This is a genomic window from Actinomycetospora chiangmaiensis DSM 45062, assembly GCF_000379625.1.
In the GTDB taxonomy this organism is placed as follows: Bacteria; Actinomycetota; Actinomycetes; order Mycobacteriales; family Pseudonocardiaceae; genus Actinomycetospora; species Actinomycetospora chiangmaiensis.
Genome location: NZ_KB903244.1, coordinates 394195 through 445577, shown reverse-complemented (window position 1 = coordinate 445577; position 51383 = coordinate 394195). Strand labels below are relative to the sequence as shown.

Sequence of the window (51383 nt, the reverse complement as noted above, 5' to 3'; positions counted from 1 at the left end):
GCTCGGACAACGACGTCGTGGACGCGGACGTGCCGGTGCTGGGCGACGGCGCCGCGTCGAGCGGCTCAGGCTCGGACAACGACGTCGTCGACGCCGATGTCCCGGTGCTGAGCGACTCGGGCAGCAGCGACTCGGGCAGCAGCGACTCGGGCAGCAGCGACTCGGGCAGCAGCGACTCGGGCAGCAGCGACGCCGGCGACGCGGTGTCGGACGCCGTCGACACCGCGAGCAGCCTCCTCTGAGGACCGTCACGACCGGAGGGCCCCGTCCCGCACACCACGTGTGGGGCGGGGCCCTCTTGTGTGTCCGGGGCGAGTCCGACGCGGACCGGGGCGGCCCGCTCCGGCCGTGCGTCGCCCGCGACCACGGCTCGCCCGACCGGGGCCCATATCGGCTCAATCGGGCAAAGCAGGCGCGACGCGACGGTGACAGCGGCGACGCTCCGTCGTGACCTCACACGATTGCTGCACGGCGCGGAACGCGACGCGCTCACTCGAACGGGGCGAGTCGGAGGAGCACGGGTCGCGTGCTGGGCCGAACGGGGGATTAGCTCTGTGTCACCAAGCGACTGCGGGGAGTCGCGATCCGGAGCTGATCGAAGGAGCCCCACCCATGCCCATCGTCCGCCGCGCCGCCGTGGCCACCGCCATCGTGGCGACCGGTCTCACGGTCTCGGCCGGAATGGCCTCTGCCGCGACCGACGACGGCTCGTCCGGGTCGTCGCACTCGTCCTCGTCGTCCTCCTCGCACTCGTCGTCGTCGCACTCGTCGAGCTCCTCGTCGCACGACTCGTCGAAGTCCTCGACGTCGTCGGCGCAGACCAAGAGCGCCGACACCAGCAGCTCGTCCTCGTCGCCACGATCCTCGTCCACGCGTTCGGCGTCGACCTTCTCGACGTCCGACGGCGGGACGTCGAGCACCCGGTCCACCGTGACGCAGAGTTCGGGTGGATCGTCCAACCGCATCTCGGCGACGAGCACGACCCGCGGCGGCGGCCTCGGTGACACCACCGGCGGGAACATCACGATCACGTCGCAGAACACGAGCGACATCGGGAACGACAACACCATCCTCAGTGGCAACAACGTGGCCACCGGCGGCAGCACGATCGTCAACGGCAACACGACCACGATCACCTCGACCAACGGCACCACCACGACGACCACCACGGGCGGCACCGGCACCGGCACCGGCACCGGCACGGGCACGGGGACTGGCACGGGCACCGGGCTCGGCGGCACGGGTACGGGCCTCGGCGGCACCGGCACGGGTACGGGGCTCGGCGGCACCGGCACGGGTACGGGTCTCGGCGGCACCGGCACGGGCACCGGGCTCGGCGGTACCGGCACGGGCACCACGACGGGCGGCACCGGCGGCACGGGTGGGCTGGGCCTCGGAGCCGGCGGTGGCCTCGGCGGCCTCGGCGGCCTCGGCGCCGGCCTCGGCGCCCTCGGCGGTACGGGGACCGGCACCGGCGGCGGCGCGACCGGCACCGGCACCGCCGGGCTGCTCGGCGCGGGCTTCGGGGGCAACCTCGGCAACCTCGGCCTCGGCGGTGGCCTCGGCGCCCTCGGCGGTACGGGGACCGGCACCGGCGGCGGCGCGACGGGCACCGGCACCGCCGGGCTGCTCGGCGCGGGCTTCGGGGGCAACCTCGGCAACCTCGGCCTCGGCGGTGGCCTCGGCGCCCTCGGCGGTACGGGGACCGGCACCGGCGGCGGCGCGACGGGCACCGGCCTCGGTGGGCTGCTCGGCGCGGGCGCCGGGGGGAACTTCGGTGACCTCGGCCTCGGCGGTGGGCTCGGTGCCCTCGGTGGCACGGGGACCGGGACCGGCGGCGACGCGACGGGCACCGGCCTCGGTGGGCTGCTGGGCGGTGGCCTGGCGGGCGACCTCCCGGGCCTGGGCGGTCTCGGCACCGGCCTCGGCGCCGGCGGCGGTACGGGGAGCGGCACCATCGGCGGCTCGCCGGTCGTGACGCTGCCCGCCGGTGGTTCGGCGGCCGACCTCGGGGCGGCGATCCGGGACGCGCTCAACCAGGGTCTCGCCCCGCTCGAGAGCCCGAACTTCCCGTTCGACGCGCCCGGCTTCGGTCTCGGGGCGGGTCTCGGGGCCGGCACGGGAACGGGTACCGGCCTCGGGGGCGGTATCGGCCTCGGCTCGGGGACCGGCACCGGCACCGGCACCGGGACCGGCACGGGCACGGGGACCGGCACGGGCACCGGCACCGGCACGCTGCCCGGCACCGGGACCGGCACCGGGACCGGGACCGGCACGGGGACCGGCACCGGCACGCTGCCGGCCCCGGGCACCGGCGTCGACCTGCAGGGCCTGGTCACCGCGATCGTCAACTTCCTCGGCATCGCCGGGACCGGCCAGACCCCGGGAGCGGGCAACAACCTGTTCCTCAACCTCGGTGGGCTGCTGGACGCGGTCACCACGTCCCTCGGCCTCGGCGGCACGACCGCCTGACCGGAACGCACGACACCACGGGCCCGGTCCCGCTCCTCGCGAGCGGGACCGGGCCCGTCGTCGTTCCCGCATCCGCAACGGGGGTTCCTCACCCGATCTGACCATGCGTGGGCGAGATCCGTACCAGTGACGTGAAGTCGACGTTGGACGGTCCGTCACGCCCGGTCGCGCTCCGTGATCTGGCTCCTGTGCAAGGAGGAATCACATGTCGATCGTCCGTCGCGCCGTCGTGGGTGCCGTCGTCCTCGGCGCCGGGCTGGCGTCCACCGCCGGGATCGCGTCCGCCGCGCCCGTCGCCCCGCCCGGGGTCGACGGCGCGATCAACGCCGCGAACGCCGCCGCGAAGGCCGGCACCCTGGCTGGCCTCGCGGGCGCCCAGTCCGGCCTGAACGCGGCCAACGCCGCCGCCACCGTCGCGAAGGCCGTCGGCGGGGTGAACATCCCGGGGCTGGACAAGCTCCCCGGCTTCACGTCGGTCAGCGAGATCCCCGGCCTCACCCAGGGCCTCGCCGCGCTCCCGTCGGCCTCGGACTTCACCAGCTTCTCGAAGCTCCCCACCGACCCGACCGCGTTCGGCGACACCCTGACCAAGGGCCTCCCGACGGCCGACAGCCTCTCGAAGGGCCTGAGCCCCGCGGCCCTCACCCCGGACCTGTCGGCGCTGACCGGCCTGGCCGGCGGCTGATCGCCTTCCCGACGACGGGTGGGGGCGCGCCGGGGGCGCGCCGGCACCCGTCGTCGGGAACGGTACGACGCCGGACGGTCAGACCTCGGGGGTCTCCGGTTCGGGGGCCTCGTCGCGGTCGGCCCACTCCAGCAGGGGCGCCAGGTCGAACACGGCCTCGTCGATGCCCGCGTGCAGGTCGCCGAGCTCGGCGTAGCGCGCGGGCATCGTCGCGATCGTGAAGTCGGCCGGCTCGACGTCCGCGATCTCGTCCCAGCGGACCGGGGCCGAGACGATCCCGAGCGGGGTGCCGCGGACCGAGTAGGCGCTGGCGATGGTGTGGTCGCGGGTGTTCTGGTTGTAGTCGACGAAGACGGTGCCGGGCGCGCGGTCCTTGCGCCACCAGGCCGTCGTCACCAGCTGCGGGGCCCGCCGTTCGACCTCGCGGGCGAACGCCCAGGCCGCGCGCCGCACCTCTCCGAACGAGTGCTCGGGGCGGATGCGCACGTAGACGTGCAGGCCCTTGCCGCCCGAGGTCTTCGGGAAGCCGACCGCGCCGAGCTCGTCGAGCACCTCGTGCACCACCGTCGCGACCTGCCGCACGGTGTCGAACCCGACGCCCTCCATCGGGTCGAGGTCGATGCGCCACTCGTCCGGGGACTCGACGTCGGCGGCGCGGGAGTTCCAGGGGTGGAACTCGACGGTCGACATCTGCACGGCCCAGACGACGTCGGCGAGCGAGGAGACGCAGAGCTCGTCGGCGGTGCGGTTGTAGCGCGGGAAGCGGACCCGCACGGTCGGCACCCAGTCCGGCGCGCCCTTGGGCAGACGCTTCTGGTGGACCTTGTCGCCGTCCACCCCGCTCGGGAAGCGGTGCATCATGCACGGCCGGTTCCGCAGGGCGTTGACGATGCCGTCGCCGACCGAGACGTAGTACCGGGCGAGATCGAGTTTCGTCTCCCCACGCGCCGAGAAATACACCCTGTCCGGGTTGGTGAGCCGCACCGTGCGGCCGGCGACCTCGAGCTCGGCAGCTTCTGCCACGAGCGCACGCTAGCGGAGGGGATGCCAGATGACCCGTCGGATCGTCGTCATCGGGGGCGACGCGACCGGGATGAGCGCGGCGAACACCGCGCTCCGGCACACCGCGGCGGACGGCGGCGAGGCCCCCGAGGTGATCGTCCTGGAGCGCGGGCACTACACCTCGTACTCCGCGTGCGGCATCCCCTACTGGATCGCCGGGGACGTCACCGGGCGCGACGACCTCGTCGCCCGCACCCCGGAGCAGCACCGCGAGGCCGGGATCGACGTGCGGATGCGCACCGAGGCGACCGCGGTCGACCTCGACAGGCAGGTCGTGACCTTCCGGGCGCTCGACGGCGACGGGTCGGAGGGCGAGCTGGAGTACGACGACCTGGTGTTCGCCACCGGCGCGGCCCCGGTGTACCCGCCGCTCGACGGGATCGACGCCGACGGCATCCACGGCGTGCAGTCGCTCGAGCAGGGCGAGCAGATCGTCAAGGACCTCGACGCCTCGCAGGCCCGGCGGACCGTCGTCGTCGGCGCCGGGTACATCGGCGTGGAGATGGCCGAGGCGATGCTGACCCGCGGCCTCGAGGTGACCGTCCTCGACCGCGCGCCGGAGCCGTTCACGCAGATCGACCCGGACCTCGGGACGATCGTGCGGACCGCGATGGAGGACATGGGCATCACGGTGCTCACCGGCACCTCCGTCGAGGGCTTCGACGTCCGGGAGGACGGGCGGGTGGCCGCGGTGCGCGTGCGGGGCGAGCGCAGCGACGGGGAATCGGGCGCGGACGGCGCCGTGGCGGCGGACATCGTCGTCATGGGGCTCGGGGTGGCGCCGAACGTGTCGCTCGCGCAGGAGGCGGGGCTGACCGTGGGGCCGTCCGGGGGCCTGGTCACCGACGTGCGGATGCGCTGCCTCGGGCACGAGAACGTGTGGGCGGGCGGCGACTGCGTCGAGGTGCACCACCGGCTCTCGGGGAAGGGCGTCGCGATCGCGCTCGGCACCCACGCGAACAAACACGGCCGCATCATCGGCACCAACCTCGCCGCCGGCTACGGCACCTTCCCGGGGGTGATCGGGACGGCGATCTCCAAGGTGTGCTCGCTGGAGATCGGCCGGACGGGCCTGGGGGAGCGGGAGGCCACGGCGGCCGGCTACGGGTACGTCACCGCGACCATCGAGTCGTCGAACGTCGCGGGCTACATGCCCGGCGCGGAGATGATGACCGTGAAGGTGATCGCCGAGGAACGCTCCGGGCGACTGCTGGGCGCCCAGATCGTCGGGCGGGCCAACTCGGCCAAGCGCATCGACGTGTTCGCCACGGCGATCTGGAACGGGATGACCCTGGAGGAGATGACCTTCATGGACCTCTCCTACGCCCCGCCGTTCTCACCGACCTGGGACGCGGTCCTGGTCGCCGCGCGCAAGGGCGCGAAGGCGGTCCAGGACGACATCCCGCGCAGTCCGGTCTGAGCGACGCTCCCGGCCGGGTCCGCCCGGCCGGCGGTCAGCGGCGCCAGGAGGTGCGGCTGCGGATGATCGACCCGAGCGAGAGCGCGAAGAACGCGACCGCGATGACGACGAGCCAGACGTCCTCGGAGCGTCCGCGGTGGTTGCCCCAGAGCATGATCAGGCAGACGGCCGCCACCACGAAGCCGGCGAAGCGCGCGGTCTTCGGGTAGTGCCCGTGCCAGCCCCACTCGACCGAGGGCTCGTCGTCGGAGGAGACGCCTCGCACGACGACGGCGCGGTGGCTGTCGGCCTTCGAGACGTCACCGTGCGCCTGCCGGGCCGGGCTCGAGCTCGCCACGGGGTCCTCCTGGTCGAGATGTGCGGTTCGCGCGTCAATCTATCGGTCGGCGCGGCCCGCGGCAGTCCGTGGGGCGGGTGGCCGCGCCGATCCGGTGCCCCCGGGCCAGGATGAGCGGCGATGAGCACCGCGCGCCCCGTCGTCCTGCTGGGTTCCACCGGATCGATCGGCACCCAGGCGCTCGACCTCGTCCGCGCGAACCCCGACCGCTTCTCCGTCACGGGCCTCGCGGCCGGGGGCGGCCGACCGGAGCTGCTCGCCGCGCAGGCCGCCGAGTTCGGGGTCCCGACGGTGGCCGTGGCCGACGCGGGCGCCCGGGCGGCGGTCGCCGACGCGCTGCGCGCCGCCGGCAGCGACGCCGAGGTGCTCGCGGGCGCCGCGGCGCTCACCGACCTGGCCGGCAGCGGCGCCGCGGGGACCACCGTCCTCAACGCCGTCGACGGGTCCCGCGGGCTCGCCCCGACCCTCGCGGCGCTGCGCAGCGGGGCGACGCTCGCGCTGGCGAACAAGGAGTCGCTCGTGGCGGGCGGGCCTCTGGTCACCCGTGCCGCCACCCCCGGGCAGATCCTCCCGGTCGACTCCGAGCACTCCGCGATCGCGCAGTGCCTGCGCTCCGGGGCGCTCGGGGAGGTCGACCGCATCGTCCTGACGGCGAGCGGGGGCCCGTTCCGCGGCCGGTCGCGGTCCGAGCTGGCCTCGGTCTCGCTCGACGACGCCCTCGCCCACCCCACCTGGGCGATGGGTCCGGTGGTCACGCTCAACTCCTCGACGCTGGTGAACAAGGGCCTCGAGCTCATCGAGGCGCACCTGCTGTTCGCGGTGCCCTACGAGCGGATCGACGTCGTGGTCCACCCCCAGTCGGTGGTGCACTCGATGGTGACCTTCGCCGACGGCGCCACGATCGCCCAGGCCAGCCCGCCCGACATGCACCTGCCGATCGGCCTCGCCCTCGCCTTCCCCGACCGCCTGCCCGGGGCCTCGCGCCGCGAGTCGTTCGCCGAGCCGCAGGCGTGGACCTTCGAGCCCCTCGACGCCGCGGCCTTCCCCGCCGTCGACCTCGCCCGCGCCGCCGGCTCGGCCGGGGGATGCCTGCCCGCCGTGTTCAACGCGGCGAACGAGGAGGCCGTGCGCGGCTTCCTCGCCGGCCGCGGCACCTGGCTCGGGATCGTCGACACCGTCGCGGACGTGCTGAGCTCGGCCACCGAGTGGGCGGGCGACCCCCGCGACGTCGACGACGTGTACGCCGCCGAGGACTGGGCGCGCACCCGGGCGGGGGAGCTGCTGGCGGCCTGAGCGCCGCCCCACGCCGAGATCACCGGGCGGCCCGCTACCGTGGCGCTCCGTGATGCTCGTCCTCGGGATCGTGCTCTTCGCGCTCGGTCTGCTGTTCTCCATCGCCTGGCACGAGCTCGGCCACTTCGTCGCCGCCCGTCGCTTCGGGGTGCGTGTGCCCGAGTTCATGGTCGGGTTCGGTCCGACGGTGTTCGCCCGTCAGCGCGGCGAGACCTCGTTCGGGATCAAGGCGGTCCCGCTCGGCGGCTACATCCGCATGATCGGGATGATCCCGCCGGCGCCGGGCGAGCGGATCGGGCGCAGCCGCCGGTCGGGGCCGTTCCAGGGGCTGATCGACGACGTCCGCGCCGACTCGGTGAAGGACATCCGCCCCGGCGACGAGGACCGGCAGTTCTGGACCCGCAAGCCGTGGCAGCGCATCGTCGTGATGTTCGCCGGGCCGTTCATGAACCTGATCCTCGCGGCGGTGCTGTTCATCATCGTGCTCATGGGCTTCGGCATCCCGACGGCCCAGCCGGTGGTCTCCTCGGTGAGCAAGTGCGTCGTCCCCGCCTCGCAGGCGACCACGACGACCGACTGCCCGCCGGGCGCGCCGCTGACCCCGGCCGCGCAGGCCGGCTTCCAGGCCGGCGACCGCATCGTCAGCTTCGACGGCCGCTCCTACGACTCGTGGGAGGACATGCAGCAGGCGATCCGCGCTGCCAGCGGCACCGTGCCCGTCGTCATCCAGCGACCCCTTCCCGACGGCGGGTCGCAGACGCTGACGCTCTACCCGCGGCTCATCCAGACCCAGCTGCTCGACCTCGACTCCGCCCGCAGCTCGGGGGAGCCGAAGTACGTCACCGGTTCGTTCCTCGGCCTGAGCCCGATCCAGCCCACCACCCGGCAGACCCCGACGCAGGTGGTCGGCTTCGTCGGCGACATGGGCGTGCGGGCGGTCAACAGCATCCTCGCCCTGCCCACGAAGGTGCCTGCGCTGTTCGGCGCGGTGTTCCTCGGCGAGCAGCGGGACGCGAACGGGCCGGTCAGCGTGGTCGGGGTGTCGGTGCTCGGCGGTGAGGTGCTCGCCTCCGACAGCCCCGTCGCGACCGAGATCGCCACCATGCTGCAGCTGCTCGCCGCGGTGAACGTGTCGCTGTTCCTGCTCAACCTGCTGCCGATCCTGCCGCTCGACGGCGGGCACATCCTCCCGGCGCTCTGGGAGGCGGCGAAGAAGCGGATCGCCCGGCTGCGGGGCCGTCCCGACCCCGGGCCGGTCGACATGGCGAAGCTCATGCCGATCGCCTACGGCTTCGCGATCGTGATCATGCTCTACGGCGGGCTCGTGATCCTGGCGGACATCGTCAACCCGATCAAACTCAACCTGTAGGTGAACAGATGCCGGAGTCACGTCCGTGACCCCGGCATCGTCGGGACGGCTTCGGCATAGTGGAGGCATGACGATCGACCTCGGCATGCCGGAGGCTCCTGCGGTGCTCGCGCCGCGGCGCAAGACCCGCCAGCTCGACGTCGGCGGCGTCGGCGTCGGGAGCGACCACCCGGTGTCGGTGCAGTCGATGACCACGACGTTGACCTCCGACGTCAACGCCACCCTGCAGCAGATCGCGGAGCTCACCGCGGCGGGCTGCGACATCGTGCGCGTCGCCGTCCCGTCGGCCGACGACGCCGACGCGCTGCCGGCGATCGCGAAGAAGTCGAACATCCCCGTGATCGCCGACATCCACTTCCAGCCGAAGTACGTGTTCGCCGCGATCGACGCCGGCTGCGCCGCCGTCCGCGTGAACCCGGGCAACATCAAGCGCTTCGACGACAAGGTCGGCGAGATCGCGAAGGCCGCCAAGGACGCGGGCACGCCGATCCGCATCGGCGTCAACGCCGGGTCGCTCGAGCCGTCGATCATGGCCAAGTACGGCAAGGCGACGCCCGAGGCGCTCGTCGAGTCCGCGCTGTGGGAGGCCTCGCTCTTCGCCGAGCACGACTTCCACGACATCAAGATCTCGGTCAAGCACCACGACCCGGTGACGATGGTGCGCGCCTACGAGCTGCTCGCCGAGCAGTGCGACTACCCGCTGCACCTCGGCGTCACCGAGGCCGGGCCGACGTTCCAGGGCACGATCAAGTCCGCGACCGCCTTCGGGGCGCTGCTCTCCCGCGGGATCGGCGACACCATCCGCGTCTCGCTCTCGGCCCCGCCGATCGAGGAGGTCCGGGTGGGCCTGTCGATCCTGGAGTCGCTGAACCTGCGCCCGCGCAAGCTCGAGATCGTCTCCTGCCCGTCGTGCGGCCGCGCGCAGGTCGACGTCTACAAGCTCGCCGACGAGGTCACCGCCGGGCTCGAGGGCATGGAGGTCCCGCTGCGCGTGGCCGTCATGGGTTGCGTCGTCAACGGGCCCGGTGAGGCGCGCGACGCCGACCTCGGGGTCGCCAGCGGCAACGGCAAGGGCCAGATCTTCGTCAAGGGCGAGGTCATCAAGACCGTGCCCGAGGCGCAGATCGTCGAGACCCTCATCGAGGAGGCCATGCGCCTCGCCGAGGAGGCCGGCTCCGACGAGGAGCTCGCGGGCGGCGTGGCGGGCGGGGCGCCGACGGTCACGGTCGGGTAGGTGCGCTCCGCGCCGGTGAGTTCCCGTGCCCTGACACGGATTCGTGCTCACGGGCGCGCGGCGCACCCCCGTGGTGGGATCGGGGGTGATGAGCACCTTCGACGACCTCGACGCCTTCGTCGCCACCCGCCGTCAGGCCGGGCTCGCGCTCTCCCCGGACGGTGCACGCCTGGTCACCACCGCGGCCGAGCTCTCGCCGGACGCCACCCGGTACGTCACCTCGATCTGGGAGGTGGACCCGCGCGGCGAGGAGCCCGCCCGGCGGCTGACCCGCTCGTCGAAGGGTGAGGCGTCGGCGGCCTTCGCCCCCGACGGCGACCTGTACTTCACCTCCGGCCGCCCGGACCCGTCGTCGGAGCCCGCGGAGGACGAACCGGCCGCGCTGTGGGTCCTCCCCGGGCACGGCGGGGAGTCCCGTCAGGTCCTGACGGCGGGTGACGGCGTCGCCTCCTTCCAGGTGGCGCGGGACTCGGGGCACGTCGTCGTCGCGACGTCGGTGCCGGTCGGGGAGGCGCCGAAGGCCGAGACCGAGTCCGAGGGCGAGATCGAGTCCGAGGGCGACGTCGAGGACCCGGCGGGGGCCCTGCGGGCCGCCCGGAAGAAGGCGGGCGTCTCGGCGCGGCTGCACACCCGCTACCCGGTGCGCTTCTGGGACCACGACCTCGGGCCGGGACGTCCGCAGATCCGGGTCCACGAGCCGCTCGGCGCGGACCGGCTCGCGCCGCCCGCCGTCGTGATCGACCCCCTGGAGCCCGGGCAGCGGCTCCGGGAACACGCGATCAGCCCGGACGGACAGGCGCTCGCGGTGGCGGTCGACGTGCGCGACCCCGAGGACCCGGCGGCCGTGCGGGTGCGGCTGGAGGTGCGGCGGGGGTCGGAGGCCGAGGTGGTCGCGGACGAGCCCGGCGTGGACCACGAGCGGCCGACGATCACACCCGACGGCCGGTGGCTGCTCTGGATCCGCGAGCGCCACGCGGAGCCCGGCCGCGCGCCCGCCCACACGCTGCTGGCTCGCCCGCTCGACGGCGGGGAGACCACCGTCGTTCTGGCAGAGGGCCGGTTCACGCTGCAGTCGGTGGTGGGTGCCGCCGATCGCGACGCCGTGTACGTGACCGCCGACGAGCAGGGGCACTGCCCGGTGTTCCGGGTGTCGGTCACGACGGGCGAGATCAGCCGCCTGACCCGGTCCGGGGCGTACACCGACGTCGTCCCGACCCCCGAGGGCGGGGCGCTCTACGCCCTGCGGTCGGCCCCGGACGCGCCGCCGACCCCGGTGCGGCTGGACCCGTACGGCACCGACCAGGACCCGACGACGCTGCCCGGGGCGACGGAGATCGACGCGCTGCCCGGGACGCTGACGGAGGTCACGGCCACCGGCGAGGACGGTGCCGCGCTGCGCGGCTGGCTGGCGTTGCCCTCCGGTGACGGCCCGCACCCGCTGCTCGTGTGGATCCACGGCGGCCCGTTCAACTCGTGGAACGCCTGGACCTGGCGGTGGAACCCGTGGACGGCGACCGCACGGGGATACGCCGTGCTGCTGCCAGACCCGCGGCTCTCCACCGGGTACGGGCAGGAGTTCATAGACGTGTCCTCCGGGGCCTGGGGCGGACTGCCCTACACGGACCTGATGGCGCTGACCGACGCGACGGAGGCGCTCCCGGAGATCGACGCCTCGCGCACCGCCGCGATGGGCGGGTCGTTCGGCGGCTACATGGCCAACTGGGTCGCCGGGCACACCGACCGGTTCGACGCGATCGTCACGCACGCATCGATCTGGCACCTCGACGGCTTCGTCGGGACCACCGACGGCTCGTATCACTGGACCCGGCAGTGGGGCGACCCGATCACGGACCGCGAGCGCTACGACGAGCACTCACCGCACCGGTTCGCCGCCTCGATCACCACGCCGGTGCTGGTGATCCACGGTGACAAGGACTACCGCGTGCCGATCGGGGAGGGACTGCGCCTCTGGTACGACCTGCAGCGCCACGGGGTCGAGTCGCAGTTCCTGTACTTCCCCGACGAGAACCACTGGGTGCTCAAGCCCGGCGACGTGAAGGTCTGGTACTCGACGGTCTTCGCGTTCCTCGACCACCACGTGCTCGGGCGGGAGTGGACTCGGCCCGAACTGGTCTAGAGACACGACACGCCCGCCGCGACGCTGCGGCGGGCGTGAGGGGAGCGGTTCGGGTGGGGAGTCAGCGACGGGTGCGGCGCGGGTTCGCGACGCTGCCCTGACGCGCGAGGGCCTCGAGGGCCGCGGCGTCGATGTCGTCTCGGGTGGTGTCGTCTGCCATGGCCCCAGGGTCCCCGATCCAGCTGTTCGGATCATGTCCGACACCTGTGGCGATCATGACGATGCGATGAAGCAACCCGCGCGAGGTGTACGCACCGTGCACGGTTCATGGCGCCCGCGGTGTGGCACTCTTGCTGGGTGCTCCGTACTGCCGGTGCGCGGCTCCTCGATGACCGTGACCGGTCGAGGGTGCGCGGTGTGCTCGACGCTGACCCGGTCGCGACCTGCATGGTCGCGTCGCGGGTCGAGACCGTCGGTGTCGAACCCTGGCGCCTCGGCGGCGAACTCTGGGGCGTCGGCGGCCGGCTCGACGGACTGTGCTTCTCCGGCGCGAACCTCGTGCCGCTGCGCGGGGAGCGGGCCGCGGTCCGGGCCTTCGCCGACCGCGCGCGGCGGGGCCGACGGACCTGTTCGTCGCTGGTCGGGCGCCGCGAGCTCGTCCTGCCGCTGTGGGAGGAACTCTCCGAGCACTGGGGCGAGGCCCGCGAGGTGCGGCCCGACCAGCCACTGATGGCCACCGACTCCAACCCGTCGATCATCCCCGACCGCGAGGTCCGCCAGGCCCGCCCCGACGACATGGAGCGCTACCTCCCGGCGGCGATCGCCATGTTCCTGGAGGAGGTCGGGGTCGACCCGCGGGTCGGCGACGGCGGGGCCGGCTACCGGGCCCGGGTGTCCGAGCTGATCGCCTCCGGGCGCGCGTTCGTGCGCTTCGAGCAGGGCGAGGTCGTGTTCAAGGCCGAGGTCGGCGCCCTCTCGACCCGCGTCGGCCAGATCCAGGGCGTGTGGGTGCACCCCGACTGGCGGGGCCGTGGCCTCGGGCAGGCCGGCACCGCGGCCGTGGTGGACCACCTCGTCCGCGCCGGCCGGATCGCGTCGCTCTACGTGAACGCGTTCAACACCCCGGCACGGGCCGCCTACGCGCGCGTCGGGTTCGAGCAGGTCGCGAGCTTCGCCACCGTGCTGTTCTGACGATCGCCGCGACGATGTGGCGTTCCTGCCACTGGACGACAGCAACGACGCTTCGCTGCCACGAGGGACAGGAGCCCGGCCTACCCTCGATCCCGTGCGCACCCGTGCCCTCGCCCTGATCGACGTCCTGGCCGTCCTCGTGTTCGCCGCGATCGGGCGGCGCTCGCACGAGGAGGACCTCGCGATCGTGGGCATCGCGGAGGTCGCGGCGCCGTTCGTGCTCGGCGCGCTCGTCGGCGCCCTCGTGAGCCGCTCGTGGCGCGACCCGCTCTCGTGGCGCAGCGGCGTGAGCGTCTGGCTGGGCGCCGTCGTCGTCGGGATGCTGCTCCGCTGGGCCTTCGTGGACACCCCGCCGCTGAGCTTCATCATCGTCGCGACGATCTCGCTGGCGGTACTGGTCCTCGGCTGGCGCGGGGTGGTGCGCGCTGTCACGGCGGTGCGGGGAAGGCGCCGGCACCAGGAAGCCTAGGGTGGAGGGCATGCCGGTGCGTGCCCCTCTGCGCCCCGGGCAGCAGACGCCTCTGCGCCCGGTGCCGTCGTCCATCCCGCGGCCCGAGTACGTCGGGAAGCCCGCGCCCGCGCGCTCGACCGATCCGTGGGTGCAGGACCCCGAGGTCATCGAGAAGATGCGCCACGCGAGCCGGATCGCGGCGCAGTCGCTGCAGGCCGGCGGCGAGGCCGTGAAGCCGGGGGTCACCACCGACGAGGTCGACCGGGTGGTCCACGAGTTCCTCGTCGAGCACGGCGCCTACCCGTCGACGCTCGGGTACCGGAACTTCCCGAAGTCGTGCTGCACCTCGCTGAACGAGGTCATCTGCCACGGCATCCCGGACTCGACGGTGATCGAGGACGGCGACATCGTCAACATCGACGTCACCGCCTTCATCGACGGCGTGCACGGCGACACCAACGCCACGTTCCTCGCGGGCGACGTCGCCGAGGAGGACCGCCTCCTCGTCGAGCGCACCCACGAGGCGACGATGCGCGCGATCAAGGCCGTGAAGCCGGGCCGGGAGCTGAACGTCGTCGGGCGGGTCATCGAGGCGTACGCCAACCGGTTCGGCTACGGCGTGGTCCGTGACTTCACCGGGCACGGCATCGGGCGGACCTTCCACAGCGGGCTCGTGGTGGTCCACTACGACGACCCGTCGCGGCACGAGATGCTCGAGCCCGGCATGACCTTCACGATCGAACCGATGATCACGCTCGGCTCGATCGACTACGACATCTGGGACGACGGGTGGACGGTGACGACGAAGGACAAGTCGCGCACCGCCCAGTTCGAGCACACGATCCTGGTCACCGACACGGGCAGCGAGATCCTGACGCTGCCGTGAGGCCGCACGTCCTCGCCAGCTGCGCCGTCTCGCTCGACGGCTTCCTCGACGACGCGTCCCCGCAGCGCCGCATCCTCTCCGGCCCGGCCGACCTCGACCGGGTCGACGAGGAGCGGGCCGCGGTCGACGCGATCCTCGTCGGCGCGGGCACCGTCCGCTCCGACGACCCGCGCCTGCTGGTCCGCGCCCCCGAGCGCCGGGCCGCCCGCGTCGCCCGGGGGCTGCCGGCGAGCCCGCTGCGGGTGGTCCTGACGACGGGCCGGATCGCCGAGGGTGCGCGGGTGCTGAGTGGTGAAGCCGACACGATCACCCTCGCCGGCACCCCCGAGGAGGTTCTCGACGCCCTGGGGTGCCGCGGGGTGGTCCGGCTGATGGTCGAGGGCGGCGCGACGGTCCTGCGCGAGTTCCTGACGGCGGGTCTGGTCGACGAGCTGCAGCTGGTGCTGGCGCCGCAGCTGGTCGGGGACGGCCCCCGGTTCACCGGTGGCGGCCGTCCGCCGCATCTCGTCGAGACCGGCCCGATCGGCGGCGACGTCCTGTCGCGGTACCGCTTCGGGGAGGCCGACGACCGGCACCTCGCCGAGGCGTGCCTCCTCGCCGAGCACTGCCCGCCGTCGGCGACCGCGTTCAGCGTCGGGTGCGTGGTGGTCGCCGAGGACGGCACGGTGCTCGGCACCGGGTGGTCCCGGCGCGACCACCCGCTCGACCACGCCGAGGAGGGCGTGCTGCGCGCGCTGGGCCACGACCCGCGGCTGCGTCGGGCGACGCTCTACAGCTCGCTCGAACCGTGCGGGGAACGAGGGTCGCGCCCCGACCCGTGCGCCGCGCTCATCGCCCGCGCCGGCATCCCACGGGTGGTCCACGCGTGGCGCGAGCCGCCCGACTTCGTCACCGCGCCGAGCGGGTCGGAGCAGCTCGAGGCGGTCGGGATCGAGGTCGTGCACCTCCCGCGCTGGGAGCCGCTGGCGAAGAGGTGCGCTGCGCGCTCGTGAGCAGTGATCCGTGCTGGAGCACGGAATACTGCTCACCTGGCGGAGCCACCTCGAAGTGCACCGTCGACCACGGGTCGGGCCGGGCGTCGAACACCTCGACGAGCCCGGGGAACGACCGCCAGAAGGCGAGCGCGCCCGGCACGGAGGCGTTGGTGTGCAGGCAGACGATGTCGAACCGGGCCACCGCCCAGTTAACGGCGGCCCGGGCCAGCGTCCGCCCGACCCCGCCGCGTCGAGCCGAGGGCGCCACCCACACCCGGCAGACCTGACCGACCGAGGCCGACGCGTAGCGCGCCGCCAGCCAGTGCGGGACGTACTCGGGCTGCGGCCCGCCCGGTCGCACCGAGGCCGTCCCGGCGACCGTGCCGTCCTCGGCATAGGACACGAGCAGCACCCGGTCGTCCTGGTCGAGGTAGGCGCCGGCGAGGTCGTCGACGTCGGCGTGGAACCGCGGGTCGTGGCCGCCGAGCTCGACCAGCATGGCGCGCATGTGGCGCTCGATCGCGGGCAGATCCTCGACGGTGGCGGGCCGCACGGTCGGCCTCCCCAGAGCGACGGTCATCGCCCTACTCTTGCACACGAGCGGCAGCAGACACGTTTCAGCGACGGGGGCTCACGCGCTGCGAGCGGTGCCGGTCATGCGTGATCACGGCGTTGTCGAGAACCGGGACCCGGCTCCGTCCCCGGGGTGTCACACCTCGATCGAAGGAGCACCCGTGGACGCCCGCACCGTCGCCGAGACCCTCGCGCAGCCGATCGCGCAGGAGCTGCTGTTCTCCGACATCCCCGCCCGCCTGTCCTACGTCGGCCTCGACGGCGACCCGCGGGTGGTCCCGACGGCCTTCTGGTGGAACGGCACCTCGGTCGTGATCACCACGGTTCCCCGCTCGGCCAAGGTCGCGGCCATCACCGCCCACCCGCGGGTCGCCGTGGCCGTCGACCGTCCCGGCATGCCGCCGCGCTCGCTGCTGATCCGCGGCCGCGCGGAGATCGAGGTCGTCGACGGCGTGCGCGAGGAGTTCGTCGCGGCCGCGCGCAAGATCACGCCGGCCGAGGCGATGCCGCAGTGGGAGGCCGGGGTGCGGGCGCTCTACCTGCGGACGGCGGTGCTGACGATCATTCCCGACCACGTCGTCCTGCACGACTTCGAGACGACGATCCCGAAGGCCGTCGCCGATCTCGTCGCGGGCCGCTAACCCTTGACCGCGACCGCCGCCCAGGTGGCGGCGGGTCGGGGTGCGAGGCCCGCGCGCGGCCAGTCGGTGATGTCGACGATGCCGGGCTCGACGACGGCGAAGTCGCCGACGAGCGTCCGGAGCTCCGCGCGCGAGCGCAGCGTCACCGGGGAGGCCGTGTCGCGGAAGCTGTCGACGACGGCGCGCATCCGGGCGGCGTGGTCGGCGTCCTCGACGTCGTCGCTGCCGTGGCTGATGGCGAGCACGCTGCCGGGCGCGAGCCGCTCGCGGTAGATGGCCATGAAGCGCTCGGCGTCGCCGACGACGAAGTGCAGGCACGCGACCGCGAGCAGGGCCACGGGTTCCTCGAAGCGGAGCAGCCCCGCGACGCCGGGTGCCCCGAGCACCGCGGCGGGGCGCGTCAGGTCGGCCCGGGTCACGGTGACCGTGTCGAGCCCGTCGATCACCGCGGCGCTGTGCGCGACCGCGATCGGGTCCTGGTCGACGTAGGCGATCCGCACCGCCGGGTCGTGGGCGTGCGCGATCTCGTGGACGTTGCCGACGGTCGGCACCCCGGACCCCAGGTCGAGGAACTGGGAGATCCCGCGTCCGACGCACCAGTCGACCACCCGGCGGAGGTAGGCACGGTTCGCCCGCGCGCCGACCTGCTGGTCGGGGTTGGCGGCGAGGAGGCGCTGCGCGTGGTCACGGTCGACCTGGAAGTTGTGGGCCCCGCCGAGCAGGTAGTCGTAGACCCGGGCGCCGTTCGGACGGCCGATGTCGAGCTCGTCCGGCCAGGGTCCGTCCACCATGCGCCGACAGTAGCGCCCGATCCGGTCGTGTACAGCCGTCCTGAGCAGCAGGGACGGGTGCGGCAGGGCCGCCGGGACCGGGACGAACGGCCGGTCGACCGATGCGCGCCCCGCCCCGGAGCGCGCAGGATGACCGCCGTGGACGGAACCCCTGCCGAGATCGACCCCGCCGCACCGCCCTCGGGTGCCGGCTGCCTGGAGTGCGACCGCGCCGGCGGGTGGTGGTTCCACCTGCGCCGCTGCGCCGCGTGCGGGCACGTCGGGTGCTGCGACTCCTCGCCGGCGCAGCACGCCACGCGCCACGCCCGGGAGGCGGGTCACCCGATCCTGACCAGCTACGAGCCGGGCGAATACTGGTTCTACGACGACCGGACCGGGACGGTCGGGGAGGGGCCGGACCTCGCCGGTCCCCGGCACCACCCCGTCGAGCAGACCGTGCCGGGCCCGGCCGAGCGCGTCCCGCGCGACTGGACCTCGCAGCTGCACTGATCCGGACCGACGGCGGGACTCACACCACCCGTCGTCGGGACGGGGCCGGCGCAGCCGCGGCACGGCCACCGCCCCAGCGGTGGACGCTGTAGGCCAGCAGCCCCAGCAGGACGACCCCGACAGGATCAGGCTCGAGCCGGTGCCGACCCCGCCGAAGGGCAGCGTCGGCACCGCGATCCACACGATCCCGCCGACGATCAGCGCCAGGCCCACGGCGGCGGTCCAGGCGATGCGGAGGTTCGAGGCGACGCTGAACTGCGCGGCGCTGATCGCCCGGTGGCGGACCGGGGCGACGTGGCGCTGCGCCCAGGGGTACTCGTTGGCCAGCACGACCAGGCCGGCGAGCACCAGCAGCAGGCCGGGCCCGGGGAGCACGAGCAGGACCACGCCGACGGCGACGAGCGCGACGCCCACGATCGTCACCACGGTCCGACGGAGCAGGACGCCGGTGCCACGCGCCCCAGGAGGTGCCATACCGGACGAATACCTGCCGGCTCGGGTCCCGTCCCGTGACGAGTGCCGTCGGTGGGTATGCCTGCGGTGATCACCCCGCAGGAGGAGGACCCATGACGGCCCCGCAGGACCCGTACGCCGCCGCCGAGGCCGTGGCCGTGGCGGCCAGCAGCATCCCGGGCGAGTTCCTGGTGCCCGACCTGGTGGAGCGCTTCCGCGCCGAGCAGCCCGAGTTCACCGTCGCGACCACCCCGACCGACTCCGCCGGGGTGTTCGCCGCGCTGCGCGACGGCGAGGCCGAGGTCGGCTTCGCCGGCGTCGAGCCCGACGGCGGGGACCTCGTCGCCGAGGTCGTCGGGGCCGACGAGATCGTGCTGGCGGTCCCCGCCGGGCACCCGCTGGACGGGGCCGCGTCGGTGACCGTCGCCCAGCTCGCCACCACCCCGCTCGTCGAGCGCGAGGAGGGCTCGGGCACGCGGCGCTCCTTCGCCGACGCCCTCGCCGATCGTGGCACCCCGCTGGTCTCCGACCAGGAGTGGACGATCCGCGACTCGAACGAGGGCCTGATCGAGGCGGTGGCCGCCGGCGAGGGCGTCGGCGTCGTCAGCGCGTGGGCGCTGGAGCGGCACGGGCGCGACGACGTCCGCGCCGTGCGCCTCGACGGCGACCCGATCGAACGCTGTCTCTACCTGGTGCTCCGCGCCGACGACGACCTCGGACCGGCCGCGACGACGTTCGTCGCCCTCGCCCGCGAGCTCGCCCGTCGGTGAGGCAGGATCTCCCGACGACGGGGCCGGATCGTTCCCGGGGGTGCGAGGTCGCTCAGGTCGCTCCGGGGACCGACGATCGCGGTCCCGGCGGCGCCGCGACGTCCGAGTGAGCGACCGCCCGCGGCCGACCGGCGCAACTTCGGGCGCGGCGCGCCGATCGCGGTAACTCCGTCGCCCGCGGGCCCGACAGGGGACCGAACGGTCTGTTCCCGACCCCCGCGAGGTGGCTGATGGCGGTGCGGCTCGACGTCGGGTCGGTGGGGTTCACGGTCCGCCTCTCCGGGATCGACGTCGTCGGCGGGGGCCGTCGGGAACTGGTCGTGCCGTTCGCGCGGGTCCTGGGCGTCCGGGTGATGGCCCGCCGGGACGCCCTCGCCTCGAGCCCCCGCCTCGCGGCCCCGGCGTTGTGGTGGCCGCGGCGGCTGCGGACCGGCTGCTGGGGGATCGGGGAGCGCCGGCAGTACTGGGCGGTGCACCACGGCTCCGACCTGGTCGTCGTCTACCTGAGCGGCCGCCCGTTCCACCGCGTCGTCGTCGACGTGGACGACCCGCGCCTGACCCACCGCCGCCTCGACGCGGCGCTGCTGGCCAGCAAGAGGGCGGAGCCGCGCCGTCCGCTGCGTGGCCGGGGCGGAGCCCGTCAGCCCTCGAACCACCAGTTCGGCGCCCGGTGGTCGTCGCCGTAGTCGAGCGTGACCAGCAGGGCGTGCCCGTCCAGGTGGCTGCGGTAGACGAGTCGCTCGTGGTCGACGTGCACCACCTCGAGGTGGGCGCGGTGCAGCCAGTCGTGGCGGCGACGCAGGCCGATCAGCTCCTGGTGCCGGTGCAGGACGTCGAGGTCGGCCCCGGGCGGCGGGTCGTCCGTGAGCTCGGGGCGGACCGCGTCGTCGCCGCCGTGACGCTCCTCCTTGACCCCGGCGAGGCCGAACTCGTCGCCCGCGTAGATCGACGGGGTCCCGGCGACCGTGAACAGCACGGCCAGCGCGAGGGGCAGCGTGCGGCGGTCGTCGAGGCGGCTGGCGAGGCGGGTCACGTCGTGGTTGCCGACGAAGGTGGCCGGGACCTCGGCGGAGAGGAAGTGCTCGTGGCGGCGCAGGGCGTGGGCGAGCTCGTGCGGGTTGCGGTCGTTCAGGCTCGACCAGATGGCCTTCCACAGCTCGTACTGGGTGAGCGAGTCGATGGTCGTCGCGAGGGCGATCTCGGCGTGGTCGCCGTGGAGGACCTCGCCGAGGAACCAGGCGTCGGGGTGGCGCTCCCGCACGCGGGGGAGGACCTCGGCCCAGAAGTCGGCCGGCACGGCGTAGGCGGCGTCGAGCCGCCAGCCGTCGATGCCGTGGTCGAGCCAGTGGCACAGCACCTCGACCACGTGGTCGCGGACCTCGGGCCGGGTGTGGTCCAGGGCGAGCAGGCCGGGGTGCCCCTCGAAGGTCGCGAGCCCGCCGTCGGCGTCGTGGCGGAACCAGCGCGCGTCCGGGCCGGCGGGATCGGCCCGCGCGGCGAGCACGCGGGGGTGCTCGGGCCCGAGGTGGTTGAACACGCCGTCGAGCAGGATCCGCAGACCACGGTCGTGAGCTGCCGCGATGAGGGCGTCGAGGTCCCCCGTGTCGCCGAGGCGGGGGTCGACGCGGAGGTGGTCGGTGGTGTCGTAGCCGTGGCTCGACGACGCGAAGACCGGCCCGAGCAGGACGCCGTTGGTGCCCAGGCGCTGGACGTGGTCGAGCCATCCGACCAGGCGGCGCAGCCGGTGCTCGTCGGGACCGGGCGGCGTGTCGGCGGGGTACGCGCCCACGGCGCCCAGGGGGTAGACGTGCCACCAGATGGCGTGGTGGACCCAGTCGGGCTCGCTCATCGCGGAGATGGTGGCACGGGTCGCGGTGCCGGGGCGGTCGGATCCCGCAGGAACGGGTAGCCGCTACGCATGACGGACACCGACACACGGCCCGGCAGGAGCAGGTGAGCGCCGCGGACGACGTCCCGCGCACCGAGGGTCCGGCGTGCGTGTGCTGGCCCGAGCCGGAGGGGGCCGGCGTGCGGCAGCGGCTGGACGCGGAGCCGGAGACGGTCCGGGTGCTGCGTCGGGAGGTCCGGGCGTGGCTCGACGGCGGTCACGTCGACGAGGAGACCGCAGAGTCGATCCTGCTCGTCGTGGACGAGGCGGTGACGAACGCCGTGGAGCACGCCTGCCCGGGGTGGGACTGCTCCGTCGAGCTCGTCGCCGGTCCCCGTGCCTGCGGTGGCGGCGTGTCCGTGCTCGTGGCCGACGACGGGGAGTGGCAGCCGCGCGGCGATCCCGGCTTCCGCGGGCGCGGCATCGACCTCATCGGTCGCCTCGCGCAGCGCAGCACGATCGAGACCGGCGGCGACGGGACGACCGTGCGGATGTGCTGGCCGTCGTCCTCCGACCGCTGATCGACGAGGTCCGGCCCCGCGAGTGCGGCGGTCTGCGTCATGGCTGACGCACTTCGCCGCACTCCGCCGCGACCCCGACGACGGATGAGCCACCCGTCGTCGGGACCGGGATCAGGCGTGGACGGTGACGCCCGCCGGCTCGCCGGCCACCGCGCTGCTGATCTGGCCGCGCGTGGTGCCGTCGACGACGCGAACCTCGCGCACGTGCTTGGCGCGCTCCAGCAGCTCGCCGACGATGCGGTCGAGCGGCAGGTCGGCGTCGGTGGTCGCCAGCTCCTTCGCCGACACCCGCTCGGCGCCGGCGAACCGTGCGAGGGCGTCCGCGTCGCGGACGTAGGTGACCGAGCGGGCGCCGAGGGCGTCGGCGAGCAGCAGCGCACCGGCATCGGAGCGGTGGCGCGGCAGCTTGGTCTGCCGCGACGTGAACTCGTGCACGCCGTAGGGCGGGTAGCCGTTGGAGACGACGGCGGGCGCGGCGGCGAGGTGGACCGAGAGCTGGCCCGCGACGGCGCCGTGCGGCAGGTAGGAGACGCCCTCGCTCGCGAGCAGGGCGGCGACGAGGTGGCCGTTCTGCTCGGCCTCGGTCGCGGCGAGCCCGGCCAGCGCGCCGGTGGGCAGGCCGAGGTCGAGCCCGACGCCGAGCACGTGGCGGGCGCGGACGCCGGCCCCCGTCAGAATGAGCATCCGGTGGGAACGGAGCAGGGAGCGGAGCTCGTCGACGACGGGGAGCAGGGTCTCGCGGCCGCCGTCGATGATCGTCGACCCGCCGAGCACGACCACGTCGAGCCAGGGCAGCAGCCGGATCGGGCCGTGCTCGACGTCGGTGGCCTCGCGCACGCGCTCACGGTCGAGCAGGGTCTGGCGCATCAGCGCGGAGGGGACGTCCTTGGTGTCGCTCATGGTGGTCTCCTCTACGCCGAGATGATGGTGCCGACGTGCTCGCCGGCGAGGGCGGCGGTGATCCGGCCGGGCACCAGCCCGTTGACCACCTGGACGGACCGCACGCGGCGGGCGTCGCGCAGCAGCTCGAGCATGCCGCGCTCCAGCACGAGGTCGGGCAGGTCGCGGGCGAGCAGCTCGTCGACGGTGATCTCGGGGATGAACTCCGCCGAGGGGTCGTTCTTCGGGTTGGCCGTGAAGAGGCCGTCCTCGTCCTTGATGTAGATCATCTGCCGACAGCCGTAGGTCTCGGCGACGAGGAAGCAGCCGGCGTCGGTGCGGTAGGGCGGGATGACGCCCTCGCCCGGCACGCGCTGCCACATCCCGTACGGCGGCATGCCGGCGAAGATCGCGGCGCCGACCTCGGCGACCTGCAGGGGCAGGGAGGCGAAGGCGTTCGGGGCGACCACGGGGATGCCGTGGCGGGCGAGCAGGTAGCCCAGCATCGTCGCGTTCTGACCGGCGACCGCGGAGCCGACGTCGCTGAGCACGCCGGTCGGCAGGCCGAGCTCGGCGGCGAGGGAGTAGGCGTGACGGGCGCGGGTGCCGCCGCCGGTGCCGATGAGCAGCTGGTGCTGCCCGCGGGCCGCCAGGAGCTCCTCGACGACGGGCAGCACCGCGGCAGCGCCCCGGTCCATGAGGCTCTGGCCGCCGACCTTCACCACGGTCGCGTCGGGAAGCACGGCGTGGTCGGGGGCGTCGACGCTGGCCGCGGCGAGCGCGGCGTCGTCGTACGAGCGGGTCCGGAGCAGCGACGCCAGGTCACTGCTGGTCGGGGCGGTCACGACGGGTTCCTCTCCGCCCCCGGGTCGTGGAGGGCGGACGCGAATCTAGTGGCGCCCGACCGAGGTGTGCCACAACCCGCTGACCAGCACCGACGCCTGTCTGCGGACCTGTTCGTCACGCTCGGCCGCAGGCGCGGGGCGGGTCCGGAGGTGGCTCCGCGCCGACGGGACCGGGGTCTGATCGGGTGATCTCGCCGACATCCGACGACGGGTCCGCGACGCGGACCCGTCGTCGGGAACGGTCGGTCACCGCAGGTAGCTCGCCGGCGCGTAGATCGACTTGTACTCGAGGTAGTTGTTGATGCCCTCGGGGCCGAGCTCGCGGCCGATCCCGGAGTCCTTCATCCCGCCGAAGGGAGCCCCGAGGTCGATGTCGTACCGGTTCACCCCGATGGTGCCGGTACGCACGCGGCGCGCGACACCCATGGCGCGCTCCTCGTCGGTCGAGTAGACCGAGCCGCCGAGCCCGTAGTTCGAGTCGTTCGCGATCCGCACCGCCTCCTCGTCGGAGTCGAACGGGATCATGGCGAAGACCGGGCCGAAGACCTCCTCGCGGGCGAGCTGATCGTTGTTGTTCACGTCGGCGAACACCGTGGGCTCGACGAACCAGCCGCGGTCGAAGTCGCCACGACCGCCGCCGGTGACGAGGCGGGCCGAGGAGTTGCGGCCCACGTCGATGTAGCCCATGACGCGCTCGAGGTGCGTCTGCGAGGCCATCGGCCCGAGGGTCGTGGCCGGGTCGAGCGGGTTGCCGACGACCTGGTCGCGGGAGAACTGCGCCACGGCCTCGACGAGCTCGTCGTAGCGCTCCCGGGCGACGAGGATGCGCGACGCCGTGGTGCAGGTCTGGGCGTTGTTCATGAACGACGACGTGGGCATGGCGGCGAGGAAGGTGTTCACGTCGGCGTCGGCGAGGAAGATCGACGCGGACTTGCCGCCCAGTTCGAGGGTGCAGCGGCGGATGAGGCGCCCGCACTCGGCGCCGATCTCGCGGCCGGCCCGGGTGGAGCCGGTGAACGCGACCTTGTCGACGCCGGGGTGGGTCACCAGCGAGGCGCCCGCCTCCCGGCCGGCGAGCACGATGTTGAGCACCCCCGGCGGCAGACCGATCTCCTGCGCGGCGTCGGCGAAGACGTATGTGTCGAGCGCCGTCTCCGGCGAGGGCTTGAGCACCACGGTGCAGCCGGCGGCCAGAGCAGGGGCGAGCTTGAACATCGCGAGCGCCTGCGGGTAGTTCCACGGCGTGATCGCGGCGACCACGCCGACCGGCTCGCGGCGCACGACCGTCGCCCCGTGCACGCCGGTGCTGGGGCGTACGGACTCCAGCTCGACGCCCTGGATCACCTGGGCGAACATGCGCAGCAGGCCGGCCGGGGCGCCGCCGTTGAACGCCGACGACAGCGCGATCGGCATGCCGTTCTCCTGGCTGACCAGGCGGCTCGTCGACTCGGCGCGGGCCTCGAGGGCGTCGGCGAAGCGGAGCATGAAGTCCACCCGCTCCGCCACCGTCGTCCGGCCCCAGGGGCCGTCGTCGAGGGCCCGGCGGGCCGCGCGGACCGCCGCGTCGATGTCGGCGTCGGTCCCGAGCGCGGCTTCCCCGAGCACCTCGCCGGTGGCTGCCTCGAGAGCGCGGTGGGTCTCGCTGCCCCGAGGCTCGACCCACTCCCCGTCGATGAAGAAGCGCGTGCGGTCGAGCTCGGTGCGAGCGTCGGCGATGGCGGTCACGTCAGGAGCTCCTGCCGTAGGTGAGGTCGGTCATCCCCACTGTCGCCGCAGATGCGGGCTTTGACAAGAGATAGGCCCGTCGATGCGGAACTATGCTGACTCTGCGGGTTCCGGGTCCGGAGCCTCAACCCGTGATCGGTCGGCCAGGACCGGAGATGCGGCGTCGGATAGCCGCTGCAATCCGTCGTTGCGGAGCTCGGGCTTCCAGGATGACGTAGTTGCGGAGCAGGATGGTCGGGTGATCGTCCCGCTCCCGTCGTCCTCCCGCCCGGCCCGGGCCGTCGGCGCCCTGGCGCTGCTCGTCCTACTGTCCGCCTGCGGGGGCACGGCCGCTCCGGCCGCCCCCACGCCCGCGCCCACGAGCGCGGCGACCGACGTCCCGGCGGGCGCGGTCCGGGTCACCGGCGCCGTGCGGGACCCGGGCCGTGTCCTCACGGTGCAGGACCTGGCCGCGGCGCCGCAGCGCGACGTCGCGGTGTCCTTCCAGAGCGCCCGGGGGACCGAGAACCACCAGGAGCGCGGCGTCCCCCTCGACGCCCTGCTGCCGGCCCAGACCCTCGCGACCGATCCCGCCACGAAGAACGACCAGCTCCGCTTCGCCGTCCTGGCCGTCGGCGCCGACGGGTACGCGGCGACCGTGTCCTACGGCGAGGTGTCGGCCGACTTCGGCAACCGCGGTCTGCTCGTGTCCCTCATCGAGGACGCGAAGCCGCTGACCCGGCCGCGTCTCGTGGTGCCCGGCGACGTCAAGGGTGGGCGCTACGTCTCCGACCTGGTCGAACTGCGGGTGGTCCGAGTGTCCTGACGTCGGACGGGTCGGGTCGACGTCAGGGCGAGCAGCCCCGCGACGAGCCCGAAGACGAGGTGGAGGAGCACGACGCCGCCTATCCCGGCCAGTGCGACGGCCGGGGTGACGCCGACCGCGAGGCTCCGTCCGAGGGGGACGACGAGGGCGACGAGGTGGATCGGGGCGGCGGCGACCGCCAGCAGGACGGGGTGGCGTCGGACGACCGCGAGGACGGCGATCCCCTCGAGCGCCGCCGCGGCCGCGAGGTAGGGGACGACGCCGAGCGGGCCCTGGGGGACGAGCCCGAGGAGCAGGGCCGACGCGGACGCGAGGAGCGCGACCGCCGTCGTCGTGCCGGGGCGGGGCGCGACGTGGGCGACCCCGACCAGTAGTCCGAGCCAGAGGACACCCCGCCAGCCGGGGGCGTGCAGGGCGAGTCGCAGGTCGGCCTGGGCGACGATCCCGGCCGTGGCGACGACGGCCACCGCCGGCATGCGCAGCGTCGGCAGGCGGACGACGGCGGCGGGGGTGTGGATCACGGTGCTCCCTTTCGTCCCCGGACGACCCGGCTCACGCTACGTTCCTCGCCTGCGTGACGTGAACTCCGGTCGCCGAGGAATCGCGGCACCGGACGACGGAAGGAGCCGTAGGTGCGGAGTCGGTCGGGTGTCCTGCTGGTCGGGATGCTCCTCGTCGCCCTGCTCGCCGGGTGCTCGTCTGGCAACCGCCCGGGGACGGGGCAGGGGTCGGGGCCGGGGACCGGTTCGGGGGCCGCCGCTGCGGGGTCGTACGCGGTGACGGTGCAGCGCGGGACCACGGTGCTCGCGAGCCTCGCGCCGGAGCGCCTCGGCGCCCTGCCGCAGCGGGAGGTCGCGACGCCCGCGTCCGCCGGCGACACCACGCAACGCGGACCCGCGCTGGCCGACGTCCTCACCGTCGCCGGGCAGGGTGCGGGGTACACCTCGATCCGGGTGCTCGGGCCGAGCGAGTCGGTGACGCTCTCCGCCGCGGAGGTCACGCCCGATCTCCTCCTGGCCACCACCCGGCGCGGCACCTACAAGCTGGCCGGGACGGCGCTCGACCCCGCCCGCTGGGTCCGCGACGTCACCCGGGTCGAGGTGACGCCGTGAGCGTGCCGCGCTGGGCGGACGCCCCCGTCGACCTGCTGATCGGGATCGACGACACCGACAACCCGACCAGTCGCGGCACCGGGTGGCTCGCCCAGCAGCTGCTCGCCGAGCTGGCCGCACGCGGCTTCGGCTCGTGCGCGGGGGCGACGCGCCACCAGCTGCTCAAGCACCCGCGCATCCCCTACACCTCGCACAACAGCAGCGCGTGCCTCGCGTGGTGCGCGGCGCCGGACGTCGGGCCCGAGCGGCTCGCGGACGTCGTCGGGGCCTTCCTCGAGGAGCGCAGCGCGCCGGGCTCGGATCCCGGACTCGCGGTGGCGGCCCCCGGTCGGTTGTCGGCCGACGACCGGACCTACCTCGGCGAGCTCGGCCGTCGGGCGAAGGCCGAGGTGTTGCCGGTGCCGCTCGCCCACGACGTCGCCCGCGACGTCGGGGTGCACCTGTCGGGGCACGGCGGCACCGAGGACGGGGTGCTCGGAGCGCTCGCCGCGGTCGGGCTGCACCTGAGCGGCGCGGACGGCTTCTTCCTGTGGATGCCGGGCACGCGGGAGCTGCCGACGAGCGCGACCTACGCGGAGCTGCGGGACCGTGTCCCGATCGACGCGGCGTGCGACCCGCACGGTGCCGAACCCGCCCCCGGGGACGTGCTCGAACTCGGGGACTGGGTGCGGCCGGTGCTCCTCGCGGGCCGCGCCGTCCTGCTGCTCCGGCCGCAGGCCGACGACGGCTCATGGGTCGTCCAGCCCCGGTACGTGGTGCGGGAGCACTAGATCGCTCCACCGCAGGTGCGGTTCGGCGCGCCGGACGACGCCGTGAAGGCGGAGGTTCTAGGCCGATCGAGTGGTATCTACGGTAGATTGCAATCTCCGGGTTAACGCAGAGTTCGATCACCACGACTCCTGCCGGGCGCTCCGATCCGGACGCCGACGAACCGCCCCGCCCCGGGGCGTGCAGGAGTGGAGTCGCTGGTGTCACGACGGTCATCGTGGTTCTCCGTGGCCCGGACGGGCGCGTGCGCCGTCCTCGCCGCGACGGTCCTGCTCGGTGTCGCGCCGAGCGCCGTCGCGGCCGTGCCGACGGTCGCCGCCGCCCCGATGGCCGACCCGGGCGGGTCCGGCTCGGGGTCCGGCTCAGGGACGACGACGGGTGCCGGTTCGGGCTCGGGTACGACGACGGGTGCCGGTTCGGGCTCCGGCGCGACCGCGGGCTCCGGCAGCGCCGGGAGCGGTGCCGGGACGACGACGGGTACGGGCTCCGGCGCCGCGGTGGCCGCCACGCCCGCGACCATCACGATCTCGCCGAACCCGGCCACCGGCCAGTCCGGCCGGGCGACCGCGTTCACGGTCACCGGCCGGTCCGCCGACGGCACCGACCTCGGCGACGTGACCGCGTCGAGCACGTTGCGGATCTCGCCGGACGGCGCCTGCACCGTCGGCTCGTGCACTCCCGTCAAGCCGGGGCAGCACACGGTGACGGCGACCGATGGCTCGGCGACGGCCACCGCGACCTTCCGCGTCCCGGACCAGCTCCCAGTCACGCAGGGCGAGAGCTACTCCGTCGACTCCGGCGCGACTCTCTCCGTGCCCGCCCCGGGCGTCCTCGCGAACGACACCGACGCCGACGGCGACCCGCTCACGGCCAAGGTCGCGGGCGCCTCGGCGAACGGCACGCTGGCCCTGAACGTCGACGGGTCCTTCACCTACACGCCGAACGCGGACTTCGTCGGGCAGGACACGTTCACCTACGTCGCCTCGGACGGCCGCACCAACGGCACCAGCGGCCCGACGACGGTGCGCATCACCGTCGGTCCGCCCGCGGCCACGGGGATCACCCTCAACCCGGTGAGCTCCACGGGAGCCGTCGGCGTCGCGCAGTCCTACACCGTCACCCAGCAGCCCGGCGACGCCGACGTCACGGCGGCGGCGACGCTGACCATCACGCCGGACGGCGCGTGCACCGTCGGCTCCTGCAACCCGGCGAAGCCCGGCCCGCACACGGTCACCGCCACCAAGGACGGGATGCGCGACTTCGCGACGCTGTCCGTCGCCGACCGCCTGCCCACCGCCGCACCGGACACCTTCACCGTCCACGCGAACCGCGTCCTCACGGTGCCCGCGCCCGGGGTGCTGGCCAACGACACCGACCCCGACGGTGATCCGCTCACTGCGGCCCAGCCCGGCCAGGCGGCCCACGGCACGGTCGTGCTCGCCCCCGACGGGTCCTTCGTCTACACCCCGACGCCCGGCTACGTGGGCCCCGACCAGTTCAGCTACTACGCCCGCGACGGCCGGCCACAGGGTCTGAGCGCGGTGCCGGCGACCGTCACCCTCGACGTCACGAACGCCGCGCCGGTGGCGCAGCCCGACACCGCCCGGACCTCGATCGACACCCCGCTCGTCGTTCCCGCGCCGGGTGTACTCGGCAACGACTCCGACGCCGATGCGGACCGGCTGACGGCGCTGCTCGGCTCGGCGCCGGCCCACGGCACCGTCGTGCTGGCGCCGGACGGCTCGTACACCTACACCCCTGCGCTCGGCTTCACCGGCACCGACCGGTTCACCTACACCGCGACCGACGGGATCGCCCCCTCCGCGCCGGCCACGGTGACCATCACGGTGAGCGCCCCGGCCGGCCCGGTGCGCGCCGACGTCGTCACCACGCTCGCGCTGCCGGGCAGCACGCCGCGCGATGGACAGGTCTCCGCCGTCGTCACGACCCGCAACGCCGGTCCGTTCACCGCGAACGCGGTGGGCACGGTGCTCGCCGTCCCGCCGGGGTTGCGGATCACCGCCGCGCCCGGTGCGACGGTGAGCCGTGACGGGCGGGCCGCGGTGTTCCTCGCCGCGCGCCTCACCCCAGGGCAGGCCGTCACGTACCCGGTCACCCTGACCGCCGACCGGTCGGCCACCGGACCGCGCCTCGTCGTCGCCAGTGCCGGGTCTCGCACTCCGGATCCCGCCTACCGCAACAACATCGCGTTCGGGACGACGACGATCGGCGCCCGGCCCTAGCGGGGCGCTCCGGGTGGGTCACCCGTCGACGGGCAAGTCCCGGCAGTCCGCCGCGCAGCCCGCGGCGGACCGTCCGGGAGCCGCGGCGGGCCGGTGCAGCACGGCCCGGTGCGGCGTCACGACGAGGCCGTCGCCGGACACGGCGGCGCTGCCGTCGACGATCAGCGAGTACTCGCCGGGCTCCGCGGGGGTCCAGAGCAGCGTCACGGCTGCGTCCCGGGCGACGTCACCGAGGGCGGTCCGGCCGACCCCGTCGACGCGGACCGTCCCGCCGGTCACCGTGGCCCGGACCGACCCGACGTGCGGGCGCGGTCGGCCGCCCACGGTGAGGAGGTGGGCGACGGGGAAGCCCGTCACGGTCTCCGCGAGGTCGTCCGGCTCGACCCTGATGCTCACCGGGCCACCGTAGGGCCGACGCGGCGGCATCCGCGGCGCCGCACGGCGATCAGAAGGCCGTCCGCCGCGTGGTGGGGAGCTGTTCGGCGAGCGTGACCGCGACGAGCAGCTGCTCGACCGTCGGGCGCCGGACCTCGGTGCTCGCGGTCAGGAGGAAGCACCCGCCGTCGTGCCCGGCGGCGAGTTCGATGACGTCCATCCCCGGCAGGCCGTCGTGACGGACGTCGAGGACGTGCCCGCGGCGGGAGATCGATCCGTCGCGATGCAGCACCGGGCGGTCCGGCTCGGCGCCGGGCACGGCGAAGGCGTCGAACCGGCAGGCGTCGAGGTCGAGGACCTCGGTGATCATGGCGGCGATCGTCTCGCCCACCTCGCGGCCCGGCCGGCCCTCGGCGGCCAGGCGGGCGGCGCGGGCGACGCCGTCGAGGTAGTCGGCCCGTTGCCCGGAGGCCGCCTGCTGCCGCCGGCCCCACGACGCGATCTCGCTGACCGCGAGGCCGATCGCGAGGAGCAGCACGGCGGTCTCGACGTCCTCGCGGTCGAGGATCGCGAAGCTGTGGACCGGGACGGTGAGGAAGAAGTCGAACGCCGCGGCCGAGGCCAGCGCGGCGAGGACACCGGCGAGCCGGTCCCCGAGGGCGGCCGCCGCGACCACGACGAGGACGAGTACGAGGGCGGCGTCGGTGTTGGCCAGCACGTCGGCCAGCAGCCCCGCGAGCCAGGCGACCACGAACGGCACCACCACCGCGGCGGCCCGTACCCAGCTGCGTCCGCGCTCCGTCATCGGAACAGGGGAGCGCAGTGGGTTCCCGCCGAGGACGACGTTGACGCGACGTTGACGGCCGCAGGCCCGACGTTGACGGCGCGGGCTCACCCGCCGTAGGTCGCGACCGGGATGAACGACGCCGGGTCGGGCGCCACTCCGAGGCCCGGCCCCTGCGGCACCGCGAGGTGTCCCTCCTGCACGACGACGGGTCGGTGCGGGTCGTCGTGGCCGTCGATGTGCTCCTGCGCGATCCAGACGCCCTCGAGCAGGTGCGGCTCGACGGTGGCGGCGAGGTGGAGGCAGGCGGCGGCGATCACCGCGCCGCCCCACGCGTCGTCCCAGGTGTGGGTACCCGACCGCTTCCCACACGCGGTGCGCGGTCTCGACGTCCCGCGCCAGATCCCGTCCACTGATCTTCACCTGCACCCGCGGGTAGCCCGCAGCGACAGCTGCGGCCGCGCTCCGGGCGCTGTCCTCCGGGTCCCCGACGATCACCGACTGGTAGGCCGGTACGTGGTCGACCAACGCGCCGCCGAGCAGTGTCGAGACCGGGACGCCGAGCTGCTGGCCCAGGAGGTCGAGCACCGCGGTGTCGAGCGCGGCCTTGACGTAGCCGTGGCCCGCGAGCAGCCCGTCCATCCGACGGGCGAGCGCGCGGGGTGTGTCGATCTCCGTCCCGACGAGGCCGGGGGCGATCTGCGCGAGCCCGGCGCGGGCGCCGAGGGCGTGGTGGGGCTGGTACACCGGCCCGAGCGGGCAGGTCTCGCCCCAGCCGCGGCGGCCGTCGTCCGTGACGACCTCGACCAACGTGCTGTCGAGCTCGTGCACCGTGGTCTGCGACGTCCGGTAGGGCTCGCCGACCACGGGGAGCAGCGCGCGGTGGACGTGGATGCGGTCGATCCTCATCGAGAGCTCCGGAGCGGGAGGACGCCGTCGGCCTCGTCGCGAAGGTTCCGGACGATCAGGTGCACGGGGCCCTCCGGACGACGACGGTCTTGCGGGTCAGGTAGCTCTCGAGTGCGACCAGACCGCGTTCGCGCCCGGTGCCGGAGAGCTTGGTGCCGCCGAACGGGACCGCAGGGCCCCCGGCGAAGTAGTCGTTGACCATGACGTAGCCGGCGTCGACCCGGTCGGCCACGCGCAGCGCCCGGTCGACGTCGGCGGTGTGGATGCCGACCCCGAGGCCGTAGTCGGTCGCGTCGGCGAGATCGAGCGCCTCGGCCTCGGTGCCGAACTCCAGCACCGCGAGAACCGGGCCGAAGATCTCCTCGCGGGCGATCCGCATCGTCGGCGTGACGGCTGTGAACACCGTCGGTGCCACGAAGTGCCCGACGGTCGGGAGCGCCTGCGGTGGGGTCGGGGCGTCGGCGCCCTCGGCGCGGCCGAGGTCGACGTAGTCGGTGACCCGCCGCCGGTGCTGCGCGGACACCATCGGCCCGAGGTCGGGGTCGTCGGCGCCCGCCCCGAGCGTCAGGGCGCCGGCCCGGACCCGGATGCGCTCCACCAGGTCGGCGGCGACGGCCCGGTCGACCAGCACCCGGGACCCCGCGTCGCAGTACTGGCCCGAGTTCGCGGTGAACCCGAGGACCACCTGGCGGGCGACCTCGTCGAGGTCGGCGTCCGCGAACACGATCTGCGGGCTCTTGCCGCCGAGCTCGGTGACGACGGGCGTGACGTGCTCGGCTGCGGCGCGCAGCACCGCACGTCCGGTGTCGACCGAGCCCGTGAACGTCAGGGACCCGATCCCGCCGTGCGCGGCCAGGGCGGCCCCGGCCTCCGCGCCCAGGCCGGTGACGACCTCGTAGGCGCCGGCGGGGAACCCGGCCGCGGCCACGAGGTCCGCGAACCGCAGCGCCGTGAGGGGCGTCAGCTCGGCCGGCTTGACGACGGCGGTGTTCCCGGCGGCGAGGGCGGGCGCGACGCTGCGGCAGAGCATCGACAGCGGCGCGTTCCACGGCACGATGTGCGCGCTGACCCCGACCGGCTCGGGCACGGTCCAGGCCAGCGTGCCCGGCCCCAGTGGGATGGTGTCTCCCTGCAGCGTGCCCGCCGCCCCGGCGTAGTAGTCGAGGTAGCCCACGCACCCGGCGACCTCGCGGCGGGCGAGGGAGAGCGGCTTGCCGGTGTCGAGCGACTCCAGGCGCGCGAGGTCCTCGGCGGCGGCGTCGACCTCGACGGCGAGCCGACGCAGCGCGCGGCCTCGTTCGAGCGGGAGGGAGTCGCGCATCGTGCGGGTCGCGGCGCGGGTGGCGGCGACCGCCCGGTCGACCTCGGCGGCGCCACCCCGGGCGACGTGGGCGATCACGGTCCCTGTGGACGGGTCCTCGACGGGCAGGGTGCGCCCGTCGAGGGCCTCGTGGTTCCCGGGAACGACGGCGCGGGCGGTCACGGGTCCGGGAACATCCGCGTCATGGTGTCGCCGTCGTCGAGCCCGTCGCCCGCGGGGACCCGGTCGATGCCGACCATCCTGTCGATGACCATGTTCTGGAACCGGTGCAGCGGCTCCTCGAAGCGGAAGCACATCCGGCCGCCGCGGTAGGCGGGGTTCTCCAGTCCCTCCTGGACGCGTTCGACGATCTCGAGATCCTGCCGGTTGACCAGGTCCCAGAACTTCGCGAGCGCCTCCACACCGGCCTCGGCGTCGGGGTCGTCCGCGGACTCGGGGTGGGTGAGCAGGACGGCGGTCTCCACGGTCCGGTTCGCGGCGACGGGGCGGTTGAACAGCACGAAGGCGTGGTTGGGGAGGACGACGAGCGCGGTGGACGGGAACAGCCAGACGAACCGGCCGGCGTCGGCGTCCTGCGGGCCGAGCGAGCTGAGGGGTCGCAGCCCGTCCCAGCCGCCGGCCTCGGTGTTGCGCGAGACGGGAGTGGTGCACATGCCCGTGTAGCGCCCGGGGCCCTGCCACCGGTAGTGGTCGGAGAACCTGGAGACCTGGTTCAGCTCGGGGTGGACCCAGGGCAGGTGGTAGTACTCCATGAAGTTCTCGCCGACGAGCTTCCAGTTCGCCGCGACCTCGTAGGTGAGCCGGCGCTGCGCCGTCCACCCGTCGAGGTGGTGGTCCGCGAAGCGCTGCGGCAGGTCGCCCAGCGCCGTCGTCAGCGGCTCGGGCTCGGCGGCGAGGGAGACGAAGAGGAAGAGACCCCAGCTGTCGACCGACACCGGCAGCAGGCCGTGGTCGGCCCGGTCGAAGCCGCGGGCCATCCGGTCGAAGACGGGCTCCTCGCCCGTGGGCACGTCGGAGCCCTCGAACAACGGCGTGCCCAGGCACGCGCCGTCGGTGTCGTAGGTCCAGGAGTGGTACGGGCACCGGATGCGGTGGTGGCGGCCGACCTCGCGGGCGTCGTCGTCGAGCAGCTTCGTCGCGCGGTGGCGGCACACGTTGTGGAAGCCCCGCAGTTCGCCGTGCCGGTTGCGGGTGACGAGGATCGAGCGGCCGGCGACCTCCACGACGACGCACCGGCCCGGGGCGTCGACGTCCCCGACGAGGCCGACCGCCACCCAGCCGGACGCGAAGACCCGCTCCCGCTCCAGCGCGAAGAACTCCGGGGAGCAGTAGGCGTCCGGGATCAGGGTCGAGGCCAGGTCCACCGGGAGCCGGGTCTGCCGGTAGGTCTCCTCGTCGGTGAACCGCTCCGGGGCGACGGGACGGGCGGGGAGCGCGAGGTACGGGTCGAGGGTCATCGCCGGTCTCCTGCCTAGACGTGGAAGCTGCGCGGGAAGGTCGGGTCGGTCAGCGCCGGCCGGTCGAGCGCGAAGGCGTCGATCGGGTGGGCGGGGGTGCGGTCGAGGGCGAGGTCGGCGAGCAGCGACCCGATGAGCGCGGCGAACTTGTAGGCGTGCCCGGCGCCGATCGCGACCACGATCTGCGGCTGCTCCGGGAGCCGGTCGAGGACGAAGTCCTGGTCCGGCGGCACCGTGTAGAGGCAGGTCTTCGAATAGAGCTCGGGCCCGAGGAACCGCGGCACGTGCGCGTCGAGGAACGCGGCGTACCGCGCCCGCCGGGCGTCGTCGGGGACGAAGCTGCGACCGTCGGCCGTGGTCTCCTCGCCGCCCATGTGCTGGCCGAGCTTCGTCGCGACCTCGCCGTAGACGGGGAACCCGTAGAAGTTGTGCGCCCCGTGCCACATGAACACCGGGAACCGCGACGGCGCGAACTCCGCGAGGTGCGGGGTGGAGTAGTAGGTGACCTGCTCGCGCAGCACGGTCAGCGGGAGCTGCCGTCCCGTGTCCGCGAGCACCTGGTTGGTCCAGGCGTCCGCGGCCACGACCACGCGGTCGGCGCGGACCGTCGCGGAGTCGGTCACGACGACGACGCCGTCGCCGTCCGGCCGGATCGAGCGCACCGGCGTGTTCGACCGGATCTCCGCGCCGTGAGCGCGGGCGAGGGACAGATGCACGGCGTTGGCCCGGGCGGCGTCGACGATCCCGGACTCGGGCTGGTAGAGCGCCTGCTCGCCGCCGGTGACGCGGAACTGGGGCCAGCGGGCGACGAGCTCGTCGGCGTCGAGGACCTCGTAGGCGTAGCCGAAGCGGTCGAACATCGCGGTGTAGCCCTCGATGTTGCGGCTGCCCGTCGCGGCGCCCCGCCGCGCGACGCGGTCCTCGACGACGAGGCCGCCGGTGCGGGTGACGAGCTGCTGCAGCGACTCGCCCTCGACCTCGTCCCACGCCTTGTAGGCGGCCGAGGCGAGCGCGGCGTACTGCGGCTGGTGCTGGGCCAGCCGGATGATCCGGGAGTGGTCCTGGGAGGCACCCCGGACGTGGCCGACCTCGAACTGCTCCAGCCCGAGGACACCGGATCCGAGCTCGGAGGCGAGGCGGTAGAGGGCGGCGGAACCGAGGCCGCCGCAGCCGACGACGACGGCGCGGTACGTGTCCATGACGGACTCCAGACGACGGAGGTGCAGTTCCGGGTCGCGGCGCCGGGCTCCCGGGTGGCAGCGCCCAGTGTGCGGAGGCCTATTCGTTGCGTCCATCGAAGGTTCTTACACGTGACCTTGTACGCTGCGTACATGATCGACCGGCGGCTGAAGGTGCTCCAGGCGATCGCCCGGCACGGCACCGTCACCGCCGCCGCCGAGGTGTGCCGGTTGACCCCGTCGGCGGTCTCGCACCAGATGCAGGCCCTGGCGCGCGAGCTCGACGTCGTCCTGCTGGAGCCGACGGGCCGCACCGTCCGGTTGACGGCGGGTGCTCACACACTGCTCGAGCACGCGGCGGCGCTCACCGCGCAGTGGGAGCGGGCCCAGGCCGACCTCGCGGCGCACCAGGACCGCACCGAGCTGACCGGCACCCTGCGCCTGTCCGGCTTCTCCACCGCCGCCGCCGTCGTCGCCCCGCGGGCCCTCGCCCTGCTGCGGGAGCGCCACCCGGGCCTGCGGGTGCAGCTGCGCGAGTCCGAACCGGCGCGGGCCTTCGACCTGCTCGCGGCCGGCGACACCGACATCGCCGTCGTGGTGGCCACCCCGAGCATCCCGCCACGGACCGACGAGGCCTTCGAGCAGCACCCGCTCTACCAGGAACCGCTCGACGTCCTCGTCGGCCCGGACCACCCCGCCGCCACCCGGAGCTCGGTCTCCCTCGACGAGCTCGCGGGCGACCCCTGGGTCCTGGGGTCGCCCGGGCGGGCCTACCACCAGCTCGTCACGCTGGCGTGCACCGGCGCCGGTTTCGATCCCGCCGTCGAGCACCACGCCGACACCTGGGACACCGGGGCGGCCCTGGTCGCGCGCGGCTTCGGCGTCGCCCTCATCCCGCGCCTGGTCGACCTGCCGGCCTCCGCCGAGACGCGCCGCATCCCCATCGCGGGCGCGTCGGTGCCCACGCGCCACGTGATCACCGCGGTGCGTCGCGGTGCCGCCGAGCAGCCCGGGATCGCCGCGGGTCTATCCGCGCTGCGCGAGGTCCGTCGCTACGAGCTGCCGGAGCTGACCGAGATCGTCTGACGATCGTGTACCTGGCGTACACGGTCCTGTGCACGAGGTGTCGATTGACGTGCAGGGTGGCATCGGCGACCATCCCGGTCCCGACGGTGCTTCCTCCGGGCACGGCGGTCGGCAGCGACCGGCCTGCTTCCACCGAGCGGGACACGACCACGTCCGCCGTCGGGTCGCCGAGTATCGGGAGCCCTCTGTGGGGAACAGAGGACCCGATGAGTCCAGCAGACGAGAGAGGCGGTCCGTCAGTGTCCGAGACGTCCGAACGGTCCGGGCTCCAGGTCGACGAGCACCTGCGAGCGTTCGTCGAGGACGAGCTGCTCGCGCAGGTCGAGATCACCCCCGAGAAGTTCTGGTCGACCCTGGCCGACCTGCAGCAGCGGTTCGCTCCGCGGATCGCGACGGCCCTCGCCGAGCGCGACGACCTCCAGGGGAAGATCGACGCGTGGCACCGGGAGCACGGCGCCGGGTCCCGGGACGACTACGAGAAGCTGCTCACCGACCTCGGCTACCTGCAGCCCGAGCCGTCGAGCGTCCCCACGATCGACGTCGACCGGGTCGACCCGGAGATCGCCGAGGTGCCCGGCCCGCAGCTCGTGGTGCCGTCGACGAACGCGCGCTTCGCGCTCAACGCCGCGAACGCCCGCTGGGGCTCGCTGTTCGACGCCTTCTACGGCACCGACGCGCTCCCGCTGGACCACGAGCTCGCGAAGGGCTACGACGAGAAGCGCGGCGCGCAGGTCATCGAGGCCGCCGACCAGCTGCTCGACGAGCTGTTCCCGCTCGAGCGCGGGAGCCACGCCGACGTCACCGCCTACCGTCCCTCGACCGACGGGTTCGCCGCCGAGACCGCCGACGGCACCGTCGGCCTCGCCGACCCGTCGGCGTTCGCCGGCTTCAACGCCCCGGACGACGACGGCCGCGGGAGCGTGCTGCTCGCCCGTCACGGCCTGCACGTCGACCTGGTGATCGACCCGTCGACGCAGGTGGGCCGCCAGCACCACGCCGACGTCAGCGACGTCGTGCTCGAGTCGGCGGTGACCACCATCGTCGACCTCGAGGACTCGGTCGCCACGGTCGACGGCGAGGACAAGGCCCTGGCCTACCGCACCTGGCTCGGTCTGATGACCGGCGACCTGGTCGCGGAGTTCTCGAAGGGCGGGGAGACCGTCACCCGACGGGTCCACGCGGACCGCGAGTACACCGCCGCCGACGGGTCGTCCCTGACCCTGCCGGGCCGATCGCTGATGCTGGTCCGCACCTGCGGGCACCACATGACGACGAACGCGGTGCTCACCGCCGACGGCGAGGAGGCCAACGAGGGCGTCCTCGACGCGCTCGTGTGCGCCGTGGCCGGCCTGTACGACCTGCGTGGGCTCGGCCCGCACACCAACTCCCGCGCCGGCAGCCTCTACCTCGTCAAGCCCAAGCAGCACGGGCCCGACGAGGTCGCGCTGACCGTGGAGCTGTTCGCGGCGATCGAGGAGGCCCTCGGTCTCGACGCGAACACGCTCAAGATCGGCATCATGGACGAGGAGAAGCGGACGACGGCCAACCTGTCGGCCTGCATCGGCGCGGCCTCCGACCGCGTCATCTTCGTCAACACCGGGTTCCTCGACCGCACCGGCGACGAGATCCACACCTGCTTCGCCGCGGGCCCGGTCCTGCGCAAGGGCGACATGAAGTCGACGACCTGGCTGCAGACCTACGAGGACCGCAACGTCGACGTCGCGCTGGCGGCCGGCTTCGAGCACCACGCGCAGGTCGGCAAGGGCATGTGGGCCAAGCCCGCCGCCATGGCCGAGATGCTCGAGCAGAAGATCGGCCACCCGAAGGCGGGCGCGAACACGGCGTGGGTGCCCTCGCCGACGGCCGCGACGCTGCACGCGCTGCACTACCTGCGCGTCGACGTGCACGCGGTCCAGGACGAGATCGCGCAGCGGCCCGTGGCCGACCGCCGCAACCTGCTGGAGCTCCCGCTCTCCGACCCGAGCACGCTGTCCGACGAGGACGTGCGCCACGAGCTGGAGACCAACGCCCAGTCGATCCTCGGCTACGTCGTGCGCTGGGTCGGGATGGGCATCGGCTGCTCCACCGTGCCCGACCTCGAGGGCGTCGGGCTCATGGAGGACCGGGCGACGCTGCGCATCTCCAGCCAGCTCATCGCCAACTGGCTCGAGCACGGCGTCGTCGACGCCGACACCGTGAAGGAGACCTTCGCGCGCATGGCCGCGCTGGTCGACGAGCAGAACGAGGGCCAGGACGGCTACCCGCCCATGGCCCCGGACCTGGAGCACAGCGAGTCGTTCCAGGCCGCCCTCGAGCTGGTGTTCTCCGGCGGGACGGAGCCCAACGGCTACACCGAGCGCGCGCTCACGCAGTGGCGTCGGAAGGCCAAGGCGTCCGCCTGAGTCGTGACCCTGACCCCGGCGGTCAGCGGTCGTAGTCGACCGCGACCTCCGGGGTCGTCGGGCGGGCCTGGCAGGTGAGTACCTTCCCGGCGTCGATCTCGGCGGGGGAGAGCGCGTAGTTCTGCTGCATGTGGACGCGGCCGTCGGTCACGGTGGCCACGCAGGTGCCGCAGATGCCCCCGGCGCACAGGTAGGGCGCGTCGACCCCGCCGGCGAGTGCACTCTCGAGCAGCGACGCCGTTCCAGTGCTCGCCACCGCCGTCGTCTCACCGCCGCGCGTCACCGTCACGGTCGCCGGGACGATGTCGCCGAGGTCGCCCGGCTCGTCGTCGGGGGCGACGAACAGCTCGCGGCGCACCTCGGTGACGCCGTGCTCGCGCAGCACGGGCTCGAGGTCGTCGAGCATGGCGGCCGGTCCGCACAGGAACCACGCCGCGGAGCGCAGAGCCGGGTCGGCCAGGTGCTCCGCGAGCCGGGCGGCGTCGAGCCGGCCGGGCACGACCCGTCGTCGGGACGAGGTCCCGCGGCTGTGGTGGTGGACCACCGCGAGCCGGCCCTCGTAGCGGCGCACGAGCATGGCGAGCTCGTCGTCGAACATCGTGTGCTCGGCGTCGCGGTTCGCGTAGAAGAGCGTCGCGCGGGAGCGCGGCTCGACGTCGAGGGTGCTGGTGAGGATCGAGATGACCGGCGTGATCCCGCTGCCGGCGGCGACGGCGGCGACGTGGCGGGCGTTCCGCCGGTCCAGCTCGACGGTGAAGGCGCCGGCGGGCGGGGTCACCTCGAGCTCGTCGCCGACCCGGAGCCGGGTGTTCGCCCAGGTGGAGAAGCGTCCGCCCTCGACCTGCCGCACCGCGATCCGCAGGAGCCCCGATCCCGCCGCGGTGCAGATCGAGTAGTTCCGCCGGACCGTCTCGCCGTCGATCTCCGCCGCCACCGTGACGTGCTGGCCCGGGGCGAAGCGGAAGGCCTCGCGGAGCTCGTCCGGCACGGCGAGGGTGACCGACACGGCGTCGGGGGTGAGACGCCGGACCACCTCGACGCGCAGCCGGTGGGGGAGGCGGGGCAGGTCGGCGTCGCGGTCGTAGGTCGAGATGATGTTCCGCCAGGCGCGGTACTCCGACGCGGAGAGCTCCGTGCCCCATGCGGTGACGATCGGGACGTCGCGCTCGAGCCAGTCCGACTCCGAGCGCCGCCAGACCTGGACGTAGCGGTAGAACGGGATCGTCGGGTGGATGTGATGCACCAGGTGGTAGTTCTGGTAGAGCATCAGCGGATTCATGATCCGCTCCCACCCGACGCGGATGCGGGTGGCGTGGAAGCGGTCCGACCGGGCGGTGGCCTCGAGGTCGTGGTGGGGCAGCCAGTCGAACCACCAGACGAGGATGCCGACGCCGATCCGCTGCGGGATCAGGTAGATCATCAGCAGCTCCCAGCCGTGCCCGGTGAGCGCGAGCGTGACGAACCCGCCGATCACCACGGCGGACACGGCGAACTGCTCGGCCAGCTCCCCGCGGGGGCGCCCCGGGATGCGCGGCGCGTAGAAGCGCAGGTACCAGAGGTCGAGGGTCGCCCAGCGCAGCGGCCAGAGCCAGGCCGGGCCGGCGGACGACCAGGCGTCCGGGTCGGTCGCCACGTCCTCGTTGGTGTTCCGGTGGTGCTCGATGTGCAGGTAGCGCACGAGCGGGAACGCCGCCCAGGCGACGACGAACGGCATGGCGAGTCGGCCGAGGACCTCGTTGACCGTCCGCGACCGTCCACCCGCGAGGTGGATCGTCTCGTGGAGCACCGTGAACATCGTGAAGGTGACGACGGCGTGCACCGGGATCGTCACGGCGTAGCGCCAGGGGTCCCCGCCCGCCAGCACCCACCAGGTCGCCCCGATCCAGGCGGCAAGCGACCCGACGAACAGCGCGAGCGTCGGCAGGGCCACCACGGGCATCGGCACGCGGGGATGGGGGACCCCGCGCCGGATCGCGCGGGACTCCTCCTCGCTGAGCACCCGGTCCTCGTCGGCGGGCTCGGCGGTCGTCGTCATGCCGCCGAATCGTTGACAATTGATGCTTGCTTGTCAACGCCGTTGTCGTCTGGTTCGGTTCTGTAAGGTCGGGTTCATGACGACGGGTGGCTCGTTCCGCGAGGACACGCGGGCCGAGCTGCTCGCCCGGCTGCTCGACGCGGCCCGGGAGCTCACCACCGCCCAGGGGTGGTCGGCGGTGACGATGGGCGCCGTCGCGCGCCGGGCCGGGATCAGCCGGCAGCACGTCTACAACGCGGTCGGCACCAAGCAGGCGCTCGGGGACGCCCTCGTGGGGCGCGAGACCGACGCGTTCCTCGACGTCGTGCGCAGGGAGCTGCGGGCCCACCCGGACGACCTCGTGGCGGGGGCGGTCGCGGCCGTGGTCGGCGCGCTCGCGTTCGGGGCGTCGAACGACCTGCTCAAGGCGATCCTGACCGCCGACGGCGGGGAGAGCCTGCTTCCGGTGGTCACCGCGCGCCCCGAGGTGGTGCTCGACCGGGGCGTCACCGTGATCGCGGCGGACCTCGCGGCCCTGCACGGCGAGCACCCGGACCTGCCGGCCCTGGCCGACGCCCTCGTCCGGCTCGTCATCAGCCACGCCACGCAGCCCACCGGCCCGGACCTCGCGGCGACCCAGGCGCGCTGGCTGGCGGAGGGTCTCGCCCGGCGGTCATGAACCGGCGACGTATGCTATCGACCAACGTATCGGTCGATCCGGAGGTCGTCATGCCGCTGCCCGAGCTGTCTCCCGAGGCGGGGTCGCCGTTCGTCGTGGCCGCCGGCCTGCACGTCGAGTCCGTGACCGGCACCCGGGTCGTCGGGCGGATCGACCTCGGCGCCCAGCACCACACCCCGTGGGGCGTCGTCCACGGCGGCGTGTACACCGCCGCGATCGAGAGCGCGGCGAGCATCGGGGCGAGCGCGGCGGTCGAGGACCGGGGCCAGTTCGCCGTCGGGGTGCACAACGCCACGGATTTCCTGCGCAGTGCCACCGACGGCCGGGTGGACGTGGTCGCCGAGCCGGTGCAGCAGGGGCGGGTGCAGCAGCTCTGGCTCGTGCGCGTCACCCGGAGCGAGGACGGCAAGGAACTCGCGCGCGGGCAGGTCCGGCTGCAGAACGTCCCGTTGCCCACCTGACCGCACTTCATGTGACACAGCCGAAAGCCTGACGTCTGCGTCGTCTTCGCCCCTGCGGCGTAGCGTCGGGGCATGAGCACCGGAACCCCGCACTTCGACTTCAGCGACTCCGTCGTCCTGGTCACGGGAGGCGGGTCCGGCATCGGGCTGGCCATCACCCGGGCCTTCCTCGACGCGGGGGCGACCGTGGTGGTCGCCGGCCGTCGCCGGGAACCCCTCGACGAGGCGCTGCGCGACGCACCGGCCGAGCGGGCGCTCGCCGTCCCGACGGACCTGGCCGACAAGGAGCAGATCGGCGCCCTGGTCGACGAGGCGGTCCGCCGCTTCGGCCGCCTCGACGTCGTGGTCAGCAACGCGGCGGGGTACGCCAACGGCGAGATCACCGACCTCGACGACGCCGACTGGGAGGCCATGCGGGCCACCAACGTCGACGGCTTCTTCCATCTGGCGAAGAAGGCGCTGCCCGTCCTCGCGACGAGCGGCGGCAACCTCGTCGCCGTGTCCAGCGTCTCCGGCCTGGCCGGCGACTGGGGCCAGGCCGGCTACAACGCCACCAAGGGCGCGGTGTCGAACTTCGTGCGGTCCCTGGCGCTCGACTGGGGGCCGCGAGGGGTCCGGCTCAACGCCGTCGCCCCCGCGCTCACCCGCACAGGTGCCGTCGCCGCGGTGACGGAGAACCCGTCCCTGCTGGAGAAGTTCGTCGACCGGGTCGCCCTCGGCCGCATCGGCGAGCCCGAGGACATCGCTCCCGCCGTGCTGTTCCTCGCCAGCGACGCCGCCCGCTACGTCACCGGCGTCGTCCTGCCCGTGGACGGTGGCACCAGCGCGTCCACCGGCCAGGGCCGTCCCGCCTGAGGACGGCCCCGGCGGGGCCGGGGCTCCGGTCAGCCTCGCGGCTCGGGCCCGGGCCCCGGCTCGCGGCCGAGCCGGAGGCGGACCCGCGCCGCGTCGAGCAGCGGCGACGCGAACCCTCCGCGCCGGGCGAGGGTCGCGAGCTCGTCGAGGACCTCGACCTCGACCGGCCGCCCGGCCCACAGCTCGCGGGTCAGCGACGGCACGAACCGCGAGGTCGGGTCGGAGAAGGTGCGCATGAGCGCGTCGGGGTCGCCGTCGTGGCCGTCGATCGTCGCGATCGCGGACAGCTCGTCGACCACGGTGCGGACGAGGTCGGGCCCGCCCGCGGTCGCCGCGACGTCGCCCACCGGCGCGCCGGCCAGGCTCGTCAGCACGGTGCTCGCGGCGATGAAGAGCCACTTCGCCCACATCGCGGCGCGGATGTCGTCGACGACGCGCACGTCCACCCCGTCCACGAGGAGTTCGCGGCGCACGGCCTCGAGGTCCTCGCCCGGGACTCCCAGACGTCCGAGCTCGAGCGTGGCGCCGGCGGTCTGTTCGACGATCACCCCGTGCGGCAGCAGGGTGGCGGCCAGCCGGGCGGTCGCCCCGAGCACCGCCCCGGCGCCGAAGGCGTCGGTCAACGTCTCCAGGTGGGCCATCCCGTTGAGCAACGGCACGACCCGGGTGTCGGGACCGACCGCGACGGCGACGTCCTTCACCGCGTCCGGCAGCGCGCGGCCGCGCACCGCCACGACCACCAGGTCGTAGGGGCCGCGCAGTTCGTCGGCGGTGAGCACCGACGGGGCCAGGTGCGAGCGGGTCGTCCCGTCGACCCCGCGGACCTGCAGGCCCTCGAGGGACAACCGGTCGGCGGCGACCTGCCGCACCAGGAAGGTGACGTCGCGGCCCGCGGCGAGTAGCTGCGCGCCGAGGTAGCCGCCGGTCGCGCCGGCGCCGAGCACCAGGGTCCTCATCGGGCCCCGCCCCGCTCGTCGCCGAGCTGGATGGGCACCCCCACCAGCGATCCGTACTCGGTCCAGGACCCGTCGTAGTTCTTGACGTCGGCGTGGCCGAGCAGTTCGTGCAGGGCGAACCAGGTGTGGGAGGAGCGTTCGCCGATGCGGCAGTAGGTGATCACCGGGGTGGACGGGTCGACCCCCTCCCTGCGGTACAGCTCGCGGAGCTGGTCGTCGGAGCGGAACGTCCCGTCCTCGGCGACCGCGCGGCTCCACGGGATGTTGACGGCGCCCGGGATGTGTCCGGCCCGCTGCGCCTGCTCCTGCGGGAGGTGCGCGGGCGCCAGCAGGCGGCCCGCGTACTCCTCCGGCGAGCGGATGTCGATGAGCGTCTTCGAGCTGATCGCGCCGACGACCTCGTCGCGGAACGCGCGGATCGAGTGGTCCTGCTCCTGCGCGGTGTAGGAGGTCCGTGCCCGCTCCGGGACCGCGGTGTCGAGCGTGCGGCCGTCGAGCTCCCACTTCTTGCGGCCACCGTCGAGCAGCTTCACGTCGGTGTGGCCGTAGAGCGTGAAGTACCAGTAGGCGTAGGCGGCGAACCAGTTGTTGTTGCCGCCGTAGAGCACCACGGTGTCGTCGTCGGCGATGCCCTTGCCTGAGAGCAGCTTCTCGAAGCCGGCCCTGTCGACGAAGTCGCGGCGGACCTGGTCCTGCAGCTCGGTCTTCCAGTCGATCCTGACGGCACCGGGGATGTGCCCGCCGTCGTAGGCACTGGTGTCCTCGTCGACCTCGACGAACACCACACCGGGAGCGTCGAGGTTCTCCTGCGCCCAGTCGGCGGTGACCAGGGCGTCCTGGCGGCTCATGCTGTTCTCCTCGGGTGACGACAGAACTGAACGGTGAAGGTATGTGTCGGAGGTAGGATCGGGCCATGCCCTGGGACACGACGACGCGCTACGGCTGCTCGGTGGCCGACGGCGGCCTGGCGCTCGTGCAGGACCTGCTGAACACGATCGCGGCGGGACGGCCGCGGGAGGCCGACCTGCTGGACGCGCCCGGAACCGCGCAGGAGTGGGCCGACGCCGCCCTCGCCGACCACGCCGAGGGGCGGCCGGTGGGTGGCGTCGAGCTCGACGACCGGGGGGTCGACGAGCTGCGGGCGCTGCGCGCGGAGCTGCGGGCCGCCGTCGCCGCCGGAGGGGAGCGGGACGGCGCGCCGGCCGAGGTGCGCACGTCCGGTGCGGTCCTGGCCCTGCGCCCCGACGGCACGGTCGACCTGGAGCCGCGCGGCCAGGGGTGGCGTCGGCTGGTGGGCCTCGTGCTCGTCGAGGTGCTCGAGGCGCAGCGCGCGGACACCTGGCGTCGACTCAAGGTGTGCCGCAACGACCGGTGCGGCGTGGCCTTCTACGACCGTTCCCGCAACAACAGCGGTGCCTGGCACGACGTCCGGGTGTGCGGGAACGCGGTCAACCTGCGCGCGTCCCGGGCCCGCCGGCGGGCGGCGGCAGACGCCGGTCGCTGACGGATCACGACGCATCGGGCACCGAGCCGGAGGGCGACCAGGCGTCGGTCCCGATCGGGCTGTAGGTCTCGTCGTGCTCGTCGAGGCGCCGCATCCGCCCACCGCGGGCCGCGAGCAGCCCGTCGTCGAGCGGGGTGGTGAAGACGTTCTCCACCAACGTGTACTCGGCGGCCAGGCGGCCGACCGGGGCGAGGGCGGCCGTGTCGACCCGCCCGCGCTCGAGGTAGAGGTCGTCGCGCACGTGCACCCGCTCGACGACGCCCCAGACGACGTGGTCGTCCAGGTCGCCGACCGGGATGATGCGCTCGAGCCGGCACTCGAAGTGGATCGGGGCCTCGGCCACCCGCGGCGGGGCCACGAGCTGACTCGGTGCCTTGGTCAGCCCCACCGCCTCGAACTCGTCGACCTCGCTCGGGAACTCGTGGGCCGTCCGGTGCATCTGGTGGGCGTGCGGCAGGGAGACCAGGTTGGTGACGAACTCCCCGGTGTCGCGGATGTTGGTGAAGGTGTCCTTGAGCTCGCCGGTCGAGCGCGGCTGCATCGTCAGCGACACCATCGGCGGCTTGCGACCGACGGCGGTGAAGAACGAGATCGGGGCGAGGTTCGCGATCCCGTCGGGGGAGAGCGTGCTGACCCAGCCGATGGCGCGCGGGACGATGCTGCCGATCAGGAGCTTGTAGCCTGCCGCGGCGTCCAGTTCGGACGTGTCGATGATCATGCGGGGCTCGCCGTGGCGAGAGCGGCGCGGACCGAGCCCCAGAGAGCGCCGGGGTTGACGCGGTCCGGGTGGCGCTCCCGCATGGCGCGGTAGAGCCCGACGTCGTCGGTGGCCGTCGTCAGGAGCTCCTCGAAGTCGTCGAGGTACCGCCGCGTCGCCTCGATCGCGGCCGGGTCGCCGCTGCTGCCGGGGCGCTGGTGGCCGGCGATCACGGTTCGCGGCGCGAGGTCGCGGACGACGTCGAGGGCGTCCCGCCACGCCTGCCGGCCCGCGTCCGGCGACTCGGCGAGGTAGAGGTGGACGTCGTCGTAGACGGCGTCGCCCGCCACGACGAGGTCGAGCGAGGGCACGTGCAGGCAGCTCGTGTCGTCGGTGTCGGTGTGCCCGAGCGGGACCGCCACCAGCTCGTGCCCCTCGAGGTCGAGCGTCCGTCCCGTCATCGGCTCCGGTGCCACCCGGTGGGCCGGGATCTGCCCGCCGGGGAACCGTGCCTCCCAGAAAGCGGTGACGTCCTCCGGGCTCTGGGCGCGTGCCCGTGCCGCGACCTCGGGCAGCGCGATCACCCGGGCGTCGGGGAACTGCTCGAGCAGCGCGGCCGCCCCGAACCAGTGGTCCCCGTGGGCGTGGGTGACGTAGATCGTGGTCAGCTCGCGGCCCCAGGCGCGGACGCGTTCGACGACGGAACCCGCCTGCGCGAGCGTCAGCGGGGGATCGACGACCACCGCCTCGCGCTCGCCGCCGATCAGCGTCGTGGCGATCGGGGACCAGACGCGGACGTCGAGGTCGGGCGGGAGGTCGGTGACCGCGGTGGGGATCGAGGGGCTGACGTGCACGTGGACGTGTAGCGGCGGTGGAGGCATGGTCGCTGGTCCTCTCAACGGCCCTGGAAGGGCATGGGCGGGCGGGGTCGTCCGGCCCGCAGGGCCTCGACGGCGGTGGGGATGGCGGTCCGGGTGTCCGCGGAGTCGAAGAGCGGCAGCGCGACGTCGAGGATCACCTCGTCGGCCGCGGCGACGCCGCCCACGGCCCAGGTCCGCAGCAGGGCCTTGTGGGCGGCGTGCGCGAGCGTCGGTCCCGCGGCCACCCGGGCGGCGAACCCGGTCGCCTCGTCGAGGAGGTCGGCGTCGTCGACCACCCGGTCGACCACGCCGAAGCGCTCCATCTCCGCGGCGTCGACCTGCTCGGAGGTCAGCGCCCACCGCATCGCCCGGGAGCGGCCGGCGCGCTCGGCGATCCGGTAGACCCCGCCGAGCAGGGTGACGATGCCGATCGACTGTTCGGGGTGCCCGAACCGGGCGGTGCGGCCCGCGATGATCACATCGGCCCGCACCGCCAGCTCGAGACCGCCGCCGAAGCACAGTCCCTGCACCGCGGCGATCGTCGGGACCGGCAGCCGCTCGAAGCGGTTGAAGGTCTGCAGGAAGTGCTCGAATCGGCGCCGCATCTCGCGGCGGTCCCAGTCGGGCCAGGGCTCGATGTCGCCGCCGAAGCTGAAGTCGGGACCCTCGGCGCTCAGCACCACGGCGCGGGCGTCCCCGGCGGCGATCTCGTCGAGGGCCCGGTCGAGCTCGTCGACCATCGTGGTCCCGATGCGGTTCTGCGGTGGTCGGTGCAGCACGAGGGCGGCCACGCCGTGCCGGGTGCTCACCGAGACGTGGGACATCCGGGTCATGGCCGTTCCTCCGGGGACAGGTGCTCGGCGAACCAGGCCCGGGCGGCGGCGCTCGCCGTCGGGAAGTGTTCCCGGTAAGGGGCGAAGTGGCCGCCGGCGATCGTCACGAGCCGCTTGGGTTCGAGAGCCCGCCCGTACGCGGCGAGGGCGGTGTCGGTGAGCGTCACGGTGTCGGCCGTGGCGACGACCATGAGCAGCGGCACGGGGCTCACGTGCGGGACGTACACGCCGGGCTCGTAGGACGTGGCCGCCAGCGTGGAGCGCACCGTGACCTCGTTCGACCACACGCCCTCGGGCACGTCCTGGAGGTAGAACGCCACGGCGTCGGGGGCGCGGTAGGACGCCGGGACGGCCGGGTCGGCCGAGACGATCGCGCGGCGCGCGGGCGCCTTGCCCGCTGCGCGGTCCCGCTCGTCGTCGAGCAGCCCCGCGCGGAAGACCGCCAGGTCCTCGGGGCGCACCCGACGGCGGGTCTGCTCGGTGCCGCTGATCGTGGGGACCTGGGCGACGACGGCGCGCAGTCGCGGGTCGGTGGCGCCGAGGACGAGGGCGTGCCCGCCCGCGTAGCTGGTGCCCCAGAGCCCGATCCGGCCGGCGTCGACCGCCGGGTGGGCCTCCAGGTACGAGAGGGCGCGGCGCCAGTCGGCGATCTGGGTCCAGGGATCGACGTCCTGACGGGGCTCGCCGTCGCTGGCGCCGAAGCCGCGGTGGTCGTGCAGCAGCACGACGAGGCCGTCCGCGGCGAACGCCTCGGCGAACGGCTCGAGCCCGTGGTGGCGGGTCCCGGCGTACCCGTGCGCCAGGGAGACCGCGGGGTGCGGCCCGGGGGAGTCGGGGAGGTAGAGCCAGCCCCGCAGCACCGTGCCGTCGTCGGCGGTGAACTCGGTGTCCTCGCGGTGGAAGGTGCTCATGCGCGGTGGAACCGGTCGGGCGAGACGCGACCGGCGAGCCGGCGGCCGAGCTCGTCGGAGAAGTGGAGCAGGCCGTCGAGGGGACGGTGGTGGATAGCGACGTCGACCGTCCGTCCCTCGTCGTCGGCGAGCAGCCGGGTGACCCCGCCGAGCTCGGTGCCGTCGGCCAGCGTCGCGACCCACTCCAGGTAGGTCCGCGGCCCCTGCCGGGCCTCGTGCGTGAAGCTCAGCGAGGAGTAGAGGCCGCTCGCCGCCGCCATCACGGCGGAGACGGCCTCCCGCCCCTCGACCGGTGCCCGCAGGGCGGACGCCCGCAGCACGACGTCGGCCGACAGGGTGTCGGTGAACGCCGAGGCCGTCCGCGCCCCGAAGGCGGCGGTCCAGCCGCGCCCGCCCGACCCGTTCGACCCGGGGGCCCCGGCGACCCGGTCGACCAGGTCGTCGAGCAGGCCCGCCACGGCCTCGGGCTGCTCGAGGTGGGGCCAGTGGCCGGCGTCCGCCACGGTGGCGACGGCGACGTCGGTGAACCGCGGGACGACGCCGGAGTCCAGCACCGCCGCGGTGACGAAGGGATCCTCCTCGCCGCGGACCACGAGGACGGGCGCCCCGACGGGGGACGTCGCCGTGCCGGCCGGGTCGCCCTCGTTCCACGCGCGGACGGTGTCCGCCACCGCCTCCGCGGTCGTCGCCGCGCCGACGCGCACGAGGCGGTCCAGCTCCGCGGCGGGGAACGCGACGGAGAGCTGCTCCCGCACCGCGCGCTGGGCCTCCCCGTCGCCGCCCAGGGCCGCGAACGTCGCCACGGCCGCCTCGGGCAGGCCGGCCCCGGCCAGCGGAACCGGCGTGAGCAGCACGAGTCCCGCGACGCGGTCCGGCCGTCGGACGGCGACGAGCTCGGCGATCTGGGCGCCCACGCTCTGACCGACGAGCACCGCCGGTCCGTCCAGACCGTCGAGGAGGGCGGCGACGTCGTCGGCGTGCCGGGCGAGCGTGAACGGACCCGCCGCCTCCGGCCGGCCGCTCATCCCGGCCAGCTCCGCGACGGCCGTGGGCGTCGGCCGGGCGCGCTGGTCGATCACCCGCCGCCACACCGCGCCGTCGTCGAGGAACCCGTGGACGAACACCGTCGTCGGTCCCGTCTGCGTCATCGCCAGACCTCGTTCCCGGGGACCGGGCCCTCGCGCCGGTCGATGTTCTCAACGTAACCGAACGCTTTTGACCTCTGTCAAGAGCGGTCTCGACGGGGTGTGCGCCGGAGCACCTCGGCCGACGTTGACCGCGAACGGCGACGAGCGCAGGATAGCGGACCGAGCGGTCCGGGACCGATCGGTCCGCTATCTGGAGGAGAGACCATGAGAGACGCGGTGATCGTCGAGGCGGTCCGGACGCCGCTGGCGAAGGGCAAGGCCGACGGGGCCTACGCGGGCGTGCATCCCGTCGAGCTGCACGCGCACGTGCTGCGGACGCTCGTCGACCGGGTGGCGCTCGACCCCGCCGAGATCGACGACGTCATCGGCGGGGCGGTCGGGCAGGTCGGCGAGCAGAGCGGCAATACCACGCGCTTCGCCGCCCTCGCCGCCGGCTTCCCCGAGTCGGTGCCGGGGACCACGGTCGACCGGCAGTGCGGGTCGAGCCAGCAGGCGCTGTCGTTCGCGGCCCAGGGCGTGGTGGCGGGTGCCTACGACATCGCGATCGCCTCGGGCGTCGAGTCGATGTCACGTATCCCGATCGGCAGCCAGACGCGCGTGGACGGTGTCACCCAGGACGTCGCCGGGCCCTCGGTCGCGGCCCGCTACGCGCCGGGGCTGATCCCGCAGGGGGTCAGCGCCGAGCTGATCGCGCGGCGCTGGGATCTCTCGCGGACGCAGCTCGACGAGTTCGCCCTCGGCAGCCACCAGAAGGCGGCCGCGGCGTGGGCCGACGGCCGGTTCGCCCGCGAGACCGCCCCGCTCAAGGCCACGCGCCTCGACGGCTCGGTGGGGGAGCTGGACACCGACGAGACGATCCGGCCGGGCACCACCGCGGAGGCCCTCGCCGGCCTGCGCACGCCGTTCGCGGACCCGCGCTGGACCGCACGCTTCGGCGACATCGACTGGACGGTGACCGCCGGCAACGCGAGTCCCTACAACGACGGTGCCGCGGCGCTG

General features: G+C 74.0%; 52 protein-coding genes and 2 pseudogenes (1 of these 54 running past the window's edge). 27 read left to right on the top strand and 27 right to left on the bottom strand.

What is annotated here, in order from left to right; genetic code table 11:
• Together A3CO_RS38440 and A3CO_RS34095 are read right to left on the bottom strand one after the other, a co-directional pair.
• A partial coding sequence (locus tag A3CO_RS38440) for a hypothetical protein (protein ID WP_211214539.1) occupies window positions 1-223 on the bottom strand: 223 nt, incomplete at its 3' end.
• Between the two features lie 334 nt (window positions 224-557).
• Entirely contained in the window at window positions 558-920 is a 363-nt protein-coding gene (locus A3CO_RS34095) for a hypothetical protein (RefSeq protein ID WP_157647816.1), read from the bottom strand.
• Between the two features lie 10 nt (window positions 921-930).
• On the opposite strand from A3CO_RS34095, the gene A3CO_RS38435 reads away from it, so the two are divergent.
• Window positions 931-2472 (top strand): hypothetical protein, encoded by a 1542-nt coding sequence (locus A3CO_RS38435; protein ID WP_051086055.1) that lies wholly within the window; start codon window positions 931-933, stop codon window positions 2470-2472.
• Window positions 2473-2677: 205 nt separating this feature from the next.
• Window positions 2678-3157 (top strand): hypothetical protein, encoded by a 480-nt coding sequence (locus tag A3CO_RS0124000; protein ID WP_018334804.1) that lies wholly within the window; start codon window positions 2678-2680, stop codon window positions 3155-3157.
• A gap of 78 nt (window positions 3158-3235) precedes the next feature.
• On the opposite strand, the gene ligD is transcribed toward A3CO_RS0124000, so the two are convergent.
• The gene (gene ligD, locus A3CO_RS0123995) at window positions 3236-4180 is read right to left on the bottom strand and encodes a non-homologous end-joining DNA ligase (RefSeq protein WP_018334803.1); all 945 of its coding nucleotides are present in this window, start codon (window positions 4178-4180) and stop codon (window positions 3236-3238) included.
• Between the two features lie 28 nt (window positions 4181-4208).
• Here ligD and A3CO_RS0123990 point away from each other — a divergent pair, with 28 nt between their 5' ends.
• Window positions 4209-5639: an FAD-dependent oxidoreductase gene (locus A3CO_RS0123990; protein WP_018334802.1), complete on the top strand. Its 1431-nt coding sequence runs from the start codon at window positions 4209-4211 to the stop codon at window positions 5637-5639.
• Window positions 5640-5673: 34 nt separating this feature from the next.
• Here A3CO_RS0123990 and A3CO_RS0123985 read toward each other — a convergent pair whose 3' ends face one another.
• A complete protein-coding gene (locus tag A3CO_RS0123985) occupies window positions 5674-5976 on the bottom strand; it encodes a DUF2631 domain-containing protein (protein WP_018334801.1) in 303 nt (100 codons plus the stop codon).
• A gap of 120 nt (window positions 5977-6096) precedes the next feature.
• Here A3CO_RS0123985 and dxr point away from each other — a divergent pair, with 120 nt between their 5' ends.
• The 8 genes from dxr to A3CO_RS0123940 all read left to right on the top strand — a co-directional run bounded on the left by dxr (window position 6097) and on the right by A3CO_RS0123940 (window position 15469).
• Entirely contained in the window at window positions 6097-7269 is a 1173-nt protein-coding gene (dxr, locus tag A3CO_RS0123980; protein ID WP_018334800.1) for a 1-deoxy-D-xylulose-5-phosphate reductoisomerase, read from the top strand.
• A gap of 52 nt (window positions 7270-7321) precedes the next feature.
• A complete protein-coding gene (locus A3CO_RS0123975) occupies window positions 7322-8638 on the top strand; it encodes a M50 family metallopeptidase (protein ID WP_033414950.1) in 1317 nt (438 codons plus the stop codon).
• Between the two features lie 67 nt (window positions 8639-8705).
• Window positions 8706-9872 (top strand): flavodoxin-dependent (E)-4-hydroxy-3-methylbut-2-enyl-diphosphate synthase, encoded by a 1167-nt coding sequence (gene ispG, locus A3CO_RS0123970; RefSeq protein ID WP_018334798.1) that lies wholly within the window; start codon window positions 8706-8708, stop codon window positions 9870-9872.
• 88 nt (window positions 9873-9960) lie between these two features.
• Entirely contained in the window at window positions 9961-12009 is a 2049-nt protein-coding gene (locus tag A3CO_RS0123965; RefSeq protein ID WP_051086054.1) for a S9 family peptidase, read from the top strand.
• A gap of 297 nt (window positions 12010-12306) precedes the next feature.
• The gene (locus A3CO_RS0123955; protein ID WP_026204944.1) at window positions 12307-13140 is read left to right on the top strand and encodes a GNAT family N-acetyltransferase; all 834 of its coding nucleotides are present in this window, start codon (window positions 12307-12309) and stop codon (window positions 13138-13140) included.
• A gap of 94 nt (window positions 13141-13234) precedes the next feature.
• Window positions 13235-13609 (top strand): DUF3054 domain-containing protein, encoded by a 375-nt coding sequence (locus A3CO_RS0123950; RefSeq protein WP_018334794.1) that lies wholly within the window; start codon window positions 13235-13237, stop codon window positions 13607-13609.
• Window positions 13610-13619: 10 nt separating this feature from the next.
• The gene (gene map / locus A3CO_RS0123945; protein ID WP_026204943.1) at window positions 13620-14477 is read left to right on the top strand and encodes a type I methionyl aminopeptidase; all 858 of its coding nucleotides are present in this window, start codon (window positions 13620-13622) and stop codon (window positions 14475-14477) included.
• On the top strand, window positions 14474-15469 hold the full coding sequence (locus A3CO_RS0123940) for a dihydrofolate reductase family protein (RefSeq protein ID WP_018334792.1): 996 nt from the start codon (window positions 14474-14476) through the stop codon (window positions 15467-15469). The genes map and A3CO_RS0123940 overlap by 4 nt, the downstream gene beginning before the upstream one ends.
• Here A3CO_RS0123940 and A3CO_RS34085 read toward each other — a convergent pair.
• Complete coding sequence (locus tag A3CO_RS34085) at window positions 15366-16031, bottom strand: GNAT family N-acetyltransferase (protein WP_018334791.1); 666 nt, start codon at window positions 16029-16031, stop codon at window positions 15366-15368. The genes A3CO_RS0123940 and A3CO_RS34085 overlap by 104 nt on opposite strands.
• Before the next feature lie 154 nt (window positions 16032-16185).
• Between A3CO_RS34085 and A3CO_RS0123930 the strand changes: the two genes are divergently transcribed.
• Entirely contained in the window at window positions 16186-16665 is a 480-nt protein-coding gene (locus A3CO_RS0123930) for a pyridoxamine 5'-phosphate oxidase family protein (RefSeq protein WP_018334790.1), read from the top strand.
• On the opposite strand, the gene A3CO_RS39835 is transcribed toward A3CO_RS0123930, so the two are convergent.
• Window positions 16662-17456 carry an SAM-dependent methyltransferase gene (locus tag A3CO_RS39835; protein WP_018334789.1) on the bottom strand — a complete coding sequence of 265 codons (795 nt, stop codon included), beginning with the start codon at window positions 17454-17456 and terminating at the stop codon, window positions 16662-16664. The two genes, A3CO_RS0123930 and A3CO_RS39835, sit on opposite strands and share 4 nt — an antisense overlap.
• Window positions 17457-17585: 129 nt before the next feature.
• Here A3CO_RS39835 and A3CO_RS39830 point away from each other — a divergent pair, with 129 nt between their 5' ends.
• Window positions 17586-17945, top strand: a complete 360-nt coding sequence (locus tag A3CO_RS39830; protein ID WP_018334788.1) for a UBP-type zinc finger domain-containing protein — start codon at window positions 17586-17588, stop codon at window positions 17943-17945.
• 285 nt (window positions 17946-18230) lie between these two features.
• Here the strand turns inward: A3CO_RS39830 and A3CO_RS40490 are convergent.
• Window positions 18231-18419 (bottom strand): annotated as a pseudogene (locus A3CO_RS40490) (PGPGW domain-containing protein); the annotation flags it as partial.
• Between the two features lie 92 nt (window positions 18420-18511).
• On the opposite strand from A3CO_RS40490, the gene A3CO_RS34075 reads away from it, so the two are divergent.
• A complete protein-coding gene (locus A3CO_RS34075) occupies window positions 18512-19168 on the top strand; it encodes a LysR substrate-binding domain-containing protein (protein WP_018334786.1) in 657 nt (218 codons plus the stop codon).
• A 230-nt stretch (window positions 19169-19398) separates the two neighbouring features.
• Window positions 19399-19854 (top strand): hypothetical protein, encoded by a 456-nt coding sequence (locus tag A3CO_RS0123905; protein WP_018334785.1) that lies wholly within the window; start codon window positions 19399-19401, stop codon window positions 19852-19854.
• Here A3CO_RS0123905 and A3CO_RS34070 read toward each other — a convergent pair.
• Complete coding sequence (locus A3CO_RS34070) at window positions 19809-21017, bottom strand: alpha-amylase family glycosyl hydrolase (RefSeq protein WP_018334784.1); 1209 nt, start codon at window positions 21015-21017, stop codon at window positions 19809-19811. The genes A3CO_RS0123905 and A3CO_RS34070 overlap by 46 nt on opposite strands.
• Before the next feature lie 104 nt (window positions 21018-21121).
• On the opposite strand from A3CO_RS34070, the gene A3CO_RS36275 reads away from it, so the two are divergent.
• Complete coding sequence (locus A3CO_RS36275; RefSeq protein WP_018334783.1) at window positions 21122-21577, top strand: ATP-binding protein; 456 nt, start codon at window positions 21122-21124, stop codon at window positions 21575-21577.
• Between the two features lie 111 nt (window positions 21578-21688).
• Here A3CO_RS36275 and A3CO_RS0123890 read toward each other — a convergent pair whose 3' ends face one another.
• The 3 genes from A3CO_RS0123890 to A3CO_RS0123880 form a co-directional block, all read right to left on the bottom strand.
• On the bottom strand, window positions 21689-22477 hold the full coding sequence (locus tag A3CO_RS0123890; protein WP_018334782.1) for an amino acid kinase family protein: 789 nt from the start codon (window positions 22475-22477) through the stop codon (window positions 21689-21691).
• Between the two features lie 11 nt (window positions 22478-22488).
• Entirely contained in the window at window positions 22489-23301 is an 813-nt protein-coding gene (locus tag A3CO_RS0123885; protein WP_018334781.1) for an amino acid kinase family protein, read from the bottom strand.
• 246 nt (window positions 23302-23547) lie between these two features.
• Window positions 23548-25026 carry an aldehyde dehydrogenase gene (locus tag A3CO_RS0123880; RefSeq protein ID WP_018334780.1) on the bottom strand — a complete coding sequence of 493 codons (1479 nt, stop codon included), beginning with the start codon at window positions 25024-25026 and terminating at the stop codon, window positions 23548-23550.
• Between the two features lie 238 nt (window positions 25027-25264).
• Here A3CO_RS0123880 and A3CO_RS34060 point away from each other — a divergent pair, with 238 nt between their 5' ends.
• A complete protein-coding gene (locus A3CO_RS34060; protein ID WP_018334779.1) occupies window positions 25265-25831 on the top strand; it encodes a hypothetical protein in 567 nt (188 codons plus the stop codon).
• Here A3CO_RS34060 and A3CO_RS36270 read toward each other — a convergent pair.
• A complete protein-coding gene (locus A3CO_RS36270; RefSeq protein ID WP_018334778.1) occupies window positions 25786-26352 on the bottom strand; it encodes a hypothetical protein in 567 nt (188 codons plus the stop codon). The two genes, A3CO_RS34060 and A3CO_RS36270, sit on opposite strands and share 46 nt — an antisense overlap.
• A 111-nt stretch (window positions 26353-26463) precedes the next feature.
• On the opposite strand from A3CO_RS36270, the gene A3CO_RS0123865 reads away from it, so the two are divergent.
• The 3 genes from A3CO_RS0123865 to A3CO_RS36265 all read left to right on the top strand — a co-directional run bounded on the left by A3CO_RS0123865 (window position 26464) and on the right by A3CO_RS36265 (window position 29954).
• The gene (locus A3CO_RS0123865; protein ID WP_018334777.1) at window positions 26464-26943 is read left to right on the top strand and encodes a hypothetical protein; all 480 of its coding nucleotides are present in this window, start codon (window positions 26464-26466) and stop codon (window positions 26941-26943) included.
• Entirely contained in the window at window positions 26940-27713 is a 774-nt protein-coding gene (locus tag A3CO_RS0123860) for a hypothetical protein (protein WP_018334776.1), read from the top strand. Before A3CO_RS0123865 ends, A3CO_RS0123860 begins: the two co-directional genes overlap by 4 nt.
• A gap of 225 nt (window positions 27714-27938) precedes the next feature.
• Window positions 27939-29954, top strand: coding sequence for a cadherin-like domain-containing protein (locus A3CO_RS36265; protein WP_018334775.1), 2016 nt, complete (start codon window positions 27939-27941; stop codon window positions 29952-29954).
• A gap of 18 nt (window positions 29955-29972) precedes the next feature.
• Here the strand turns inward: A3CO_RS36265 and A3CO_RS0123850 are convergent, their stop codons facing one another.
• The 7 genes and pseudogenes from A3CO_RS0123850 to solA all read right to left on the bottom strand — a co-directional run bounded on the left by A3CO_RS0123850 (window position 29973) and on the right by solA (window position 35999).
• Window positions 29973-30350, bottom strand: a complete 378-nt coding sequence (locus A3CO_RS0123850; protein WP_026204940.1) for a hypothetical protein — start codon at window positions 30348-30350, stop codon at window positions 29973-29975.
• A 49-nt stretch (window positions 30351-30399) separates the two neighbouring features.
• Window positions 30400-31134, bottom strand: a complete 735-nt coding sequence (locus tag A3CO_RS0123845; protein WP_018334773.1) for a DUF4118 domain-containing protein — start codon at window positions 31132-31134, stop codon at window positions 30400-30402.
• Between the two features lie 86 nt (window positions 31135-31220).
• Window positions 31221-31526 (bottom strand): enolase C-terminal domain-like protein, encoded by a 306-nt coding sequence (locus A3CO_RS39825; RefSeq protein ID WP_245561584.1) that lies wholly within the window; start codon window positions 31524-31526, stop codon window positions 31221-31223.
• Window positions 31527-31659: 133 nt separating this feature from the next.
• Window positions 31660-32022, bottom strand: a pseudogene (locus A3CO_RS40485) (mandelate racemase); the annotation flags it as partial.
• Between the two features lie 55 nt (window positions 32023-32077).
• A complete protein-coding gene (locus A3CO_RS0123830) occupies window positions 32078-33505 on the bottom strand; it encodes an aldehyde dehydrogenase family protein (protein ID WP_018334770.1) in 1428 nt (475 codons plus the stop codon).
• The gene (locus A3CO_RS0123825; RefSeq protein ID WP_018334769.1) at window positions 33502-34800 is read right to left on the bottom strand and encodes an aromatic ring-hydroxylating oxygenase subunit alpha; all 1299 of its coding nucleotides are present in this window, start codon (window positions 34798-34800) and stop codon (window positions 33502-33504) included. Before A3CO_RS0123825 ends, A3CO_RS0123830 begins: the two co-directional genes overlap by 4 nt.
• Before the next feature lie 14 nt (window positions 34801-34814).
• Entirely contained in the window at window positions 34815-35999 is a 1185-nt protein-coding gene (solA, locus tag A3CO_RS0123820) for an N-methyl-L-tryptophan oxidase (RefSeq protein WP_018334768.1), read from the bottom strand.
• A 111-nt stretch (window positions 36000-36110) separates the two neighbouring features.
• Here solA and A3CO_RS0123815 point away from each other — a divergent pair, with 111 nt between their 5' ends.
• Together A3CO_RS0123815 and A3CO_RS0123810 are read left to right on the top strand one after the other, a co-directional pair.
• Complete coding sequence (locus A3CO_RS0123815; RefSeq protein WP_157647813.1) at window positions 36111-37064, top strand: LysR family transcriptional regulator; 954 nt, start codon at window positions 36111-36113, stop codon at window positions 37062-37064.
• Between the two features lie 239 nt (window positions 37065-37303).
• Complete coding sequence (locus A3CO_RS0123810) at window positions 37304-39466, top strand: malate synthase G (protein ID WP_018334766.1); 2163 nt, start codon at window positions 37304-37306, stop codon at window positions 39464-39466.
• A gap of 22 nt (window positions 39467-39488) precedes the next feature.
• On the opposite strand, the gene A3CO_RS0123805 is transcribed toward A3CO_RS0123810, so the two are convergent.
• A complete protein-coding gene (locus A3CO_RS0123805; RefSeq protein WP_018334765.1) occupies window positions 39489-41501 on the bottom strand; it encodes a fatty acid desaturase in 2013 nt (670 codons plus the stop codon).
• Window positions 41502-41577: 76 nt separating this feature from the next.
• Between A3CO_RS0123805 and A3CO_RS0123800 the strand changes: the two genes are divergently transcribed.
• From A3CO_RS0123800 to budC, 3 genes are all read left to right on the top strand, one after another.
• Window positions 41578-42159, top strand: a complete 582-nt coding sequence (locus A3CO_RS0123800) for a TetR/AcrR family transcriptional regulator (protein WP_018334764.1) — start codon at window positions 41578-41580, stop codon at window positions 42157-42159.
• 50 nt (window positions 42160-42209) lie between these two features.
• Window positions 42210-42620 (top strand): PaaI family thioesterase, encoded by a 411-nt coding sequence (locus tag A3CO_RS0123795; protein ID WP_018334763.1) that lies wholly within the window; start codon window positions 42210-42212, stop codon window positions 42618-42620.
• Window positions 42621-42692: 72 nt separating this feature from the next.
• Window positions 42693-43475, top strand: a complete 783-nt coding sequence (gene budC / locus A3CO_RS0123790) for a meso-2,3-butanediol dehydrogenase (protein ID WP_018334762.1) — start codon at window positions 42693-42695, stop codon at window positions 43473-43475.
• Window positions 43476-43504: 29 nt separating this feature from the next.
• Here the strand turns inward: budC and A3CO_RS34040 are convergent, their stop codons facing one another.
• Both A3CO_RS34040 and A3CO_RS0123780 read right to left on the bottom strand, forming a co-directional pair.
• A complete protein-coding gene (locus A3CO_RS34040) occupies window positions 43505-44431 on the bottom strand; it encodes a ketopantoate reductase family protein (RefSeq protein ID WP_051086051.1) in 927 nt (308 codons plus the stop codon).
• A complete protein-coding gene (locus tag A3CO_RS0123780) occupies window positions 44428-45279 on the bottom strand; it encodes a sulfurtransferase (RefSeq protein WP_018334760.1) in 852 nt (283 codons plus the stop codon). The genes A3CO_RS34040 and A3CO_RS0123780 overlap by 4 nt, the downstream gene beginning before the upstream one ends.
• 65 nt (window positions 45280-45344) lie before the next feature.
• On the opposite strand from A3CO_RS0123780, the gene A3CO_RS0123775 reads away from it, so the two are divergent.
• The gene (locus A3CO_RS0123775; RefSeq protein WP_018334759.1) at window positions 45345-45935 is read left to right on the top strand and encodes a CGNR zinc finger domain-containing protein; all 591 of its coding nucleotides are present in this window, start codon (window positions 45345-45347) and stop codon (window positions 45933-45935) included.
• Window positions 45936-45939: 4 nt separating this feature from the next.
• On the opposite strand, the gene A3CO_RS0123770 is transcribed toward A3CO_RS0123775, so the two are convergent.
• From A3CO_RS0123770 to A3CO_RS39185, 5 genes are read right to left on the bottom strand one after another with little or no spacing between them, the layout of a single operon-like run.
• Window positions 45940-46653: a flavin reductase family protein gene (locus tag A3CO_RS0123770; protein ID WP_018334758.1), complete on the bottom strand. Its 714-nt coding sequence runs from the start codon at window positions 46651-46653 to the stop codon at window positions 45940-45942.
• On the bottom strand, window positions 46650-47513 hold the full coding sequence (locus A3CO_RS0123765) for an MBL fold metallo-hydrolase (protein ID WP_033414853.1): 864 nt from the start codon (window positions 47511-47513) through the stop codon (window positions 46650-46652). The genes A3CO_RS0123770 and A3CO_RS0123765 overlap by 4 nt, the downstream gene beginning before the upstream one ends.
• A 14-nt stretch (window positions 47514-47527) precedes the next feature.
• The gene (locus tag A3CO_RS0123760; protein ID WP_018334756.1) at window positions 47528-48325 is read right to left on the bottom strand and encodes an enoyl-CoA hydratase/isomerase family protein; all 798 of its coding nucleotides are present in this window, start codon (window positions 48323-48325) and stop codon (window positions 47528-47530) included.
• Window positions 48322-49236, bottom strand: coding sequence for an alpha/beta hydrolase (locus A3CO_RS0123755; protein ID WP_018334755.1), 915 nt, complete (start codon window positions 49234-49236; stop codon window positions 48322-48324). Before A3CO_RS0123755 ends, A3CO_RS0123760 begins: the two co-directional genes overlap by 4 nt.
• The gene (locus tag A3CO_RS39185; protein WP_018334754.1) at window positions 49233-50384 is read right to left on the bottom strand and encodes an alpha/beta fold hydrolase; all 1152 of its coding nucleotides are present in this window, start codon (window positions 50382-50384) and stop codon (window positions 49233-49235) included. Before A3CO_RS39185 ends, A3CO_RS0123755 begins: the two co-directional genes overlap by 4 nt.
• A 204-nt stretch (window positions 50385-50588) precedes the next feature.
• On the opposite strand from A3CO_RS39185, the gene A3CO_RS0123740 reads away from it, so the two are divergent.
• Window positions 50589-51383: the 5' portion of a thiolase family protein gene (locus A3CO_RS0123740; RefSeq protein ID WP_026204936.1), read on the top strand. It continues 417 nt past the right edge of the window; 795 of the gene's 1212 nt are visible here — the first part of the coding sequence; its start codon is at window positions 50589-50591; its stop codon lies off the right edge, out of view.

Coding starts and splice junctions, on each gene's coding strand:
- A3CO_RS0124000 (WP_018334804.1), top strand. CDS start 2,678: ATGTCGATCGTCCGTCGCGCCGTCGTGGGTGCCGTCGTCCTCGGCGCC.
- A3CO_RS0123775 (WP_018334759.1), top strand. CDS start 45,345: ATGCCCTGGGACACGACGACGCGCTACGGCTGCTCGGTGGCCGACGGC.
- A3CO_RS34085 (WP_018334791.1), bottom strand. CDS start 16,031: ATGACCGTCGCTCTGGGGAGGCCGACCGTGCGGCCCGCCACCGTCGAG.
- A3CO_RS0123805 (WP_018334765.1), bottom strand. CDS start 41,501: ATGACGACGACCGCCGAGCCCGCCGACGAGGACCGGGTGCTCAGCGAG.
- A3CO_RS0123975 (WP_033414950.1), top strand. CDS start 7,322: ATGCTCGTCCTCGGGATCGTGCTCTTCGCGCTCGGTCTGCTGTTCTCC.
- dxr (WP_018334800.1), top strand. CDS start 6,097: ATGAGCACCGCGCGCCCCGTCGTCCTGCTGGGTTCCACCGGATCGATC.
- A3CO_RS34040 (WP_051086051.1), bottom strand. CDS start 44,431: ATGAGGACCCTGGTGCTCGGCGCCGGCGCGACCGGCGGCTACCTCGGC.
- A3CO_RS0123990 (WP_018334802.1), top strand. CDS start 4,209: ATGACCCGTCGGATCGTCGTCATCGGGGGCGACGCGACCGGGATGAGC.
- A3CO_RS34070 (WP_018334784.1), bottom strand. CDS start 21,017: ATGAGCGAGCCCGACTGGGTCCACCACGCCATCTGGTGGCACGTCTAC.
- A3CO_RS0123770 (WP_018334758.1), bottom strand. CDS start 46,653: ATGATCATCGACACGTCCGAACTGGACGCCGCGGCAGGCTACAAGCTC.
- A3CO_RS34075 (WP_018334786.1), top strand. CDS start 18,512: ATGACGGCCCCGCAGGACCCGTACGCCGCCGCCGAGGCCGTGGCCGTG.
- solA (WP_018334768.1), bottom strand. CDS start 35,999: ATGGACACGTACCGCGCCGTCGTCGTCGGCTGCGGCGGCCTCGGTTCC.
- A3CO_RS0123765 (WP_033414853.1), bottom strand. CDS start 47,513: ATGCCTCCACCGCCGCTACACGTCCACGTGCACGTCAGCCCCTCGATC.
- A3CO_RS39830 (WP_018334788.1), top strand. CDS start 17,586: ATGACCGCCGTGGACGGAACCCCTGCCGAGATCGACCCCGCCGCACCG.
- A3CO_RS0123965 (WP_051086054.1), top strand. CDS start 9,961: ATGAGCACCTTCGACGACCTCGACGCCTTCGTCGCCACCCGCCGTCAG.
- A3CO_RS0123905 (WP_018334785.1), top strand. CDS start 19,399: ATGGCGGTGCGGCTCGACGTCGGGTCGGTGGGGTTCACGGTCCGCCTC.
- A3CO_RS39835 (WP_018334789.1), bottom strand. CDS start 17,456: ATGGTGGACGGACCCTGGCCGGACGAGCTCGACATCGGCCGTCCGAAC.
- A3CO_RS39185 (WP_018334754.1), bottom strand. CDS start 50,384: ATGACGCAGACGGGACCGACGACGGTGTTCGTCCACGGGTTCCTCGAC.
- A3CO_RS0123780 (WP_018334760.1), bottom strand. CDS start 45,279: ATGAGCCGCCAGGACGCCCTGGTCACCGCCGACTGGGCGCAGGAGAAC.
- A3CO_RS0123760 (WP_018334756.1), bottom strand. CDS start 48,325: ATGACCCGGATGTCCCACGTCTCGGTGAGCACCCGGCACGGCGTGGCC.
- map (WP_026204943.1), top strand. CDS start 13,620: ATGCCGGTGCGTGCCCCTCTGCGCCCCGGGCAGCAGACGCCTCTGCGC.
- A3CO_RS0123755 (WP_018334755.1), bottom strand. CDS start 49,236: ATGAGCACCTTCCACCGCGAGGACACCGAGTTCACCGCCGACGACGGC.
- A3CO_RS0123825 (WP_018334769.1), bottom strand. CDS start 34,800: ATGACCCTCGACCCGTACCTCGCGCTCCCCGCCCGTCCCGTCGCCCCG.
- A3CO_RS0123890 (WP_018334782.1), bottom strand. CDS start 22,477: ATGAGCGACACCAAGGACGTCCCCTCCGCGCTGATGCGCCAGACCCTG.
- A3CO_RS0123795 (WP_018334763.1), top strand. CDS start 42,210: ATGCCGCTGCCCGAGCTGTCTCCCGAGGCGGGGTCGCCGTTCGTCGTG.
- A3CO_RS0123800 (WP_018334764.1), top strand. CDS start 41,578: ATGACGACGGGTGGCTCGTTCCGCGAGGACACGCGGGCCGAGCTGCTC.
- budC (WP_018334762.1), top strand. CDS start 42,693: ATGAGCACCGGAACCCCGCACTTCGACTTCAGCGACTCCGTCGTCCTG.
- A3CO_RS0123845 (WP_018334773.1), bottom strand. CDS start 31,134: ATGACGGAGCGCGGACGCAGCTGGGTACGGGCCGCCGCGGTGGTGGTG.
- ispG (WP_018334798.1), top strand. CDS start 8,706: ATGACGATCGACCTCGGCATGCCGGAGGCTCCTGCGGTGCTCGCGCCG.